This window comes from Streptomyces sp. NPDC047453, assembly GCF_040643155.1.
Lineage (GTDB): Bacteria > Actinomycetota > Actinomycetes > Streptomycetales > Streptomycetaceae > Streptomyces.
In genome coordinates, this window is sequence record NZ_JBEYTS010000020.1 from 1 (window position 1) to 56,452 (window position 56,452).

At 71.4% G+C, this 56,452-nt stretch carries 51 protein-coding genes and 1 pseudogene (1 of these 52 cut by a window edge); 23 read left to right on the plus strand and 29 right to left on the minus strand.

What is annotated here, in order from left to right:
- Window positions 1-257 precede the first annotated feature (257 nt).
- Complete coding sequence (locus ABZ818_RS19285; RefSeq protein WP_361415814.1) at window positions 258-1,217, minus strand: DeoR/GlpR family DNA-binding transcription regulator; 960 nt, start codon at window positions 1,215-1,217, stop codon at window positions 258-260.
- 175 nt (window positions 1,218-1,392) lie between these two features.
- Complete coding sequence (locus ABZ818_RS19290) at window positions 1,393-2,856, minus strand: NAD(P)H-quinone dehydrogenase (protein WP_361415816.1); 1,464 nt, start codon at window positions 2,854-2,856, stop codon at window positions 1,393-1,395.
- Between the two features lie 106 nt (window positions 2,857-2,962).
- Between ABZ818_RS19290 and ABZ818_RS19295 the strand changes: the two genes are divergently transcribed.
- The 3 genes from ABZ818_RS19295 (at window position 2,963) to ABZ818_RS19305 (ending at window position 6,326) form a co-directional block, all read left to right on the plus strand.
- Window positions 2,963-3,400: a gamma-glutamylcyclotransferase gene (locus ABZ818_RS19295; protein WP_361415818.1), complete on the plus strand. Its 438-nt coding sequence runs from the start codon at window positions 2,963-2,965 to the stop codon at window positions 3,398-3,400.
- A gap of 144 nt (window positions 3,401-3,544) precedes the next feature.
- Window positions 3,545-4,369: a purine-nucleoside phosphorylase gene (locus ABZ818_RS19300; RefSeq protein ID WP_361415820.1), complete on the plus strand. Its 825-nt coding sequence runs from the start codon at window positions 3,545-3,547 to the stop codon at window positions 4,367-4,369.
- 283 nt (window positions 4,370-4,652) lie between these two features.
- Entirely contained in the window at window positions 4,653-6,326 is a 1,674-nt protein-coding gene (locus tag ABZ818_RS19305) for a phospho-sugar mutase (RefSeq protein ID WP_361415822.1), read from the plus strand.
- 142 nt (window positions 6,327-6,468) lie between these two features.
- Here the strand turns inward: ABZ818_RS19305 and ABZ818_RS19310 are convergent, their stop codons facing one another.
- Entirely contained in the window at window positions 6,469-7,161 is a 693-nt protein-coding gene (locus ABZ818_RS19310) for a PH domain-containing protein (RefSeq protein ID WP_361415824.1), read from the minus strand.
- A gap of 146 nt (window positions 7,162-7,307) precedes the next feature.
- On the opposite strand from ABZ818_RS19310, the gene deoC reads away from it, so the two are divergent.
- From deoC to ABZ818_RS19325, 3 genes are read left to right on the plus strand one after another with little or no spacing between them, the layout of a single operon-like run.
- On the plus strand, window positions 7,308-8,258 hold the full coding sequence (gene deoC / locus ABZ818_RS19315) for a deoxyribose-phosphate aldolase (protein WP_361416014.1): 951 nt from the start codon (window positions 7,308-7,310) through the stop codon (window positions 8,256-8,258).
- A gap of 5 nt (window positions 8,259-8,263) precedes the next feature.
- Window positions 8,264-9,715 carry an aldehyde dehydrogenase family protein gene (locus ABZ818_RS19320; protein WP_361415826.1) on the plus strand — a complete coding sequence of 484 codons (1,452 nt, stop codon included), beginning with the start codon at window positions 8,264-8,266 and terminating at the stop codon, window positions 9,713-9,715.
- Complete coding sequence (locus ABZ818_RS19325) at window positions 9,708-10,625, plus strand: aldehyde dehydrogenase family protein (protein WP_361415828.1); 918 nt, start codon at window positions 9,708-9,710, stop codon at window positions 10,623-10,625. Before ABZ818_RS19320 ends, ABZ818_RS19325 begins: the two co-directional genes overlap by 8 nt.
- Window positions 10,626-10,719: 94 nt before the next feature.
- Here ABZ818_RS19325 and ABZ818_RS19330 read toward each other — a convergent pair whose 3' ends face one another.
- Window positions 10,720-11,118 carry a hypothetical protein gene (locus ABZ818_RS19330; protein ID WP_361415830.1) on the minus strand — a complete coding sequence of 133 codons (399 nt, stop codon included), beginning with the start codon at window positions 11,116-11,118 and terminating at the stop codon, window positions 10,720-10,722.
- Between the two features lie 128 nt (window positions 11,119-11,246).
- On the opposite strand from ABZ818_RS19330, the gene ABZ818_RS19335 reads away from it, so the two are divergent.
- Window positions 11,247-11,882, plus strand: a complete 636-nt coding sequence (locus tag ABZ818_RS19335; RefSeq protein ID WP_361415832.1) for a uridine kinase — start codon at window positions 11,247-11,249, stop codon at window positions 11,880-11,882.
- A 352-nt stretch (window positions 11,883-12,234) separates the two neighbouring features.
- Here the strand turns inward: ABZ818_RS19335 and ABZ818_RS19340 are convergent, their stop codons facing one another.
- Window positions 12,235-13,011, minus strand: coding sequence for a SigE family RNA polymerase sigma factor (locus tag ABZ818_RS19340; RefSeq protein ID WP_361415834.1), 777 nt, complete (start codon window positions 13,009-13,011; stop codon window positions 12,235-12,237).
- A 263-nt stretch (window positions 13,012-13,274) separates the two neighbouring features.
- Entirely contained in the window at window positions 13,275-14,120 is an 846-nt protein-coding gene (locus tag ABZ818_RS19345; RefSeq protein WP_361415836.1) for a hypothetical protein, read from the minus strand.
- A 363-nt stretch (window positions 14,121-14,483) separates the two neighbouring features.
- Here ABZ818_RS19345 and afsQ1 point away from each other — a divergent pair, with 363 nt between their 5' ends.
- The 5 genes from afsQ1 to ABZ818_RS19370 all read left to right on the plus strand — a co-directional run bounded on the left by afsQ1 (window position 14,484) and on the right by ABZ818_RS19370 (window position 18,674).
- Window positions 14,484-15,161, plus strand: coding sequence for a two-component system response regulator AfsQ1 (gene afsQ1, locus ABZ818_RS19350; protein WP_037868090.1), 678 nt, complete (start codon window positions 14,484-14,486; stop codon window positions 15,159-15,161).
- Window positions 15,158-16,753 carry a HAMP domain-containing sensor histidine kinase gene (locus ABZ818_RS19355; RefSeq protein ID WP_361415838.1) on the plus strand — a complete coding sequence of 532 codons (1,596 nt, stop codon included), beginning with the start codon at window positions 15,158-15,160 and terminating at the stop codon, window positions 16,751-16,753. The genes afsQ1 and ABZ818_RS19355 overlap by 4 nt, the downstream gene beginning before the upstream one ends.
- Window positions 16,753-17,361, plus strand: coding sequence for a hypothetical protein (locus ABZ818_RS19360; RefSeq protein WP_361415840.1), 609 nt, complete (start codon window positions 16,753-16,755; stop codon window positions 17,359-17,361). Before ABZ818_RS19355 ends, ABZ818_RS19360 begins: the two co-directional genes overlap by 1 nt.
- A 465-nt stretch (window positions 17,362-17,826) precedes the next feature.
- Window positions 17,827-18,408: a VanZ family protein gene (locus ABZ818_RS19365; RefSeq protein ID WP_361415842.1), complete on the plus strand. Its 582-nt coding sequence runs from the start codon at window positions 17,827-17,829 to the stop codon at window positions 18,406-18,408.
- Between the two features lie 65 nt (window positions 18,409-18,473).
- The gene (locus ABZ818_RS19370; protein ID WP_141359063.1) at window positions 18,474-18,674 is read left to right on the plus strand and encodes a PspC domain-containing protein; all 201 of its coding nucleotides are present in this window, start codon (window positions 18,474-18,476) and stop codon (window positions 18,672-18,674) included.
- Between the two features lie 117 nt (window positions 18,675-18,791).
- Here the strand turns inward: ABZ818_RS19370 and ABZ818_RS19375 are convergent, their stop codons facing one another.
- The 3 genes and pseudogenes from ABZ818_RS19375 to ABZ818_RS19385 form a co-directional block, all read right to left on the minus strand.
- Window positions 18,792-19,145, minus strand: coding sequence for an ATP-binding protein (locus ABZ818_RS19375; protein WP_361415843.1), 354 nt, complete (start codon window positions 19,143-19,145; stop codon window positions 18,792-18,794).
- A gap of 128 nt (window positions 19,146-19,273) precedes the next feature.
- Complete coding sequence (locus tag ABZ818_RS19380) at window positions 19,274-20,437, minus strand: adenosine deaminase (protein ID WP_361415845.1); 1,164 nt, start codon at window positions 20,435-20,437, stop codon at window positions 19,274-19,276.
- A gap of 158 nt (window positions 20,438-20,595) precedes the next feature.
- Window positions 20,596-20,940, minus strand: a pseudogene (locus tag ABZ818_RS19385) (transposase); the annotation flags it as partial.
- 103 nt (window positions 20,941-21,043) lie between these two features.
- Between ABZ818_RS19385 and ABZ818_RS19390 the strand changes: the two are divergent.
- Window positions 21,044-21,805 (plus strand): alpha/beta hydrolase, encoded by a 762-nt coding sequence (locus ABZ818_RS19390; RefSeq protein ID WP_361415847.1) that lies wholly within the window; start codon window positions 21,044-21,046, stop codon window positions 21,803-21,805.
- A gap of 12 nt (window positions 21,806-21,817) precedes the next feature.
- On the opposite strand, the gene ABZ818_RS19395 is transcribed toward ABZ818_RS19390, so the two are convergent.
- Window positions 21,818-22,771, minus strand: a complete 954-nt coding sequence (locus tag ABZ818_RS19395) for a LysR substrate-binding domain-containing protein (protein WP_361415849.1) — start codon at window positions 22,769-22,771, stop codon at window positions 21,818-21,820.
- Window positions 22,772-22,833: 62 nt separating this feature from the next.
- Between ABZ818_RS19395 and ABZ818_RS19400 the strand changes: the two genes are divergently transcribed.
- Window positions 22,834-24,108 (plus strand): MFS transporter, encoded by a 1,275-nt coding sequence (locus tag ABZ818_RS19400; RefSeq protein ID WP_361415851.1) that lies wholly within the window; start codon window positions 22,834-22,836, stop codon window positions 24,106-24,108.
- A gap of 448 nt (window positions 24,109-24,556) precedes the next feature.
- Window positions 24,557-25,573 (plus strand): sigma-70 family RNA polymerase sigma factor, encoded by a 1,017-nt coding sequence (locus tag ABZ818_RS19405; protein WP_361416016.1) that lies wholly within the window; start codon window positions 24,557-24,559, stop codon window positions 25,571-25,573.
- Here ABZ818_RS19405 and ABZ818_RS19410 read toward each other — a convergent pair.
- Window positions 25,457-25,843, minus strand: coding sequence for an STAS domain-containing protein (locus ABZ818_RS19410; protein WP_361415853.1), 387 nt, complete (start codon window positions 25,841-25,843; stop codon window positions 25,457-25,459). The genes ABZ818_RS19405 and ABZ818_RS19410 overlap by 117 nt on opposite strands.
- 133 nt (window positions 25,844-25,976) lie before the next feature.
- Here ABZ818_RS19410 and ABZ818_RS19415 point away from each other — a divergent pair, with 133 nt between their 5' ends.
- Complete coding sequence (locus tag ABZ818_RS19415) at window positions 25,977-26,897, plus strand: AEC family transporter (protein WP_361415855.1); 921 nt, start codon at window positions 25,977-25,979, stop codon at window positions 26,895-26,897.
- Window positions 26,898-26,900: 3 nt separating this feature from the next.
- Here ABZ818_RS19415 and ABZ818_RS19420 read toward each other — a convergent pair whose 3' ends face one another.
- The 7 genes from ABZ818_RS19420 to ABZ818_RS19450 all read right to left on the minus strand — a co-directional run bounded on the left by ABZ818_RS19420 (window position 26,901) and on the right by ABZ818_RS19450 (window position 34,597).
- Window positions 26,901-27,488 carry a Uma2 family endonuclease gene (locus ABZ818_RS19420; protein WP_361415857.1) on the minus strand — a complete coding sequence of 196 codons (588 nt, stop codon included), beginning with the start codon at window positions 27,486-27,488 and terminating at the stop codon, window positions 26,901-26,903.
- 95 nt (window positions 27,489-27,583) lie between these two features.
- Complete coding sequence (locus ABZ818_RS19425; protein WP_361415859.1) at window positions 27,584-28,867, minus strand: thymidine phosphorylase; 1,284 nt, start codon at window positions 28,865-28,867, stop codon at window positions 27,584-27,586.
- A gap of 79 nt (window positions 28,868-28,946) precedes the next feature.
- Window positions 28,947-29,348 (minus strand): cytidine deaminase, encoded by a 402-nt coding sequence (locus ABZ818_RS19430; RefSeq protein ID WP_361415861.1) that lies wholly within the window; start codon window positions 29,346-29,348, stop codon window positions 28,947-28,949.
- A complete protein-coding gene (locus ABZ818_RS19435; RefSeq protein ID WP_361415863.1) occupies window positions 29,345-30,607 on the minus strand; it encodes an ABC transporter permease in 1,263 nt (420 codons plus the stop codon). Before ABZ818_RS19435 ends, ABZ818_RS19430 begins: the two co-directional genes overlap by 4 nt.
- The gene (locus ABZ818_RS19440) at window positions 30,607-31,734 is read right to left on the minus strand and encodes an ABC transporter permease (protein ID WP_361415865.1); all 1,128 of its coding nucleotides are present in this window, start codon (window positions 31,732-31,734) and stop codon (window positions 30,607-30,609) included. Before ABZ818_RS19440 ends, ABZ818_RS19435 begins: the two co-directional genes overlap by 1 nt.
- Window positions 31,731-33,317: an ABC transporter ATP-binding protein gene (locus ABZ818_RS19445; RefSeq protein ID WP_361416018.1), complete on the minus strand. Its 1,587-nt coding sequence runs from the start codon at window positions 33,315-33,317 to the stop codon at window positions 31,731-31,733. Before ABZ818_RS19445 ends, ABZ818_RS19440 begins: the two co-directional genes overlap by 4 nt.
- A 224-nt stretch (window positions 33,318-33,541) precedes the next feature.
- Window positions 33,542-34,597 carry a BMP family ABC transporter substrate-binding protein gene (locus tag ABZ818_RS19450; protein WP_361415867.1) on the minus strand — a complete coding sequence of 352 codons (1,056 nt, stop codon included), beginning with the start codon at window positions 34,595-34,597 and terminating at the stop codon, window positions 33,542-33,544.
- A gap of 336 nt (window positions 34,598-34,933) precedes the next feature.
- Here ABZ818_RS19450 and ABZ818_RS19455 point away from each other — a divergent pair, with 336 nt between their 5' ends.
- Complete coding sequence (locus tag ABZ818_RS19455) at window positions 34,934-35,278, plus strand: hypothetical protein (RefSeq protein ID WP_361415869.1); 345 nt, start codon at window positions 34,934-34,936, stop codon at window positions 35,276-35,278.
- Window positions 35,279-35,394: 116 nt separating this feature from the next.
- Here ABZ818_RS19455 and ABZ818_RS19460 read toward each other — a convergent pair whose 3' ends face one another.
- From ABZ818_RS19460 to ABZ818_RS19485, 6 genes are all read right to left on the minus strand, one after another.
- Window positions 35,395-36,447, minus strand: a complete 1,053-nt coding sequence (locus ABZ818_RS19460; protein WP_361415871.1) for a BMP family ABC transporter substrate-binding protein — start codon at window positions 36,445-36,447, stop codon at window positions 35,395-35,397.
- Between the two features lie 278 nt (window positions 36,448-36,725).
- The gene (locus ABZ818_RS19465) at window positions 36,726-37,961 is read right to left on the minus strand and encodes an amidohydrolase (RefSeq protein WP_361415873.1); all 1,236 of its coding nucleotides are present in this window, start codon (window positions 37,959-37,961) and stop codon (window positions 36,726-36,728) included.
- Between the two features lie 341 nt (window positions 37,962-38,302).
- Window positions 38,303-39,400, minus strand: a complete 1,098-nt coding sequence (locus tag ABZ818_RS19470) for a hypothetical protein (RefSeq protein ID WP_361415875.1) — start codon at window positions 39,398-39,400, stop codon at window positions 38,303-38,305.
- Between the two features lie 34 nt (window positions 39,401-39,434).
- Window positions 39,435-40,373 carry an N-acetylneuraminate synthase family protein gene (locus ABZ818_RS19475; RefSeq protein WP_361415877.1) on the minus strand — a complete coding sequence of 313 codons (939 nt, stop codon included), beginning with the start codon at window positions 40,371-40,373 and terminating at the stop codon, window positions 39,435-39,437.
- 14 nt (window positions 40,374-40,387) lie between these two features.
- Window positions 40,388-41,674, minus strand: coding sequence for an acylneuraminate cytidylyltransferase (locus ABZ818_RS19480; protein ID WP_361415879.1), 1,287 nt, complete (start codon window positions 41,672-41,674; stop codon window positions 40,388-40,390).
- A 32-nt stretch (window positions 41,675-41,706) separates the two neighbouring features.
- Entirely contained in the window at window positions 41,707-43,047 is a 1,341-nt protein-coding gene (locus ABZ818_RS19485) for a DUF6716 putative glycosyltransferase (RefSeq protein ID WP_361415881.1), read from the minus strand.
- Window positions 43,048-43,246: 199 nt separating this feature from the next.
- Between ABZ818_RS19485 and ABZ818_RS19490 the strand changes: the two genes are divergently transcribed.
- The 5 genes from ABZ818_RS19490 to ABZ818_RS19510 all read left to right on the plus strand — a co-directional run bounded on the left by ABZ818_RS19490 (window position 43,247) and on the right by ABZ818_RS19510 (window position 48,469).
- Complete coding sequence (locus ABZ818_RS19490) at window positions 43,247-44,224, plus strand: glycosyltransferase family 2 protein (protein ID WP_361415883.1); 978 nt, start codon at window positions 43,247-43,249, stop codon at window positions 44,222-44,224.
- On the plus strand, window positions 44,224-45,558 hold the full coding sequence (locus ABZ818_RS19495; RefSeq protein ID WP_361415885.1) for an alpha-2,8-polysialyltransferase family protein: 1,335 nt from the start codon (window positions 44,224-44,226) through the stop codon (window positions 45,556-45,558). Before ABZ818_RS19490 ends, ABZ818_RS19495 begins: the two co-directional genes overlap by 1 nt.
- Before the next feature lie 166 nt (window positions 45,559-45,724).
- On the plus strand, window positions 45,725-46,768 hold the full coding sequence (locus tag ABZ818_RS19500; RefSeq protein ID WP_361415887.1) for a glycosyltransferase family 2 protein: 1,044 nt from the start codon (window positions 45,725-45,727) through the stop codon (window positions 46,766-46,768).
- Window positions 46,758-47,204: a GtrA family protein gene (locus ABZ818_RS19505; protein ID WP_361415889.1), complete on the plus strand. Its 447-nt coding sequence runs from the start codon at window positions 46,758-46,760 to the stop codon at window positions 47,202-47,204. The genes ABZ818_RS19500 and ABZ818_RS19505 overlap by 11 nt, the downstream gene beginning before the upstream one ends.
- Window positions 47,201-48,469 carry an NAD(P)/FAD-dependent oxidoreductase gene (locus ABZ818_RS19510; protein ID WP_361415891.1) on the plus strand — a complete coding sequence of 423 codons (1,269 nt, stop codon included), beginning with the start codon at window positions 47,201-47,203 and terminating at the stop codon, window positions 48,467-48,469. The genes ABZ818_RS19505 and ABZ818_RS19510 overlap by 4 nt, the downstream gene beginning before the upstream one ends.
- Window positions 48,470-48,535: 66 nt before the next feature.
- On the opposite strand, the gene ABZ818_RS19515 is transcribed toward ABZ818_RS19510, so the two are convergent.
- Genes ABZ818_RS19515 through ABZ818_RS19525 form a run of 3 tightly spaced genes read right to left on the minus strand, consistent with a single transcriptional unit; the run spans window position 48,536 to window position 54,141 of the window.
- Entirely contained in the window at window positions 48,536-50,278 is a 1,743-nt protein-coding gene (locus tag ABZ818_RS19515; RefSeq protein WP_361415893.1) for a hypothetical protein, read from the minus strand.
- Window positions 50,279-50,281: 3 nt separating this feature from the next.
- Window positions 50,282-52,645 (minus strand): glycosyltransferase, encoded by a 2,364-nt coding sequence (locus tag ABZ818_RS19520; RefSeq protein ID WP_361415895.1) that lies wholly within the window; start codon window positions 52,643-52,645, stop codon window positions 50,282-50,284.
- Entirely contained in the window at window positions 52,642-54,141 is a 1,500-nt protein-coding gene (locus ABZ818_RS19525; RefSeq protein WP_361415897.1) for a glycosyltransferase family 29 protein, read from the minus strand. Before ABZ818_RS19525 ends, ABZ818_RS19520 begins: the two co-directional genes overlap by 4 nt.
- A gap of 255 nt (window positions 54,142-54,396) precedes the next feature.
- Here ABZ818_RS19525 and ABZ818_RS19530 point away from each other — a divergent pair, with 255 nt between their 5' ends.
- Window positions 54,397-55,566: an acyltransferase gene (locus ABZ818_RS19530; protein ID WP_361415899.1), complete on the plus strand. Its 1,170-nt coding sequence runs from the start codon at window positions 54,397-54,399 to the stop codon at window positions 55,564-55,566.
- A 64-nt stretch (window positions 55,567-55,630) separates the two neighbouring features.
- Here ABZ818_RS19530 and leuE read toward each other — a convergent pair whose 3' ends face one another.
- Window positions 55,631-56,284, minus strand: coding sequence for a leucine efflux protein LeuE (gene leuE, locus ABZ818_RS19535; RefSeq protein WP_361415901.1), 654 nt, complete (start codon window positions 56,282-56,284; stop codon window positions 55,631-55,633).
- Window positions 56,285-56,383: 99 nt separating this feature from the next.
- Window positions 56,384-56,452 carry the 3' portion of a methylmalonyl-CoA mutase family protein gene (locus ABZ818_RS19540; RefSeq protein WP_361415903.1) on the minus strand. Its footprint extends 1,512 nt past the window's final position, so only the last 69 of its 1,581 coding nucleotides appear in the window; its start codon lies beyond the right edge, outside the window — the gene reads right to left on this strand; the stop codon is at window positions 56,384-56,386.

A 56,452-nucleotide genomic window follows, 5' to 3' on the forward strand; every position in this document is an offset into this window, starting at 1 on the left:
TCAACGCCCACCGCAGCGGCACCATCAAGGGCCTGTCGGCCGACGTCGGCGCCTCCATCACCTCCGGCGCCGTCATCTGCGAGATCAAGGACTGATCCTCCGGAGCACCCGCACCACACGCACAGGCGCCCGGCGAGCCGCGAGAGCGGCCCGCCGGGCGCCGTGCTTTCCGTAGGGCGGTCGGAAGTCTTTACGCAGGACGGTCGGAAGTCTCTCCCGAGGGCGGTCCTGAGGTCCCGAGGGCGGTTCGACGCCCCTCATCGCCTCCGGAGGTCCGCCACCCGCGCGGCCGGGCGTTCGGTGCCGTTCGGCTGTTCCCCGCCCAGGGATGCCGGGCGGAGGTTCGCGCTCGGCGGCTGGTTGCGGCGGGGGCCCGGGAGCGGGACCTCACGGCGACGGTCGCGGGGCGGGGGCTGGTCCGCCACCGGGTTTCCCGTCGCGCCGGCCACGGCGATCTGGACGCCCTGGTCGGCGAGGGCCTGGAGCTCGGTGGCCGCGCGGTCGTCGTGTCCCGGGGGCTCGTCCGTCACCAGGCGGGTGATGAGATCGGTCGGGACGGTCTGGAACATCGTGTCCGTACCGAGCTTGGTGTGGTCGGCGAGGACCACCACCTCCGCGGCGGCCTGCACCAGGGCCCGGTCGACGGACGCCGACAGCATGTTGGAGGTGGACAGGCCCCGTTCGGCCGTCAGCCCGCTCCCCGACAGGAAGGCCTTGGACACCCGCAGCCCGTGCAGCGACTGCTCCGCCCCCGACCCGACGAGCGCGTAGTTGGAGCCGCGCAGCGTGCCGCCGGTCATCACGACCTCCACGCGGTTGGCATGGGCCAACGCCTGGGCGACCAGGAGGGAGTTGGTGACGACGGTCAGGCCGGGCACCCGGGCGAGCCGGCGGGCCAGCTCCTGAGTGGTGGTACCCGCGCCCACGACGATCGCCTCGCCCTCTTCGACGAGGCTCGCGGCGAGGTCGGCGATGGCCGTCTTCTCCGCGGTCGCGAGATGCGACTTCTGCGGGAAGCCGGACTCCCGGGTGAACCCACCCGGGAGTACCGCACCGCCGTGCCGGCGGTCGAGGAGTCCTTCGGCCTCCAGCGCCCGCACGTCCCGCCGTACGGTCACTTCGGAGGTCTGGACGACGCGGGCGAGTTCACGGAGCGACACGGCACCGTTCGCTCGCACCATTTCGAGGATCAATTGGCGACGTTCAGCAGCGAACACGAAACTGACAGTAACCCCAGCGACCGTCTGCTTTCAGCAGTTTGCGCCGAATAGCAGAAGTTGTTCGCAGGGCAGGGTGCGAGGTGGTATAGAGCCTGGCCCCCTCGCCCGTGCCACCGGCATGGTCCGCAACTCCCCGTGACCGGTGGGGAGTCGGCCCGGACGCCGGACCCGCCTACGCCTCGGCCGTCGCCTTGCGCGTGTGCAACTGCCGTGCCACCTCTGCGATCGACCCCGACAGCGAGGGGTACACGGTGAAGGCGTTCGCGATCTGTTCGACCGTCAGATTGTTGTCGACGGCGATCGAGATGGGATGGATCAGTTCCGAGGCGCGCGGCGCGACGACCACGCCGCCGACCACGATGCCCGTGCCCGGACGGCAGAAGATCTTGACGAACCCGTCGCGGATGCCCTGCATCTTGGCGCGCGGGTTGCGCAGCAGCGGCAGCTTCACGCAGCGGGCGTCGATCTTGCCGGCGTCGACGTCGGCCTGGCTGTAGCCGACGGTGGCGATCTCGGGGTCGGTGAAGACGTTGGAGGAGACCGTCTTCAGGTTCAGCGGGGCCACCGCGTCGCCGAGGAAGTGGTACATCGCGATACGTCCCTGCATCGCCGCCACCGACGCCAGCGCGAAGACTCCGGTCACGTCGCCGGCCGCGTACACGCCCGGAGCCGTCGTCCTCGACACCTTGTCGGTCCAGATGTGACCGGACTCGCGCAGTTTGACGCCGGCCTCCTCCAGGCCGAGCCCGGCGCTGTTGGGGATGGCGCCGACGGCCATCAGGCAGTGGCTGCCCGTGATGACCCGGCCGTCCGCCAGCGTCACCTCCACGCGGTCCCCGACCCGCTTGGCCGCGGCGGCCCGCGAGCGCGCCATGACGTTCATGCCGCGGCGGCGGAAGACGTCCTCCAGGACGCCGGCCGCGTCCGGGTCCTCACCCGGCAGCACGCGGTCGCGGGAGGACACCAGCGTGACCTTCGAGCCGAGTGCCTGGTAGGCGCCGGCGAACTCGGCACCGGTGACACCCGAGCCGACCACGATGAGCTCCTCGGGCAGCTCGGTGAGGTCGTAGACCTGGGTCCAGTTGAGGATGCGCTCGCCGTCCGGCTGGGCGTCGGGCAGCTCGCGCGGGTGGCCGCCGGTCGCGATCAGCACGGCGTCCGCGGTGAGCCGCTCCTCGCTCCCGTCGGCCGCCCTGACGACGACCGTGCGCGACCCGTCGAGCGCCTGCATGCCCTCCAGCCGGCCGTGCCCGCGCACGACCCGGGCGCCGGCCCGCGTCACGGAGGCGGTGATGTCGTGTGACTGGGCGAGCGCCAGCCGCTTCACCCGGCGGTTGACCTTCCCCAGGTCGACGCCCACCACCTGGTCCGCCGGGAGGTCCTGGGCGGGGCCGCCGTCGGAGGGGGTGTCGGCGACGGTGATCCCCAGTTCCTCGTACGAGGAGTCGAAGGTGGTCATCACCTCGGCCGTAGCGATAAGGGTCTTCGACGGCACGCAGTCGGTCAGCACCGACGCTCCGCCCAGACCGTCGCAGTCGACGACGGTCACCTCCGCGCCGAGCTGCGCCGCCACCAGCGCCGCTTCGTAGCCGCCGGGTCCACCACCGATGATCACGATCCGAGTCACGTACTCCATTGTCCCGCACCGTTCAAGGTGCTACGGCCCCGGGGGCGTCGGCGCCGTGCTCTCCCGTTGCGCCTGGGACCCGTGAGGCGGGTGCGCGCTGACGTACGCTCGACGCATGTCGCTCTATGCCGCATACGCCGGCAATCTCGACGCGCGGCTGATGTCCCGCCGCGCCCCGCACTCGCCGTTGCGTGCCACGGGCTGGCTGAACGGCTGGCGGCTGACCTTCGGCGGCGAGCAGGTGAGCTGGGAGGGCGCGCTGGCGACCCTGGTCGAGGATCCGATCTCCCAGGTCTTCGTGGCCCTGTACGACATCGCCCCGATGGACGAGGACGCTCTCGACCGCTGGGTGGGTGTGGGCATGGACGTCTACCGGCGCGCACGCGTGCGCGTCCACACCCTGGACGGCGAGGAACGGGCCTGGGTCTACGTCCTCAACGCCTACGAGGGCGGTCTCCCCTCCGCCCGCTACCTCGGCGAGATCGCGGACGCGGCGGAGTCGGCGGGGGCACCCCACGACTATGTGATGGAGCTGCGGAAGCGGCCGTGCTGAGCGGCGCGGGGCTCGTGAAGGCCTGAACGAAGGCCTGAGCGGGCCCCCGGCACCACCCCTCGCCGGAAACGACAAGACAACGATCGCATTGCCGTGACCACTGACATCTACGCGCGTAGGCGAATACCGGCTACGCTCATCCGCGTGAACGCATCTCTTCTTCCGGACGACATCCAGGGCGACCCGTACGCCGCCGCCGACGCCGCCGCCGCGCGCCTGCGCGAACTCACGGGTGCCGAGTCCCACGACGTCGCCCTCGTGATGGGGTCCGGCTGGGCACCGGCCGTCGACGCCCTGGGCACCCCCGACGCCGAGTTCCAGGTCACCGAGCTGCCCGGATTCCCGCCGCCGGCGGTGGAGGGCCACGGCGGCAAGATCCGCTCGTACGGCATCGGGGACCGACGCGCGCTGGTCTTCCTGGGCCGCACCCACTACTACGAGGGCCGGGGCGTGGCCGCCGTGGCCCACGGCGTGCGCACCGCCGTCTCGGCCGGCTGCAAGACGATCGTGCTCACCAACGGCTGCGGCGGCCTGCGCGAGGGCATGCGCCCCGGCCAGCCGGTGCTGATCAGCGACCACCTCAACCTGACGGCCACCTCGCCGATCGTCGGCGCCAACTTCGTCGACCTCACCGACCTGTACTCGCCGCGCCTGCGCGCCCTGTGCAAGGAGGTCGACCCCACCCTCGAGGAAGGCGTCTACGCGCAGTTCCCCGGCCCGCACTACGAGACGCCGGCGGAGATCCGCATGGCCCGCACCATCGGCGCGGACCTGGTCGGCATGTCCACCGTCCTGGAGGCGATCGCCGCCCGCGAGGCGGGCGCGGAGGTCCTCGGCATCTCTCTGGTGACCAACCTCGCCGCGGGCATGACCGGCGAGCCCCTCAACCACGAGGAGGTCCTCCAGGCGGGCCGCGACAGCGCCACCCGGATGGGCTCCCTGCTGACCCAGGTGCTGGGCCGCCTGTAGACCCCGCCGCCCCGCGGCACGCCGAACGGCCGGCGGCACCCACGAAGGGAGAGCCGCCGGACCGCGGAAGGGGCCGTGGGGTGCGCCGCGGCCTCTGCCGCACACTTCGTCTCCGCCCGGCGGTCTCCGCCCGGCGCGGCCCCGAAACCCCGGGCAGTACGCTCGCGCGCGACGGCCGGACGCGCCCCACGGCTCCGCCCCCAACGCATTCCAGGTGCCCCGGCGCCCACCCGCCGGAGGCAGACGGCCCAGGCCGACAAACTCACGAGAGGCTGACCCCAACGTGCACGACGACCTCATCGCACGAGCCCAGGCGTGGCTGGCCGAGGACCCCGACGCCGACACCCGTGACGAACTCGCCCGGCTCCTCGAAGCCGCGAACACCGAGTCCACCGAGAGCGCCGAGAGCACCGCGGAGCTGGCCGCCCGCTTCGCCGGCACACTCCAGTTCGGCACTGCCGGCCTGCGCGGCGAACTCGGCGCCGGGCCCATGCGCATGAACCGCTCCGTCGTCATCCGCGCCGCCGCCGGCCTCGCCGCGTACCTGAAGAAGAACGGGACCGCCCACGGGGACGAGAACGCCGGCCTCGTCGTCATCGGCTACGACGCCCGGCACAAGTCCGCCGACTTCGCCCGCGACACCGCCGCCGTCATGACCGGCGCCGGACTGCGCGCCGCCGTGCTGCCCCGCCCCCTCCCCACCCCGGTCCTCGCCTTCGCCATCAGGCACCTCGGCGCGGTCGCCGGTGTGGAGGTCACCGCCAGCCACAACCCGCCCCGCGACAACGGCTACAAGGTCTACCTGGGCGACGGCTCCCAGATCGTGCCCCCGGCGGACGCCGGAATCGCCGCCGAGATCGACGCGATCACCACGCTCACCGCGGTGCCCCGCCCGGACTCCGGCTGGGACATCCTCGACGACTCCGTCCTGGAGGCCTACCTGGCCCGTACGAACGCGGTCCTCGCCCCCGGCTCGCCGCGCACGGCCCGCACCGTCTACACGGCGATGCACGGCGTCGGCAAGGACACCCTCCTCGCCGCGTTCGCCCGGGCCGGCTTCCCGGCCCCGGAGCTGGTCGCCGAGCAGGCCGAGCCGGACCCGGACTTCCCGACCGTCGCGTTCCCCAACCCGGAGGAGCCCGGCGCGATGGACCTGGCGTTCGCCCGGGCCCGCGCGACCGAGCCCGACCTGATCATCGCCAACGACCCCGACGCCGACCGCTGCGCGGTGGCCGTCGGGCACGGCACCGACTGGCGCATGCTGCGCGGCGACGAGGTGGGCGCCCTGCTCGCCGCCCACCTGGTCTCCCGCGGCGTGACCGGCACCTTCGCGGAGTCGATCGTCTCCTCCTCCCTCCTCGGGCGCATCGCCGGGAAGGCGGGCCTGCCCCATGAGGAGACGCTCACCGGCTTCAAGTGGATCGCCCGCGTGGAGGGTCTGCGCTACGGCTACGAGGAGGCCCTCGGCTACTGCGTCGACCCCGACGGCGTACGTGACAAGGACGGCATCACCGCCGCCCTCCTGATCACCGAACTGGCGTCCCGGCTCAAGGAGGAGGGCCGCACCCTGCTGGACCTCCTGGACGACCTCGCCGTCGAGCACGGCCTGCACGCCACCGACCAGCTCTCGGTCCGCGTCAAGGACCTCTCGCTGATCGCCGACGCGATGCGGCGCCTGCGCGAGCAGCCCCCGACCGCGCTCGCGGGCCTGCCGGTCACCCGTTCCGAGGACCTCACCCGGGGCACGGACCGGCTGCCGCCCACGGACGGCCTGCGCTACACCCTCGACGGCGCCCGCGTCATCGTCCGCCCCAGCGGCACGGAGCCGAAGCTGAAGTGCTACCTGGAGGTCGTGATCCCGGTCGGCACCCACGCCGACCTCCCGGCGGCCCGCGGCAAGGCCGACGCCCTGCTGGCGTCGATCAAGCGGGACCTGTCGGAGGCGGCGGGCATCTGACCCGCGGCCCGGCCCGCGGCGAAACGGAACGGGTGCCCCTCCGGTGGAGGGGCACCCGTTCCGGCTCAGGCAGCCCGGCCTGCGGACGCACGGACACGCCGCCGGGCGACCTGCCGGCGTACCGGCGTACCGCCCGCGCGCGTCAGCCCAGCGCGATCAGGATCGCCAGCACCACCGCGCCGGCCAGCGCCGGGCCCACGATCTCGTACGCCCAGCGGACCGTCACCTCGCCCTGGGCCGCCTCGGCGTTCTCCCGGGTGTCCCGCAGCTCGCGCAGATCGTCCATGAACTGGTCGCCCGCCGCGCGGATCGGCCCGTCGCCGCCGGCGCCCGGCCCGCCGAACCCGAGGACGCCGCCGCCGCGTCCGCCGGACCGGCCCGTCCCCGCGACGCGCTCGCCCGTGGCGGCGGCCCGCGCCTCCTGGCGGGCGGCCCGCTTGCGCCCCCGCAGCGAGACGGGCACCGCCCACAGCTGGTACTTGGTGCCGGACCGGTCCAGCACCTCGTTCGAGTAGCCGGAGCGCAGCCCGGAGACCTGGCCCCAGGGCAGCACGATCACGCGGAAGGGGTTGCGGACGCGCAGCCGGTCGGCGTTGACGTACACGGCGGGCCGCAGGGTGAAGGCGACCACCAGCGGCACCGCGAGGATCATCCCGGCGAGCGCCAGCCACGGGGTGCGGCCCTCGCCCGCGACCAGCGCGTCGATGCCCAGCCACAGGATGATGGCGAGCAGCAGGACACCGCCCGCGATGCCTGCGGACGACCGGTGGACCCGGTCCTCGTACGCGGAGGCGGAGGGCTGCGGCGCGGGGGGTTCGTGCTCGGGCGTCGTCATGGCCCCGATTGTGCCCGACGTCGGCGGGCGGCCTCATCCGCGGTGCCGGAGCACGGGACGGGTACCGTGCGGATATCGGCCGGGCCACAAGATGAGCCCCGGGGGTGTACAGCCGCTACGCGCGTAGATATGCTCGCCTGGTGACCATGCCCACCACTGCACCCCCTCTCGCTGACGTCACCGCGTCCGACAGCACGCTGCGCCGCTTCCTGCACGGGCTGCCCGGCGTCGACGCGGTCGGCCTGGAGGCGCGCGCCGCCTCGCTCGGCACCCGTTCCATCAAGACCACCGCGAAGGCGTACGCGATCGACCTCGCCATCTCGATGGTCGACCTGACGACGCTGGAAGGCGCGGACACCCCGGGCAAGGTCCGGGCGCTCGGCGCCAAGGCGGTCCACCCCGACCCGACGGACCGTACGGCCCCCGCCACGGCCGCGGTCTGCGTGTACCCCGACATGGTGGCCACCGCGAAGGAGGCCGTGGCCGGCTCGGCCGTGAAGGTCGCCTCGGTCGCCACCGCCTTCCCGGCCGGCCGGGCGCCGCTGGACATCAAGCTGGCGGACGTGCGCGCGGCGGTCGCCGCGGGCGCCGACGAGATCGACATGGTCATCGACCGCGGGGCGTTCCTCGCCGGCAAGTACCTCAAGGTGTACGACGAGATCGCCGCGGTCAAGGAGGCCTGCGGGACCTCCGCCCGTCTGAAGGTCATCTTCGAGACCGGCGAGCTGTCGACGTACGACAACATCCGCCGCGCGAGCTGGCTCGGCATGCTGGCGGGCGCCGACTTCATCAAGACCTCCACCGGCAAGGTCGCCGTCAACGCCACCCCGGCCAACACGCTGCTCATGCTGGAGGCCGTCCGTGACTTCCGGGCGCAGACCGGCGTGCAGGTGGGCGTGAAGCCGGCCGGCGGCATCCGCACCTCCAAGGACGCGATCAAGTTCCTGGTCCTGGTCAACGAGACCGCCGGCGGGGACTGGCTGGACAACCACTGGTTCCGCTTCGGCGCCTCCTCGCTCCTGAACGACCTGCTGATGCAGCGCCAGAAGCTGGCCACCGGCCGCTACTCCGGCCCCGACTACGTGACGGTGGACTGAGCCCCATGAACACGGAAAACCCGCTTTCCCCCTTCGTATACGCACCGGCTCCCGAGTCCCGGTCGGTCGTCGACATCGCGCCGTCCTACGGCCTCTTCGTCGACGGCGAGTTCACCCCGGCCGCCGACGGCAAGGTCTTCAAGACGGTCTCCCCCAGCACGGAGGAGGTGCTGTCCGAGGTCGCCCAGGCCGGCGAGGCGGACGTGGACCGCGCGGTGAAGGCGGCCCGCAAGGCCTTCACGAAGTGGTCGGCGCTGCCCGGCTCCGAGCGCGCCAAGTACCTGTTCCGCATCGCCCGCATCATCCAGGAACGCAGCCGTGAGCTGGCGGTCCTGGAGACGCTGGACAACGGCAAGCCGATCCGGGAGACGAGGGACGCGGACCTGCCCCTGGTGGCCGCGTACTTCTTCTACTACGCCGGCTGGGCCGACAAGCTCGACCACGCGGGCTACGGGCCGAACCCGAAGCCGCTCGGCGTGGCCGGCCAGGTCATCCCGTGGAACTTCCCGTTGCTGATGCTGGCGTGGAAGATCGCCCCGGCGCTGGCGACCGGCAACACGGTCGTGCTCAAGCCCGCCGAGACCACCCCGCTCTCCGCGCTGTTCTTCGCGGACATCTGCCGCCAGGCGGGCCTGCCGAAGGGTGTCGTCAACATCCTTCCCGGCTACGGCGACGCGGGCGCCGCGCTGGTGGCGCACCCGGACGTGAACAAGGTCGCCTTCACCGGCTCCACGGCCGTCGGCAAGGCGATCGCGCGCACGGTCGCGGGCACGGACAAGAAGCTCACCCTCGAACTGGGCGGCAAGGGCGCCAACATCGTCTTCGACGACGCGCCGATCGACCAGGCCGTCGAGGGCATCGTGAACGGCATCTTCTTCAACCAGGGCCAGGTCTGCTGCGCGGGCTCGCGCCTGCTGGTGCAGGAGTCGATCCACGACGAGCTGCTGGACTCCCTCAAGCGCAGGCTCTCCACCCTGCGTCTGGGCGATCCGCTCGACAAGAACACCGACATCGGCGCGATCAACTCCGCCGAGCAGCTCGCCCGGATCACCACGCTCGCCGACCAGGGCGAGGCGGAGGGCGCCGAGCGCTGGTCGCCCGCCTGCGAACTGCCCGAGAGTGGCTACTGGTTCGCCCCGACGCTGTTCACCGGCGTCACTCAGGCGCACACCATCGCCCGTGACGAGATCTTCGGCCCGGTGCTCTCCGTCCTCACCTTCCGCACCCCGGACGAGGCCGTCGCCAAGGCCAACAACACCCCGTACGGGCTCTCGGCCGGCATCTGGACGGAGAAGGGCTCCCGGATCCTGGCGGTGGCGAGCAAGCTGCGCGCCGGTGTCGTCTGGTCCAACACGTTCAACAAGTTCGATCCGACCTCGCCGTTCGGCGGCTACAAGGAGTCGGGCTTCGGCCGCGAGGGCGGCCGGCACGGCCTGGAGGCGTACCTCGATGTCTGAGAAGTCCGAGAAGTCTGGGGCGACGACCGAACCGCGGCTTTCGGTCCTCAAGACCTACAAGCTGTACGTGGGCGGCAAGTTCCCACGTTCCGAGAGCGGCCGGGTGTACGAGGTGAGCGACTCCAAGGGCAACTGGCTGGCGAACGCACCGCGGTCGTCCCGCAAGGACGCCCGTGACGCGGTCGTGGCCGCGCGCAAGGCGTTCGGCGCGTGGTCCGGCGCGACCGCGTACAACCGGGGCCAGATCCTCTACCGCGTCGCGGAGATGCTGGAGGGCCGCCGCGAGCAGTTCGTCCGCGAGGTCGCCGAGGCGGAGGGCCTGTCCAAGGCCAGGGCGGCCGCGCAGGTCGACGCGGCGATCGACCGCTGGGTCTGGTACGCCGGCTGGACCGACAAGATCGCCCAGGTGGTGGGCGGCGGCAACCCGGTCGCGGGCCCGTACTTCAACCTCTCCTCCCCCGAGCCGACCGGCGTGGTGACCGTCCTGGCCCCGCAGGAGTCGTCGTTCCTGGGCCTGGTCTCGGTGATCGCCCCGGTGATCGCGACGGGCAACACGGCGGTGGTGGTCGCGAGCGAGAAGCACCCGCTCCCCGCGCTCTCCCTCGGCGAGGTGCTGGCCACCTCCGACCTGCCGGGCGGTGTCGTGAACGTCCTGTCCGGCGGTACGGCGGAGATCGCCGCGCCGCTCGCCGCGCACCAGGACGTCAACGCGATCGACCTCGCGGGCGCCGACGCGGAGCTGGCGAAGGAGCTGGAGGTCGCGGCGGCGGACAACCTCAAGCGCGTCCTTCGTCCACAGCCTGTGGACTACGCCGCGACGCCGGGCATCGACCGCATGACGGCCTTCCTGGAGACCAAGACGGTCTGGCACCCGACGGGCTCCCTGGGCGCCTCCGGCTCGTCGTACTGAGCCGCCCGGGGCACCGCACCGCGGCGCCCCGCACAGACGAGAGCCGCGTCTCCCCTCCGTCCGGGGGAGGCGCGGCTCTCCGTGTGCGCGCGTGTCAGCGCACCGACCCGAGCAGCTGCCCGACGACCGGCACGGCGCCCACCGACGGGGCCTGGGCCACCGGGCCTGTGAGCTTCTTCGAGCTGACCGGCCGGAAGTCGGCGAGCTGGGTGCCGACACCGTTGTCGAGCGGGTCGACGCCGGTGCCCGCGAGCGGGTTGGGCTTGAGGGCCGTGACCGTACCGGTGGTGTGGCCGACCGTGCCGGTCAGTGCCTGCACACCCGTCTGCGGGTCGCCCTTGCCGAGAGAGCCCAGCAGGCGGCCCTCGCCCCCGCCCGGGAGGATGTCCGCCGAGGCCGTTGTCGCGCCCACGCCCAGGGCGGCCCCGGCGGTGGCGACGGCGACCAGGACGCGCCGGGCGGTGGAATGGTGGGAGGACGCGTGTCGAGCCATTGCTGGTGCCGCCTTACGGATGCGGTGGGTAACGGAAACAGCGCACAGGGTAGTTGAGACGTAAGCCACGTTCCAAAGCCGACCCGCGGGGTCGGCAGGCGGGCCACCATGCGTCAAACTGGTGTTCCGTGAGCCTTCATCCCCCGTCACCCGCCCGTGTCGTGCTGCTGTGCGGCCCCTCGGGCTCGGGCAAGTCCCTGGTCGCCGCCCGCTCCGGACTGCCCGTGCTGCGCCTCGACGACTTCTACAAGGAGGCCGGCGACCCGACCCTGCCGCTGGTGGCGGGGAGTTCGGACATCGACTGGGACCACCCCGGCTCGTGGGACGCGGACGCCGCGGTCGCGGCGATCAGCCGGCTGTGCGCGACGGGCACCACGAACGTGCCGGTGTACGACATCTCGCTGAGCGCCCGCACCGGCGAGGACACGCTGCACATCGGCCGCACCCCGCTGTTCATCGCGGAGGGCATCTTCGCCGCCGAGATCGTGGAGCGCTGCCGGGAACTCGGCGTCCTGGCCGACGCGCTGTGCCTGAACCGCGGACCGGCCAGGACCTTCCGGCGGCGCTTCCTGCGGGATCTGAAGGAGGGCCGCAAGTCGGTCCCGTTCCTGCTGCGCCGGGGCTGGCGGCTGATGCGCGCCGAGCGGTCGATCGTGGCCCGCCAGGTCACGCTGGGCGCCCACGCCTGTGACCGGGACGAGGCCCTGGGCCGGCTGGCCGCCGCGGCGGCGGGTCGGCAGGCGCAGTCACGGACGGCCGCGTAACCGGCGTACGGCACAAGGGCGTACATGCCTCGTACGCCCCTCTCCTCGTAGGCGGCTCTCGCGCGTCAACGCGCGTGCGCACGCGAAAGCGGGACTGGACAGACCCCCCGGTCCTCCAGTCCCGCTCCCTTGGTGCTCCCCCACACTCCCCCGTGTTCCCCCGTGTCCCCAGGGATACCCCCGTTCCCCGAGTCCCCGTTGTTCCCCCGTCTTTTTCCCTCCCCCGTGGTTCCCCCCGTTTTCCCCTTCCCCCGGGTTCCCCCGTTCCCCCGTTCCCCCGTTCCCCCGTTCCCCCGTTCCCCCGTTCCCCCGTTTCCCCGTTTCCCCCGTTCCCCGCTGCCCTTCGGTCGGTTCAGGCGACAAGTTCGCCGAAGGACTCCTCACGGTCACGGCCGAAGCTGAGGACCTCGTCCTCGCGCAGCCGGCGCAGGGAACGCCAGATGCTGGACTTCACCGTGCCGACGCTGATGCCGAGGATGTCCGCGATCTCCGGGTCCGTACGGCCCTCGTAGTAACGCAGGACCAGCATGGTGCGCTGGAGTTCGGGCAGCCGGGCCAGCGCCTGCCACAGCACCGTGCGCAGCTCGGTGCCGCGCATGGCGTCCGTGTCGCCGGGCGTCTCCGGCAGTTCCTCGGTCGGGTACTCGTTGAGCTTGCGGCGCCGCCAGGCGCTGATGTGCAGGTTGGTCATGGTGCGGCGGAGGTATCCGCCGACGGCCGCCTTGTCACTGATCCGGTCCCACGCCCGGTAGGTCGAGAACAGCGCGCTCTGCAGCAGGTCCTCGGCCTCGAAACGGTCGCCGGTGAGGTGGTAGGCGGTTGCGTACAGGGAGGCGCGGCGCTCCTGGACGTAGGCGGTGAACGCCGCTTCGGCGTCTACGGCCTCCGACAGCGCGCGGTGCTCCCCCGGACCCTCCCCGTACGCGGTTCCCCCGTGTGTTTCCCCCGTGTGCGCGTCAACCACCGTTATGCGCGGCTGTATCCCCTGCTGCGCATACGCGGTGTGCTGACGCCCGGTGCCGCGAGCGCACCCCCGCCCGCTCACGGCACCGGACTTCTCCGGAGACCGGGCCACGTCGTGCAGACGCGTGACCACTGCGCTGTGGCTGGTGCTGTGCAGTGTGTTCATTGGCGCCCCCCGTCGTGGAGTTCCGGTGTTCGGTCCTGCTTCCTTGCCCCGTGCCGAAAAGATTGCCGTGGTCACTTCATGACCGTGTCCGCCGACTGTCACAGACCTGTCACAGCGCTCCCGGAACCCGTGGGCGCGAGGTGTTCGCTGACACGCTGCAGAAGATGCTGCGTGGGGCGTCGGCCCGGCTGGACACCGCGTTGGAGTCGGGGACGGCGAGCGGGGTGGGGGTCACCACGTGCCGCGGCGAGCCGCGGCTACCGCTACAGGGCGGCGACAGCGGGACGCAGAAGATCGGTGGCAGGATTCGAGCGCATGAGTTCCCTGCCTGCCTCTGCCCGGGCCCGTCGCTCATCAGCACGCTGGAGGTAGTGGCGACATGCATCGGCGATTTTCGCGTAGTCGGTGAAGGCCAGACCTGAATCGAACCGGGATTCCTCTTCGGTGTCACAGCCGCGCTCGGACACCACGAACCTGCCGTTCGCCAACAGGTAGGAAGCCCTCACAATCTCAAAGACCTTGGCTTCGTGGAAGTGAATATTCAACACGATCTTCGCTCTGGCCAGCAGAGCATCGCGCGCTTCGCCATAGAGGCCGAACCGGGCGACGACATTGAGCCCCTCCGAAGCGAGGTGCCGGAGCGGAGCGATGCGGCGTTCGTTCAATGAGCCGATGAGCAGCACGTCGATGTCCTCCTCCGCCACTGGCCGCATCCGCTCCAGCTCCGGGCCGTAGCCGATGGGGACATGCTGGACCTCGTCCACCCCCAAGCGCCCGAGTTCGGCGATATTACGAGCGCTGTAGTCCCATACCGTGTGCTTTCGGAACAAATCCAGCAGCCCCTGCGTGATCCAACGGGAACCAGCGGAAACCTGTTCCAAGTTATACAGGATGGACTTCTCCGGCAGGACATCCGCCGGGTTCGGGTAATTCCCCAGAAGGTTGGATCCGAAAATGATGTGCCTGCGGCCCGGCAGGCGAGGATCGTGGGTCAGTACACTTTCATGCCCCAGACGCAGCAATGCAAAATGCACGGTTTCAGCGACCTCTTTGAACGCTTCCCAATGCTGATACCCCTGCGGACGAAGAACAGTGACCGCGAATCGCACAAACATCTCCTTCTGTCTCAGGCGCCGCCATGCCGATCCAACTGCGCTGCCCAGTACCCTGTCGGCGGTGAGCAGGTCCAGCTTGAATCGATGAGAACTGGGACTTGTCTTCATTTGTGATCAATGGCCTTTCAGGAGGCTGCCGCGCGGAAACAAAGGTCCGGCGAGGCGATCCGGTTGAACGCGCGCGGAGTCCAGTGACGTGATCGCGTAGTGATCCCTCGCCAAGCCGGTGGGCGGGAGGCAGCCGTCGACGAGGCGGGGTCGGTACAGGGGTCCTGGTGACGGTCGTCATTCGTGGGAGATGTGCGGGAGCGCTCCAGGTGTCGAAACCCCACCCCCGCATGGGCCAGAATGAGGCCCGTGCCTTCCCTGTTGCTGATCGAGGACGACGACGCCATCCGAACGGCCCTGGAGCTCTCACTGACGCGCCAGGGACACCGGGTGGCCACCGCTGCCAGCGGTGAGGACGGTCTGAAGCTGCTGCGCGAGCAGCGGCCGGACCTGATCGTGCTGGACGTGATGCTGCCCGGCATCGACGGGTTCGAGGTGTGCCGGCGCATCCGGCGCACGGACCAACTGCCGATCATTCTGCTCACCGCGCGCAGCGACGACATCGACGTGGTGGTCGGACTGGAGTCCGGAGCCGACGACTACGTGGTCAAACCCGTGCAGGGGCGGGTGCTGGACGCCCGGATCCGGGCCGTGCTGCGGCGCGGCGAGCGGGAGGCGAACGACTCGGCGACCTTCGGCAGCCTCGTCATCGACCGGGCGGCGATGACCGTGACGAAGAACGGCGAGGACCTCCAGCTGACCCCGACCGAGCTGAGACTGCTGCTGGAGCTGAGCCGGCGGCCCGGGCAGGCGCTGTCCCGGCAGCAGCTGCTGCGGCTGGTGTGGGAGCACGACTACCTCGGCGACTCGCGGCTCGTGGACGCCTGTGTGCAGCGGCTGCGCGCCAAGGTGGAGGACGTGCCCTCGTCCCCGACGCTGATCCGTACCGTGCGCGGCGTCGGCTACCGCCTGGACGCGCCTCAGTGACGGACGAGCGGGACGAGCCCCGGGGCTGGGCCTCGGGGCGCAGGGGAACGTTGTCCCGGCTGCGGTTCAGCAGTCTGCGTCTGCGGCTGGTCGTGGTCTTCGCGCTGGTGGCGCTGACCGCGGCCGTGTCGGCGTCCGGAATCGCGTACTGGCTCAACCGCGAGGCGGTGCTCACCCGCGCCCAGGACGCGGCGCTGCGCGACTTCCAGCAGGAGGTGCAGAACCGCGCGGGCGCGCTGCCGGTGCACACCACGCAGGACCAACTCCAGCACACCGCAGGGCAGATGGCCGGCAGCAGCCAGCGCTTCAGCGTGCTGCTGGTCGGCCAGGACGCGAACGGCAGGACGCTGTACGGCAACTCCGGCGGGCTGAACGGCTTCTCGCTGGAGGACGTGCCCGCCTCGCTGCGCACCGCGGTGAACAGGCAGCAGCCGCTCTCCTCCGCCAACAAGGCGCCCTACCACCTGTACTGGCAGCGGATCGTCATGCACGGGACGCCGTACCTGGTGGCCGGCACGCGGGTGATCGGCGGCGGCCCGACCGGCTACATGCTCAAGTCGCTGGAGCCGGAGGCGAAGGACCTCAACTCGCTGGCCTGGTCCCTGGGCATCGCCACCGGACTGGCGCTCATCGGTGCCGCTCTCCTCGCCCAGGCCGCCGCCACGACGGTGCTGAAGCCGGTGCACCGGCTGGGAGTCGCCGCGCGCCGGCTCGGCGAGGGCAAGCTCGACACCCGGCTGCGGGTGTCCGGCACCGACGAACTCGCCGACATGTCCCGCACGTTCAACAAGGCGGCCGAGGCGCTGGAGAAACGGGTCGCCGACATGGCCGCCCGCGACGAGGCCTCCCGCCGCTTCGTCGCGGACATGAGCCATGAGCTGCGTACGCCGCTGACCGCCATCACCGCCGTCACGGAGGTGCTGGAGGAGGAGCTGGACTCCGAGGGCGGCGGCCTCGACCCGATGATCGAGCCGGCGGTCCGGCTCGTCGTCAGCGAGACCCGGCGGCTGAACGACCTGGTCGAGAACCTGATGGAGGTCACCCGCTTCGACGCGGGCACGGCCCGGCTGGTCCTGGACGACGTCGACATCGCCGACCAGATCACCGCCTGCATCGACGCCCGCGCCTGGCTGGACGCCGTGGAGCTGGACGCCGAGCGCGGCATCCACGCCCGGCTCGACCCGCGCCGCCTGGACGTCATCCTCGCCAACCTCATCGGCAACGCGCTCAAGCACGGCGGCTCGCCGGTGCGGGTGTCGGTGCGCGCGTCGGCCGCGGAGGCGGAGCGGCCCGCCGAGATCGTCATCCAGGTGCGCGACCACGGGCCGGGCATCCCCGAGGACGTCCTGCCGCACGTCTTCGACCGCTTCTACAAGGCGAGCGCGTCCCGGCCGCGCTCCGAGGGCAGCGGCCTGGGGCTGTCCATCGCCCTGAACAACGCGCACATCCACGGCGGCGACATCACCGCGGCCAACTCGCCCGAGGGCGGAGCGGTGTTCACGCTGCGGCTGCCGCGGGACGCCTCCGCGCTCGCCGAGGAGCGCACCGAGGGCGAGCGGGACGAGGAGAACGGCGCGGAGGGGGCCACCTGATGAACGCACGCCGACTTCTGCCGGCGGCGCTGACCGCCCTGGGCCTGCTGCTCGCCGGGTGCGGGATCCGGCCCACCGAGGTGCCCACGGACTTCGGCGGCGCGCCCTCCCGCGTGCCCTGCTCGCTGTCCCAGCCCGACTTGACCACCCAGTCCTCGCGCGGCGTGCCCGTACAGGTGTTCCTGTTGTGCGGCTCGTCGCTGGTGACCGTCGACCGGACGGTACGGGTGCCGGAGGGCACCGCGGACGCGCGGCGGCGGGTGATCGTGGCCCAGGGGCTGCTCGACCAGCTCGCCGCGCCGCCGTCGGCCGGCGAGAAGGCGGCCGGGTACACCACGCACGTCCCGGAGGGCCTGAAAGCCGAAGGGCCGCGCCCGCGTGACCCAGCCGACACGCTCCGGCTGAGCAGCGCGCCGGCCGGCCTCGCCCCGTACGCCCTCGCACAGATCGTGTGCACGCTGTCCGACTCGGCCGCCGCCGAGGGGGACGGCTCCGTCGTCCTCGGCGGCCCGGACGACACGGCGCTGCGCCGCTACGAGTGCACCGGGGAACTCCGCTCCCGCCCGGGCACCACCCTGCCACCGTCGACCCCGGTGACCACGGGCTGACGCGGAGGCGGCACGCGGGTGCGTGCGGCGCACGGGTGTGCCGCACGGTCGTGACACAGGGCCATAGGCAGAGTCGGCTGGCCGGGGCGCCCGGCGCCGCCGGGCCGGGGGGCACGGCGGGCTCCTCGGCCGGCGCCCCGGCGATGCCCAGCATGACCATGCCCACGGGCGCGGCGCAGGGGGTGTGACACAGGGCCGTGACACACAGCGTGGCGCAACAGGCTTGGCCCTGGGCCGTGACACACAGTTGTCGCACAGGGTCGTGGCACACGGGCGTGGCACACAGGCCTGGCAGAGGGCCATGACACACAGGCGCGACGCAAAGCCATGACGCACAGGTGTGCCGCGAAGGCGTGGCACAGGACCGTGGCACACAGGCGCGGCGCGCGAGTGTGGCGCAGCACTCACCATGGAGTGTGCCGTCCGGCCGGAACCGATCGTGCCGGGGGCCGCGTCTTGGGTGGCGTGCAGCGTCAAGGCTCCATCCGCGGCAGCGCCGCGATCCACGTCCGCGTGACAGGGGGTGTCCTCCTCGTCGCCCACCTCGCGCTCGTCGCCTGGCTCACGCTGCGTCCGCTGGACGTCCCCTGGGTGACGCCGCCCAATCTGCGTCCGCTCGCCACCATCCGGGCCGACCTGGCGCTGGGCTGGCCCGAGGCGGCCCGGCGCATCGGCGAGGGACTGGCACTGCTCGCGCCGCTGGGCGTACTGCTGCCGATGACGCACGGCAGCCTCCGCGTCTCTCCACTCGGGTCCCTGTTCCGCACGGTCGCCGCGGGCTCCCTGGTCTCGCTGGGCATCGCCCTGCTGCAGACCGGCGTACCGGGCCGGGTGGTGGACGTCGACACACTCCTGCTGAACACCGCGGGCGTGGCCCTCGCCCACCTCGCGGTCGTACCCGCGGGCCGCTCCCGCCTCCGCCGCGGGGCGGAGCGCCGGAATCGGCCGGCCCCGCGCCGGGAGGACCCGCCTCAGGGTCGCACCCCGACGATTCCCAGGGTCGGCCTCGCCCCGTGGAGCGACGCTCTGCCCCCTTCGTCTCCGTAACGTGGAAGACGGACGGGGCAGCCGACGGGGCGGCCCCGCACCGACAGCTCACGAAGGAGTCGACCATGACCGCCCTGGCCCGCCCGACCCACGGCCGCGTGCTCGGCGGAGTGTGCGCTGCGCTGGCTCGGCGCTTCGGCACCTCCGCGACGACGATGCGCGTGATCTTCCTGCTGTCCTGCCTGCTGCCGGGCCCGCAGTTCCTGGTCTACATCGCGCTGTGGATCCTGCTGCCCTCGGAGGAGACGGCCGGCAGCGCGTGGTGAAAGCCGCGCACGCGGAGACGGCGACGCGGTGACACGCTGAAACGACGGCACGGCTGGGGCGCACCCTGGAACCAGGAGGTGCGCCCCAGCCGTACCGCTGTCCGGGGAGCGGTCGGCTCAGCCCAGCGGCAGCCCGTTCACCGGCAGGCCGTGGGTGGGCAGGCCCTGCACCGGCAGTCCGCCGAGCAGACCGGCGACCGGCTTGGTCGGGCCGTTCTGGAGCAGGCCCTGGGTGGCCGGCTGCGCGGCCGCGAGACCCGTCTGCACCGCGGGCTTGGCCTGGTTCAGCGCCTGACCGGCGCCGGGCAGCGACTTGGTGACGTTCTCCGTCGGGAGCGCCTTGCTGACGGTGCCGAGTGCCTGGCCGGCGTCCGGAACGGCCGGCGCGGCGTTCGCGGCGCCCGCGCCGGCGGCGGCGAAGGCGGCCCCGAGAGCGGCGACACCGAGGGACTTGGCGGCAGACTGCTTCATGAAAACGCGTCCTTGGGTGGAAGACAGGGAACTGAGCGGTCCACGACCGTAAACATGCCGAGCCGTCCGCCGCAAACATCGAAATACGGACGGAATATGCGCCCCGGATGTGTTCCCGTATCCGCCGATCAGCCTTCCGAAGCCGAGAAACCCCTGGTGGACGCGGTCTGCTGAAACAGCCATTCGGATTTCAGCGCCGCAAATCCCGGCTTGATCACGTCATTGATCATCGCCAGTCGTTCATCGAAAGGAATGAATGCTGATTTCATCGCATTGACGGAGAACCACTGCATGTCGTCGAGCGTGTATCCGAATGCCTCGACCAGCTGCTCGAACTCCCTGCTCATGCTGGTGTGGGACATCAGGCGGTTGTCCGTGTTGACCGTGGCCCGGAAGTGGAGCCGGCGCAGCAGCCCGATCGGATGCTCGGCGTACGAGGGCGCCGCCCCGGTCTGCAGGTTGGAACTCGGGCACAGCTCCAGCGGGATGCGCTTGTCGCGGACGTAGGAGGCCAGCCGCCCCAGTTCGACCGTGCCGTCCTCGCCGACCTGGATGTCGTCGATGATGCGCACCCCGTGGCCCAGCCGGTCCGCGCCGCACCACTGCAGCGCCTGCCAGATGGACGGCAGCCCGAAGGCCTCGCCGGCGTGGATCGTGAAGTGGTTGTTCTCCCGCTTCAGGTATTCGAAGGCGTCCAGGTGCCGGGTGGGCGGGTAGCCGGCCTCCGCGCCGGCGATGTCGAAGCCCACGACGCCCGAGTCCCGGTAGCTGTTGGCGAGTTCGGCGATCTCCAGGGAGCGGGCCGCGTGCCGCATCGCGGTCAGCAGGACGCCGACCCGGATCCGGTGACCGTTCTCCAGGGCGGTCCGCTCGCCCTCGCGGAAGCCCTCGTTGACGGCCTCGACGACCTCCTCCAGGCTCAGCCCGCCCTCCAGGTGCTGCTCGGGGGCGTAGCGCACCTCGGCGTAGACGACGCCGTCCTCGGCGAGGTCCTCGGCGCACTCGCGGGCGACCCGGACGAGGGCGTCGCGGGTCTGCATCACGGCGACGGTGTGCGAGAACGTCTCCAAGTACCGTTCCAGGGAGCCGGAGTCGGCGGCCTCCCGGAACCACAGGCCCAGCTTGTCCGGGTCGGTCTCGGGAAGCAGGGAGTAGCCCGTCGTACGGGCCAGGTCGACGACGGTTCCCGGGCGGAGCCCGCCGTCGAGGTGGTCGTGGAGCAGAACCTTGGGCGCCCGGCGGATCTGGTCCGAGCTCGGGGTGTTCCCCTGGTCGGCAGTCTGGCTCGTCATTTCCGCACTGTAACTCCTACGCGCGTAGATCATCGCGTGTACACATCCGTCGATATGTAACGGTGACCGCCCGGACGGGTGGCGTACACGGGTGCTTCTGACACTGTTCTGTCGTGACTCCACCCACGCGTGAACGCGCGGGCTCCCTGCAACGGTGGCTAGGCCACGTCGCAGAGGACCAGCCCGGCCCTGTTGAGGACGTTCGTCGCGCCGACGCGGTCAGCGTTGGCGGTGAAGCCGCACGCCGTGCACTGGAACTTCGCCTGGGTGACGCGGTTCTCCTTCGCGACATGCCCGCATGCGGGGCACGTGCGGGAGGTGTTGCGGGCATCCACTCCGATCACGAGGCGACCGGCACTTTCAGCCTTGTTCGCCAGGATCGTCAGGAACTGCCCCCAGCCCGCGTCCAGGATGCTGCGGTTGAGCCCGGGCTTCGCGGCGGCGCCGTTCGGCAGGAAGGCGCCGGGCGCTTCGGGGTCGGGCCTGGGCGCTGGCGCCTTTGACGGTGACTCATGTTCCAGGTTGGATGCCACGCTGCTCCGCAGCACAATCGCGGAGTCGATTCCCCAACCGGCCGAAGCCGGCGGTCCGCTCGAAAGGAATCTGATGGCACACCAAGCGACGCCGGTTCGCACGGCCCGGCTGGGGAGGACGCTCGGCCCGGAGCCGGCGGCGGTGGGCGGAGCGGTGCTGCTGCTCCCGGGCGGCCAGGAGGTCTCCACCCGCAGACCCTCGCCGGTGCTGGCGGCCGCCTCGGTGCGCACGCTGGGGCGTCGGCTGGCCCGCGCGGGGCGCGAGGAGGGCCTGGCCGTGCACGTGGTGCACTACCGCTACCGCGGCTGGAACGGCGCCGAGGCGCATCCGGCCCGCGATGCGGCCTGGGCCGTCGAGGAGGTCGTCCGGTGCTACGGGGACGTGCCGGTCTGCCTGGCCGGTCTCGACATGGGCGGCCGGGCCGCGCTGCACGCCGCCGGGCACGAGACCGTCAACTCCGTGGTGGCCATCGCCCCTTGGCTGCCCGAGGCCGACATGGCGGCCTCGCCCGAACCGGTCAGGCAGCTCGCCGGGCGCCGGGTGCTGATCGTGCACGGCACGAACGACGAACGGACCGATCCCGAGCTGTCCTTCCGGTTCGCAGAGCGGGCGAAGAAGGCGAACCGGGACGTGTGCCGGTTCGAAGTGCACGCCGACAGGCACGGGTTGCGCCAGTACCGGGACGAAGTCCTCGCGCTCACCACCGACTTCGTCATGGGCTCCCTCTTCGGGCGGGTGTTCTCGCGGCCGGTGCAGGACGCGCTGGCGGCTCCGCCGCCGCTGGGCCTGCGGATGCCGCTGGCGGCCGGGTTCGGGAAGACCCTGCGGCGGTAGGGCCGCCCGCCGTCAGGTGGGGAGCAGGCTGCCGCGCTTGGCGAGCAGGAACTTCTTGAACGCCGCCACCGGCGGGGTGTCCGGGTGGCCCTCCAGCCAGGCCACGCCGATCTCCCGCACCGCGCGCGGGGCCGTCACCGTCAGCTCGACGACTCCGGGCCGGGGGAAGGCCGGCGGGGGCAGCAGGGCGACCCCGAGGCCCGCGGCGACCAGGCCGCGCAGGGTCTCGGCCTCCTCGCCCTCGAAGGCGATGCGCGGCTTGAAGCCGGCCTCCCGGCACAGGGCGTCGGTGATGCGGCGCAGGCCGTAGCCGGGTTCCAGGGTCACGAAGGACTCCTCGGCGGCCTCGGCCAGGCGGATGCGGCGGCGGGCGGCGAGCCGGTGGTCGACGGGGACGACCAGGCGCAGCTTCTGCTCGTCGAGACGGCGGGCGACCAGGTCGGGGGCGTCCGGCACGGGGGACGTCAGGCAGAGGTCGAGCTCGCCCGCCCGCAGCCCCTCCAGCATGGCCTCGCCGTAGTTCTGCACCAGGCTGAAGCGGACGCGGGGATGGTCGGCCCGGAAGGCGTGGATGAGGCCGGGCACGGTCTCGGCGCCCATGGTGTGCAGGAAGCCGAAGGCGACCTTGCCGGTGGCCGGGTCGGCGTCGGCGCGCACCTCCTCGGCGGCGCGCTCGATCTCGGCGAGGGCGCGTTGCACGGAGGCGAGGAACGTGCGGCCGGCGGGGGTCAGGGAGACCGTGCGGCCCCGGCGGGCGAAGAGGTCGACGCCGAGGTCCTGCTCCAGCCGGACCATGGCCCGCGAGAGCGTCGACTGCGGGACCTGCATCTCCTGCGCGGCCCGGGTGACGTGCTCGGTGCGGGCCACGCCGGCGAAGTGCGCCAGGCGGGGCGCGAGCAACGCGACGATGTCTTCTGTGTCACCGGTCTGTGACAGACGCGGCTGCGACCTCGGCTGATGCACCATGGGAACGATTATGCCGAGTCCATGCATTGGACGGATGAGTACGGGCTTTCTACGGTCACCGTATGACTCCCGCCGATACCGGGGCGCTCACCACCGTGGGCGCCGTCGCCTCAGTCCCCGACTCCGACTCCCGTATGGCCCCGGGCGGCCCCGGCTACCGCCGGATGAGCCTCGCCCTCTTCCTCGCGGGTGTCGCCACCTTCGCGCTGCTGTACTCCACGCAGGCCCTGCTGCCGCTGATCTCCGGCGAGTTCCACGTGGCGGCGAGCGACGCGAGCTGGACGGTGGCCGCCGCGACGGGCGGCCTGGCGCTGTTCGTGCTCCCGGCGAGCGCGCTGTCGGAGCGTTTCGGGCGGCGTACGGTCATGACGGCCTCGCTGGCGGTCGCGGTGGTCGTCGGGCTGCTGGTGCCGTTCGCGCCGTCGCTGGGCGCGCTGGTGGTGCTGCGGGCGCTCCAGGGCGCGGCCCTCGCGGGGCTGCCGGCCTCGGCGCAGGCGTATCTGGCGGAGGAGGTCCGGCCCCGGGCCCTGGTCACGGCGATCGGCCTGTTCGTGGCCGGCAACAGCGTGGGCGGCATGAGCGGCCGGGTCATCACCGGCTGGGTCGCCCAGGAGTGGGGCTGGCGGGTGGCGGTCGGGGTGATCGGGGTGATCGCGGTGGGCTGCGCGGTGGCCTTCCGCCTGCTGCTTCCGGCGCCCCGGCACTTCCGGGCGGGCTCGCTGCGCCCGCGGGTGCTGGCGCGCTCGGTCCGCGACCACCTCTCCGATCCGCTGCTGCGCCGCCTGTACGCGATCGGCGCGCTGTTCATGACGGTGTTCGGCGGGGTCTACACGGTGATCGGCTACCGCCTGACCGAGGCGCCGTTCTCCCTGCCGCAGGGCATCGTCGGCTCGATCTTCCTGGTGTACCTGGTGGGCACGGTGTCCGCGTCGACGGCGGGGCGGCTGGTGGGCCGCCTGGGCCGCCGGGGCGCCCTGTACCTGGCGGGCGCCACGACGGCGGCGGGTCTGCTGGTGTCCCTGGTGGACTCGGTCGCACTGGTCCTGCTGGGCCTGGTCCTGATCACCGCGGGCTTCTTCGCCGGTCACGCGGTCGCCTCCTCGGCGGTCAGCCGGACGGCCACGCACGGCCGCGCCCAGGCCTCGGCGCTCTACCAGTCCGCCTACTACGTCGGCTCCAGCGTGGGCAGCACGGTGGGCGCCGTGGCCTTCCACGCGCAGGGCTGGGCGGGAACGGTCGGGGTCGGACTGCTGGCCGTCCTGGGCGTCGTGGCGATCACGGTGCTCGGCTCGCGGGCGGCCAGGGTCGCGGCGCGGCGCGAGCCGGTGCCGGCATAGCCGCGCCGGCCGCCGGGCCACTCACCCACGGCGGGAGCCGGGAGCCGGACCGCTCGGCCACACCGGGCGCCGGGAGCCGGGCCACTCAGCCACGGCGGGCTCCGGGCTCCAGGCTCCAGGCTCCAGGCTCCAGTGCCGGCGTAGCCGCGCCGGACGCCTGCCTGTAGGCCGACGTCGGCGCCTCCAGCGCCTCCGGCGCCGTCATCGTGGGCGAAGGTGACGCGAGGGCCCCGACGGGGTCGACGCCCCGTCGGGGAGCTGCTCGCCCGCGCCCGGAGGGCCGTCCGGGACGCCGGCGCCCACGGCGGCGGGCCCGTGGCCGCGCGCCACCCTCCCGACCTGCGGGTTCTTCCGCTCCAGCGGCCGTTGTCAGTGGGCTGCGGTAGCTTCCGAGGTGCTGGGCGTGACGACGCGCACCGGACGGGACGGCCACAGGGGCGGGTGGACGATGGGAAACGGCACGACGGCGACGGCGGAGCTCGACGAGCGGCTGGAGGAGTACCGGGTCGAGCTGACCGGTTACTGCTACCGCATGCTCGGCTCGAGCTTCGAGGCGGAGGACGCGGTCCAGGACACCCTCGTGCGTGCCTGGCGGAGCTACGACAAGTTCGAGGGGCGCTCCAGCCTGCGCTCGTGGCTCTACCGCATCGCGACGAACGTCTGCCTGGACATGCTGGCGGCGGGCAGCAAGCGGGCCCGGCCGATGGACCTGACCGAGTCCACGCCGCTGGCCCGCGCGGCGCTGTCCCCGCGCCCGGACCACACCTGGCTGGAGCCGGTGCCGGACGCCCGTGTGCTGCCGGCGGTCGAGGATCCGGCCGAGGCGGCCGTCACCAAGGAGTCGGTGCGGCTCGCCTTCATGGCCGCCTTGCAGCAGCTGCCGCCCAAGCAGCGGGCCGTGCTGATCCTGCGCGAGGTGCTGGCCTGGCGGGCAAGCGAGGTCGCCGAGCTGCTGGGCACGTCGGTCGCGTCGGTCAACAGCGCCTTGCAGCGGGCGCGCGCCACGCTCGCCGAGCGGGGCGACAAGGCCGCCGAGGCGGCGGTGTCGGACCCGCTGGACGAGGCCCAGCAACGGCTCCTGGAGCGCTATGTTAAGGCCTTCGAGGGGTACGACATGGCGGAGCTGACCGCGTTGCTGCACGAGGACGCGGTGATGACGATGCCGCCGTTCGACCTGTGGCTGACGGGCCCGTCGGACATCACGGGCTTCATGACGACGCTGGGCGCGGCCTGCGCGGGCTCCCGGCTGCTGCCGGTGCGGGCCAACGGGCTGCCGGGCTTCGCCCAGTACAAGCCGGACCCGGAGAAGGGCGGCTTCACCGCGTGGGCGGTGCAGGTCCTGGAGACGTCAGAGGGCCGGATCACCGGGTTCCACTGCTTCCTCGACACCCAGCGGTGGTTCCCGTTGTTCGGGTTGCCGCTCCAGCTCGAAGGAGAGGCCGACCAGGCGGAGGAGGCCGTCTAGCGCCAGGTCGGGGTCGCGCAGCCGTATGCGGCCGCCGGCCCGCCGGGCGGTGAGCTGGAGCCGCGCGAGCAGGTCGACCACGCCGAGTCCCGGCGGTCCGAGACCCCCGACGTCGCACACGACGACTTCGGTCCGGGTGTCCTCCAGCAGGGCCCGCACGTCCGCGCACAGCCCCACCACCTCCTCCCGGGTGACGGGGCCGGCGAGCACGAGCACGGCAGGTGTCCTGGCATCCACGATCTGTAGACCGTGCGACCGGGCACAACTCATCGCGGACCGGGGGCCACAGGCCCGCCGAAGATCACATTGACCCGCTCCCGCCCTCCCCGGAGGGTGGCCGTATGCCCCACGGATCGCCACCGCCCTGGATACCCGACGGCCTTCTGCCCGCGAGGGAGGCCGTGTGCGGGGGGTGCTGAGCGGGTTCGCGGTCATCGCGGTGGTGATCGGCGTCGGCTATGTGATCGGGCGCCGCGGCTCCCTCGGCGACCAGGGCCGCGAGGTGCTGACCAGGCTGGCCTTCCACGTGGCGTCCCCCGCCCTGTTGTTCACGACGCTCGCGCGGGCCGACCTGTCGGTGGTCTTCTCCAGCCGGCTGCTGGTGACGGCGATGAGCACGGCCGCGGCGGCGGGCGTCTTCGTGGCGTTCGGCGCGGTGCGGCGCTGGGGCGTGGGCCGCACCACGATCGGTGCGCTGTGCTCCAGCTACGTCAACTCCGGCAACCTCGGCATCCCGATCGCCGTGTACGTCCTGGGCGACGCGTCCCTGGTGGCCCCGGTCCTACTGTTCCAGCAGATCATGGTCACGCCCATCGCGCTGACGGTGCTCGACCTCTCCGGGTCGGGCGGGAGTGGCTCCCTGTGGCGGCGCCTGCTCACCCCGCTGCGCAACCCCATCGCGGTGGGCTCCCTGAGCGGGGTCCTGGTCTCGGCCACCGGCCTGCGGGTGCCCGGCCCGGTCATGGACCCGATCACCCTGATCGGCAACATGTCGGTCCCGGCCGTCCTGCTGGCCTACGGCATCTCCCTGCGCGGCAGCGCGGCCCCCGGCCGCGGCCGCGATCGCCACCTGGTGCTGCTCGCCGTCGCCCTCAAGTCGGCGGGCCAGCCATTGGCGGCCTGGGCCCTGGCGGCGGGCGTCTTCGGCCTGAGCGGGGCACCTCTGCTGGACGTCGTGGTGACCTCGGCCCTGCCCGCCGCCCAGAACCTGTTCACCTACGCGAGCCGCTACCGCGTCGGCGAGTCCCTGGCCCGCGAGTCCATCCTGCTGTCGACGATCCTGTCGGTGCCGACGCTGGTGCTGGTCGCGGCACTGCTGGGCTGACCGTCAGCCGCAGGGGAACATGCCGGTGTCGAGAATCAGTTTGAACGGCTCGGGGAGCTTCAGCTCCTCGCCGTACTCGACTGATGCGAGTACCCGATACGTGCCCTTCTGCGGCTCGCCATAGAGCGTCGCCGTGGGACGACCCGACTGACAGGGATCCAGGAGAAGGTAGAACGGCACGCCTCCCACGGCGTAACCGTGGGCTTTCTTGATGCGGTCGTGATTGGCGTTGCTCCGCGACGTGACCTCGACAACCAGTTCCGCCTCGCCGACATGCACCCGCCTTCCGCGGCGCAGGGCGGCCCTGGGTACGACGCACAGATCAGGGAAGAACAGGCCGCCCGTCTCCGGGCATGTCAGCCCGAGCGTCTGGTAGACGCCCCAGTCGCAGTTGGGCGGAAGCGCGCCGTACAGGCGTTCGTGAAGCAGTTCAGCGGTGTCGTTGTCCTCTTCGGACGGCGGAGGTGACACGGTGATGATCCCCTCGATGATCTCCACCTTGCTGCCCTCAGGCCACTCCATCTCCTCCCAGAACCGGACGAGGTCGTCCCAGCCCTGCTCGGGGTCATGGCTGACGGTGAGTGCGCTCATGGCGGTCTCCTATCGGTGCGTCACCGATCCCAGCATGCCGAACGGGACCGGTGGAGGTCCACCGATCCCGTTCACCCGGAAGAGGAAAGCGCAGGTCAGGCGATACGTTCCAGCACCACCGGCGAGGCGGTGAAGTCCGTGCCGGGCGCCGCGACGTCGTACGAACCCTCGACCGACTGGAGCGCGTACTCGAAGCGCTCGGGGGTGTCCGTGTGGAGGGTCAGCAGGGGCTGGCCCTCCGTCACCCGGTCGCCGGGCTTGGCGTGCAGCTCGACGCCCGCGGCCGCCTGGACCGGGTCCTCCTTGCGGGCGCGGCCGGCGCCCAGGCGCCAGGCGGCGACACCGACGCCGTAGGCGTCGAGGCGGGTCAGGACGCCGGAGGACGGGGCCGTGATCACGTGCTGTTCCCTGGAGGTGGGCAGGGGGGCGTCGGGGTCGCCGCCCTGGGCCGCGATCATGCGGCGCCAGACGTCCATCGCGGAGCCGTCGGCCAGGGCCTTCGCCGGGTCCGCGTCCCTCAGGTCGGCCGCGTCCAGCATCTCGCGCGCCAGGGCCAGGGTCAGTTCGACCACGTCCGCGGGGCCGCCGCCGGCCAGGACCTCGACCGACTCGCGGACCTCCAGCGCGTTGCCCGCCGTCAGGCCGAGCGGGGTCGACATGTCGGTCAGGAGCGCGACCGTCCGCACGCCGTGGTCGGTGCCCAGGCCGACCATCGTGGAGGCCAGCTCACGGGCGTCGTCGAGCGTCTTCATGAAGGCGCCGGTGCCCACCTTCACGTCGAGGACCAGCGAGCCCGTGCCCTCGGCGATCTTCTTGGACATGATGGAGGAGGCGATCAGCGGGATCGCCTCGACCGTGCCGGTCACGTCGCGCAGGGCGTACAGCTTCTTGTCCGCGGGCGCCAGGCCGTCGCCCGCCGCGCAGATCACCGCGCCGACGCCGTCCAGTACGGACAGCATCTCCTCGTTGGACAGCAACGCCCGCCAGCCGGGGATCGACTCCAGCTTGTCCAGCGTGCCGCCGGTGTGGCCGAGGCCGCGGCCCGAAAGCTGCGGGACGGCCGCGCCGCAGGCCGCGACCAGCGGGGCCAGCGGCAGCGTGATCTTGTCACCGACGCCGCCCGTCGAGTGCTTGTCCGCGGTGGGGCGGGACAGGGAGGAGAAGTCCATGCGCTCGCCGGAGGCGATCATCGCCGCGGTCCAGCGGGCGATCTCCTCGCGGTTCATGCCGTTGAGGAGGATGGCCATCGCGAGCGCGGACATCTGCTCGTCGGCGACCTCCCCGCGGGTGTACGCGTCGATCACCCAGTCGATCTGCTCGCCGCTGAGCTCGCCGCGGTCCCGCTTGGTGCGGATGACGGAGATGGCGTCCATGGCCATGGGGTTCGGTTCCTTCCGGGGTGCGAAGGGGGCGGGCGGCCCGCCTGGCCCCAAGGGGTTCAGGAGGGCCGCCCGGGTGTCACTTGGTGAGGTGGTCCGGCCCGAAGGCCTGCGGCAGCATCTCGGACAGCGGCAGGATCCCCGCCGGGGTCTCCAGGATCAGGGCCGGCCCGCCGAACTCGTACAGCAGCTGGCGGCAGCGCCCGCACGGGACGAGGATCTCGCCCCTGCCGTCCACGCACGTGAAGTGCGTCAGCCGGCCGCCCCCGGTGTTCGCGAGCTGCGAGACCAGTCCGCACTCGGCGCACAGGCCGAGTCCGTAGGAGGCGTTCTCGACGTTGCAGCCGGTGACGATCCGGCCGTCGTCGGCCAGGGCGGCGGCACCGACCGGGTAGTTCGAGTAGGGGACGTACGCACGGGTCATCGCCGCGCGCGCCTCCTGCCGCAGCGCTTCCCAGTCGACCGTCGCGTCCGAGCTCACTTGCCCTGTCCCTTCCGGTACGGCTGACCGTCCGCCTTCGGCATCCGCAGGTGCTGTGCCGACAGCGACAGCACCAGCAGGGTGACGATGTACGGCGTGGCGGTCACGACCTGCTTGGGCACCTCGTTGGTGCCGAGGTACCAGGCGAACATCAGAGCCGAGACCACGGCGGTGGTGACGGCGGGCACCAGCTTCTTCTTCCACACCAGGTATGCCGCGCCGAACACCAGCAGGATCGCAAGCAGCAGGATCAGCGCGTGCACGTTGGTCGTGCCGCCGCGCAGGTTCAGGCTGTCGGTGTAGCCGAACAGGCCGGCGCCGAGGGCGAGGCCGCCCGGCATCCAGTTGCCGAAGATCATCGCGGCGAGACCGATGTAGCCGCGGCCGGCGGTCTGGCCGTCGAGGTAGACGTTCGAGGCCACGATGGACAGGAACGCGCCGCCCAGACCGGCGAAGCCGCCGGAGATGATCACGGCGATGTACTTGTACTTGTAGACGTTGACGCCGAGCGACTCGGCGGCCACCGGGTTCTCGCCGCAGGAGCGCAGCCGCAGCCCGAAGGCGGTGCGCCACAGCACCCACCAGGACAGCGGTACGAGGGCGACCGCGACGACGGTCAGCGGCGACAGGTTGGTGATCAGACCGCCGAGCAGGCCGGCGACGTCGGAGACCAGGAACCAGTGCTTGCCGTTGAGGGTGGCCAGCCAACTGGACAGTCCCGGGATGTCGAAGGTGCCGAGCGAGTCGATCGGCGGGGACTGCTTGGAGGAGCCCTGGGGGGCGTGCTCGAAGGTGAACTTCGACAGGTAGCGGGTGGTGCCGAGGGCCAGGATGTTGATCGCCACACCGGAGACGATGTGGTTGACGTTGAAGGTCACCGTGGCGATGGCATGCAGGACGGCGCCGAGCGCGCCGCCGATGATGCCGAAGACGACACCGGCCCAGGGACCCCACTGGTAGCCGGCCCAGGCACCGAACCAGGTGCCGAGGATCATCATGCCCTCGAGGCCGATGTTGACGACGCCGGACCGCTCGGCCCACAGACCGCCGAGGCCGGCGAGGCCGATCGGGACGGCCAGGCGCAGCGCGGTGGACATCTGGCCGGTCGAGGTGATGCCGTGCGCGCCGGTGACGAGGCGGACGACCGAGGTCAGTACCAGCACGCCCGCGATGATCAGCAGGAGCACGGGGAGGGAGACACGGCGGCTGCCCTTGCCGGGCTGCTTGGCCTGGGGCTTGGCGATGGTCGCGGTGGACATCAGGCCGCCACCTCCTTCTTCTGGACGTTGTTCTGGGCGGCGGCCGCGGCCAGCTCGGCGCCGACCTGCTTCTGCTGGCGGCGCAGGCCCCACTGGCGTACGGCCTCGTAGGAGATGACGACCGCGAAGACGATCAGGCCCTGCATGATGGTGGCGATCTCCTTCTCGTACGCCACGGGGGTGGCGTAGTCGAGGGCGGGAGAGGCCTTGTCGAGGAAGGCGATCAGGAGGGCGGCGAAGGCGATGCCGACCGGGTTGTTGCGGCCGAGCAGGGCGATGGTGATGCCGGTGAAGCCGAGGCCGGTCGGGAAGCTCAGGCTGTAGGTGTGGGCGTCGCCGAGCAGCAGCGGCAGGCCGGACAGGCCCGCGACCCCGCCGGAGATCAGCATGGCGGTGAGCACCATCTTCTTGGCGTCCACGCCGGAGGCCGCGGCGGCGCTCGCGGACTCGCCGGTGGCGCGCAGGTCGAAGCCGAAGCGGGTGCGGTTGAGCACGATCCAGTAGACGACGCCCATGGCGACGGCGAGGAAGACCAGGCCGTAGATCTGGCCGACGTCCGAGCCGAGGTCGATGCCCGAGACCCAGCCGGACTCCTTCATGATGCCGGTCGTCATGTTGTTGCCGACCTGCACACCCCAGACGTCCTTCAGGGTGAGGTAGCCGATGAGGCTGGTGGCGATGGCGTTGAGCATGATCGTGGCGACGACCTCGCTCACGCCCCGGGTGACCTTCAGCAGGCCCGCGATGCCGGCCCAGAAGGCGCCGGTGAGCATGCCGACGAGCAGCAGCGTCGGTATCTGGAGGAAGGACGGCAGGGCCAGGTGGGCGCCGACGACGGCGGTCATCATCGCGGCGAGCCGGTACTGGCCGTCGACGCCGATGTTGAACAGGTTCATGCGGAAGCCGACCGCCACCGCGAGCGCCGCCAGGTAGTACATCGACGCCTGGTTGATGATCAGCACCTGGACGTCGGAGAACGACGCCTGCTCGAGCATCAGCGTGTACGGCTCGATCGGGCTCTTGCCCGAGGCGATCAGCACGACCGAGGTCAGCAGGATCGCCGCGACGAGCGCGATGACCGGGCCGGCCACCGCGAGGAGCACCCGCTCCTTGTCGAACTTCTTCATCGGGCCTCGTCCTCCGGACCGGCGGTGGTTTCGGTGTGTTCCAGGTGGCCGGTCGCGGCACCCGTCATGGCCGAGCCCAGCTCCTCGGGGGTGATGGTGGCCGGGTCGGCGTCGGCGACCAGCCGGCCGTTGTAGATCACCCGCAGGGTGTCGGACAGACCGATCAGCTCGTCCAGGTCGGCGGAGATCAGCAGCACGGCCAGGCCCTCGCGGCGGGCGTCCCGGATGTGGTCCCAGATCGCGGCCTGCGCGCCGACGTCCACACCGCGGGTGGGGTGGGCGGCGATGAGGAACTTGGGGCTGTGGCTCATCTCACGGCCGACGATCAGCTTCTGCTGGTTGCCGCCGGACAGGGAGGCGGCGGTGACGTCGATGCCGGGGGTGCGGACGTCGTACTCCTCGACGATCCGGCGGGTGTCCTCCTGGGCGCCCTTGGGGTCGAGCCAGAAGCCCTTGGCGTTGGGGCGCTCGGTGACGTGGCCGAGGATGCGGTTCTCCCACAGCGGGGCCTCCAGCAGGAGCCCGTGCCGGTGGCGGTCCTCGGGGATGTAGCCGACGCCGGACTCCCGGCGCCTGCGGGTGGGCCAGGAGGTGACGTCCTCGCCGAGGAGGGTGATCGTGCCCGTGTCGGCCTGCTTGAGGCCGATGAGGGCTTCGATCAGCTCACTCTGGCCGTTGCCCTCGACGCCCGCGAGGCCGAGGACCTCGCCGGCGTGGATGGTGAAGCTGATGTCGTCGAGGACGGCCCGGCCGCCCTCGGCCTCCAGCCGCAGCTCGTCGACGGTGAGGACGGCGCGGTCGGTGACCGTGGACTCGGCGGTCTCCGGGGTGGGCAGTTCGCTGCCGACCATCATCTCGGCGAGCTGGCGCGAGGTGGTCTCGGCGGGGACGGCCGTGCCCACGGTGGTGCCGCGGCGGATGACGGTGATGTCGTCCGCGACCGACAGGACCTCGCCCAGCTTGTGGGAGATGAAGATGACGGACAGGCCCTCGGCCTTCAGGTCGCGCAGGTTGTCGAAGAGCGCGTCGACCTCCTGCGGGACGAGCACGGCGGTCGGCTCGTCGAGGATGAGGGTGCGGGCGCCCCGGTAGAGGACCTTGAGGATCTCCACGCGCTGGCGGTCGGCGACACCGAGGTTCTCGACCAGGGCGTCCGGGCGGATACCGAGGCCGTAGCGGTCGGAGATCTCCTTGATCTTCCTGCGGGCGGCGCCGCCGATGCCGTACAGCTTCTCGCTGCCGAGGGCGACGTTCTCGAGCACGGTCAGGTTGTCGGCCAGCATGAAGTGCTGGTGGACCATGCCGATGCCGCGGGCGATGGCGTCGGCGGGGCTGCCGAAGCTCACCTGCTCGCCGTCGACCGCGATGGTGCCCTCGTCCGGCTTCTGCATACCGTAGAGGATCTTCATCAGGGTGGACTTGCCGGCGCCGTTCTCGCCGACGAGGGCGTGTACGGTTCCCTTACGGACCGTCAGGCGGATGTCGTGGTTGGCCACGACTCCGGGAAACCGTTTGGTGATGCCCGCGAGCTCTACCGCGATGGTCGGCTGGGCGGTGAGCGGAGGGCTGCTGGACGCGTCGATGGCGACTCTCCTTGGGGAAAGGGGCCGCTCTACGCGCGTAGCGCCCCTGCTTTAAATAGTGCCCGGACCTGATCGACCTTGATTTGTCCTCGATCCGTTCCGAGCATTCTGCCGCGTGAACGGGGTGGGAGTCGCTGTGCGCTTCCACACCCCGTTCCGCCGCCGTGACACTGCCGCCGCAGCGTCGTTCAGGCCATCCCTATGACAGGCCCGCGACCGTTCGGTCAGGAGTCCTTGACCGTGATCGAGCCGCTCTTGATGCCTTCCTCGGCCTTCTTGATCGCGGCCTGGAGGTCGGCGTTGTTCTTGAAGACGGGGTTGGAGTCGGAAAGGCTCACACCACCGTTGTCAAGGGAGCCGCGGATCTCACCGGTCAGCGGCTTGCCGTCCTTGACCGACTTGGCGAGCTCGTAGACCGCGCCCGAGACGTTCTTCAAGGCCGAGGTCAGGATGTAGTCCTTGTACTTCGACAGGGAGCTCTGCTCGTACTGGTCGGAGTCGACGCCGATCGCCCACACCTTGTGCGCGGCGGCGGCCTTGATGACACCCTGACCGGACAGGCCGGCCGCGTGGTAGACGACGTCGGCACCCGCGTCGATCTGACCGTTGGTGGCGCTCTCACCCTTGTCGGGGCTGGAGAAACCGCCCTCCTGCGGGGTCTGCGTCAGATACTGCTTCTCGATCTTGATCTTCGGGTTGACCGACTGCACACCCTGGACGAAGCCCGCCTCGAACTTGTGGATCAGCGGGATGTCCACACCACCGATGAAGCCGACGTGGTTCTTCTTGGTGGTCTTGGCCGCCGCGACACCGGCGAGGTACGAGGCCTGCTCCTCATGGAAGACCATGTCGGCCACGTTGTCGGCCTTGACGGTGTTGTCGTCGATGATGCCGAAGGTGGTCTTCGGGAACTTGGCGGCGACCTCCTTGATCGCCGGGCCGTACACGAAGCCGACACCGATCACCGGGTTGTAGCCCGCCTTGGCGAGGGTCTCCAGGCGCTGCACCTTGTCAGCGTCCGCCTCGCCGTCCTGCGGCTCGACGTCGCGGCCGCCGATGCCGAGGTCCTTTTCAGCCTTCTGCAGACCGGCATACGCTGCGTCGTTGAAGGACTGGTCGCCCTTGCCACCGATGTCGTAGGCAAGGCCTATACCCTTGCTCTTGCCATCGCCCGAGGACGAGTTGGACGAACTGGTCGAGCTGCCGCCACAGGCGGATACGGTGACAGCGAGGGCTGCGGCTGCGACACCTGCAACCGTGATACGGGACACCCGGCGCATGGAACGAGACTCCTTCGTGCAAGCGCCCAATCCAGGCGCTGGTTCCGCCGCAGCGTAACGCGCGTAGACAAGCCAGAGAACCCCACCTTGCCAGAGTGTTATGCGACCGTTTCGAACCCCTCTGAACGCGCGCCCGCCGTCCACGACGGGATAGCACACACGGAGAAACCTGGACCTCCCTACGGCGGGCCACCTACCAATGCCCAGGGCGACCAAGATCCCCCCCCCCCCCAAGATCGATCTTTCACACTCGGCCGCATGACAGGCTCATGATCGAAATGCGTATCTCCGCCGGTCACACCAACCTGCGGGATCCCATTCCAATAGGGGAGGATCATGAAACTCAAGAAGCTTGCAGCCGTGACAGCCGGCGTCGGGGTCGCTCTGACGACCACCGTCTTCGGTCTGGCGACGCCAGCCATGGCCCTGTCGACCTGCTCCACGTCGATATCCAAGGACGGCACCACCGGCTACGGCAAGTGCACCGGCGGCGACACCGCCTTCACTAGGCACAGGGTCTTGGCCGTGTGCGTCAGCCCGCACGGAACGAAGTTCAACGTCAATGGCAACTGGGCCAACACCCGCAAGGGCGAGACATCCAAGGCGGTGTGCGCCACCGACGGCGGGTACTCCGGCACCGGCGTACTCTCGCTGAAGATCCAGACGGACGAGCCCATTTAATCCGTGCCGAGGAACCTGCCTGCGTTACGCAGGCAGGTTCCTCGGCACGGAAGCGCCCCGGCCGGTTCCCTTCCGTCCGGGGCCTTCCCGTCAGCGCTGCGGGTCCGACGACGCGGTCACTGGGTGTTGACGGTGACCTTGCCGTCGATGATGTCCTGCTTGGCCTTGTCGACGGCGGCGACGACGTCCTTCATGGCCTGGTACTTCGGGTTGGAGTCGGCGAAGCCCACACCGCCCGACTTCAGGTCGCCGCGCACCTCACCGGACAGCGGCTTACCGTCGACGACGGACTTGGCCAGCTCGTAGACCGCGCCGCCGACGTTCTTCAGGGCCGAGCCGAGGATCCAGTCCTTGTACTTGGCCAGGGAGCTCTGCTCGTACTGGTCGGAGTCGACGCCGATCGCCCACACCTTGTGCGCGGCGGCGGCCTTGATGACACCCTGACCGGACAGGCCGGCCGCGTGGTAGACGACGTCGACGCCGGCGTCGATCTGACCGTTGGTGGCGCTCTCACCCTTGTCGGGGCTGGAGAAACCGCCCTCCTGCGGGGTCTGCGTCAGATACTGCTTCTCGATCTTGATCTTCGGGTTGACCGACTTGGCACCCTGGACGAACCCCGCCTCGAACTTGTGGATCAGCGGGATGTCCACACCACCGATGAAGCCGACGTGGTTCTTCTTGGTGGTCTTGGCCGCCGCGACACCCGCCAGGTACGAGGCCTGCTCCTCGTGGAAGACCATGTCGGCGACGTTGTCGGCCTTGGCGGTGTTGTCGTCGATGATGCCGAAGGTCGTCTTCGGGAACTTGGGCGCGACCTCCTTGACCGCCGGGCCGTACACGAAGCCGACCCCGATGATCGGGTTGTAGCCGGCCTTGGCGAGCTGTTCGAGGCGCTGCACCTTGTCGGCGTCGGACTCGTTGTCGTTCGGCTCGACGTCCCGGCCGCCGATCTTGAACTCGCTCTCGGCCTTCTGGAAACCGGAGAAGGCGGCGTCGTTGAAGGACTGGTCGCCCTTGCCGCCGATGTCGTACGCCAGACCGATGCCCTTGCCCGAGTACGCGCCGGAGCCACCGGTCGAGCTGCTGTCGGCCTTGTCGGAGCCGCCGGCCGAATCGCTGCTGGACTTGCCGCACCCGGCGGCCGCGAGCGCGATGACCGCTACGGTCACCGCGGCTTGGGAGAATCTCGACCTCGATGAGTTCAGACGCACAGCAAGCACCCCTTCTTGCCCACGGCACCGTCGCCGGCCCGTTTTACCCATGTGCCGCCTCTGGTGGCGATTCCGGCGCACAGTAACGCGCGTAGAGGCGGAGGGAAACGGGGTTCATCCCGGCCGTTACCGAACCGTGCCGACAGCGGACGACCTTCGCGTGCCCGGCGGTCGCGGACGGGTGGCACGCCGGAGGGAGGGGGCGCCGGACGGGCGCCCCCTCCCTCCGGCCGGGATCAGCGCGTCGGGTGCAGCAGGGCGGCGGCGGTGAACAGCTCCACGCCCACCCTGATGGCGGACTCGTCGGCGTCGAAGTCCCCCTGGTGCAGGTCGCGCACGGTCCGCTCACCCGGGGTGCGTACCCCGAGCCGGGCCATCGCGCCGGGCACGTGCTCCAGGTACCAGGAGAAGTCCTCGCCGCCGAGGCTCTGCTCGGTGTCCTCCACGTCGGCGGCGCCGCGCCGGGCGATCATGGCGTCGCGCAGCAGTTCGGTCACCACCGGTTCGTTGACGACCGGCGGCACCCCCCGCACGTAGTTGATCTCGGACTTGGCCTTGTGCAGGTTGGCGACCTCGTCGATCGCGGCGACCACGATGTCGGGTGCCTGCCGCCAGGCGTTGATGTCCAGGCAGCGGACCGTCCCGGCGAGTTCGGCGTGCTGCGGGACCACGTTCGGGGCGTGCCCGGACTCGATCCGCCCCCAGGTCACGGCGAGCCCGGCGCGGGTGTCGACCCGCCGGCCGACGAGCGCGGGCACGTCGGTGACGACCCGGGCGACGGCGGTGACGAGGTCCGTCGTCAGGTGCGGGCGCGCGGTGTGCCCGCCGGGACCGTCCAGCGAGACCTCCAGCCGGTCGCAGGCGGAGGTGATGGGTCCCTGACGCAGTCCGATCCGGCCGGCGTCGACCCGGGGGTCGCAGTGCACGGCGACGATCCGGCCCACTCCCTCCAGCGCGCCGCTCTTGATGACCTCGGCGGCGCCGCCGGGCAGCACCTCCTCGGCGGGTTGGAAGATCAGCCGCACGGGCCGCGGCAGCAGCCCCTGCCGGTGCAGGTCCGCGAGGACCAGTCCGGCGCCGAGGGCGACGGTGGTGTGCACGTCGTGTCCGCAGGCGTGGGCGCGGTCGGGCACGGTGGAGCGGTACGGGACCTCGCTCTTGGTGTCGGGGATGGGCAAAGCGTCGATGTCGGCGCGCAGGGCGAGCACGGCCGGCCCCCCGCCTCCGGGGTCGCCGCCGATGTCGCAGACGAGACCGGTCCCGGTCGGGAGCACCCGCGGTGCCAGCCCGGCCTTCTCCAGCCGCTCCTTGATCGCGGCGGTGGTACGGAACTCCTGGTTGCCGAGCTCGGGGTGCATGTGCAGGTCGCGCCGGAAGGCGACGAGCTCGGCGTACAGCTCCTCCGGCAACGTGCCGGGAAGGGTGTCCGCCGTGGCATCAGCGGGGAGATCGGCCTCGGACTCTGGGGACATCAGTTGCTTCACCCTCTGAAGGGTAGGACGCCGGGGTGGTCAACTGACCCTCGATCAACAAAAGTTCAACCCCTTAGGGGAAGAAAAAGTGGCCGCCCGGCGCATACGTATCGGCTGAGATGGGTAAACTCGCCCGCCTTCGCCGGCCGAGCGGATCACGGGGCTCCGGAAGCGTGGCTTGCGTCACACCTCTGGCACCCCGCCCCATTTGTTCTTTTCTCAACGGATACCACGTCGCACCGGAACCACGCCCGAGATGTTCACCTGTCGGACGTCATCCGGACCATTCCCGCACCCCGCCGGGACTCCTCGGGACCGCCCAGGAAAGTCCCGGCGGGCGCTCAGCCGGCCTGGGCCGTACGGGCGAGGCGGTGCACGTCCCGGGCGGTGCCCGTCACCCCCGACAGGAAGCCCTGGGCCCGCGGGGAGGCGTGCGCCGTCAGCCAGCTCGGATCGATGTCGCAGACGGTGACGCGCACCTCGGTGCCGGCCAGGGCGAGCGGCAGGGTGTGGACGACGGTGGAGGGGAAGCTGAGGATCGTGCGGCCGATCGGGCCCCGGCGGGCGATCAGCTCCAGGGGCAGTTCGGGGCGGACGATCTGCAGGCCCGTCTCCACGGCCAGGCGGTGCAGCTTCTCGGCGCTCTCGCGCCGGTGGGCGAAGTAGCGGGTCGCCCCGTGCGTCCTGGCCAGTGCCCGTACGGCGTCCACGTACCGGTCGGCGTCGACGACGCCCGTCTCCACCAGTGATGTGCCGACCAGGTCGGCGCTCGTGGTGACGCTGGGCGGGCCGAAGCGGTCGCGGGTCCAGGCGAAGCGGTTCGCGGTGACGGTCACACCCCGCGGGGTCTCGTCGATCGGCATGGACGAGAACACCTCCACCCGGCGCTCCCCGCGAGGGGTGAGCCGGCGCCGGGCGACGGCCGACACCGGGCCGAGGACGAGGTCCCGCGGGCCGCGGCGGCCGCCCTTGCGGTGCCAGCGCACCAGCCGCTCCCCGCGGGCGAGCTGGCCGACGAACTCCATCGTCGCCGTGCCGTCGTCCACGACCACGAGGTCCCGCGCCTTGGTGATCGTCAGCAGCAGCTGCACATACCGCGAGAACGGGTCCCCCATCACGACCCGCTCGACCCGCCGGAGCGGCCCGGCCAGGCCTCCGATGGTCCGTAGCGGCGCCCCGGCGCCGCCCCGCGCCTCCTCCCACCGCACCTCGTGGCCCTCGTCGCGGGCCAGCTGGGCCATCCGCCGCAGCTGACCGCGGCTCATCGGATCGGTCGGCGACAGCACGACGAGGGTGATCCCGGCCTCCGGGCGGGCGCCGGGAGCGGTCCCGCCCGGATCGGGGGCGCGGTCGGTGGTGTGGCCGCGGGCGTGAGCCCATTCCAGCACGTTCAGCAGTTGTACCGGGCTCTCGACGAAGGCGAGGGTGTGGGGGCTCATCGGCGCGGGACCGTCCGTGTTAAGGGGCTGGGGCTCACACCGCGACCGGCTCGCCCGCCGCCGCGGCGATCTCCGCCTCGGCGACGACGCCGGTGACGCGGCGCAGCTTCTTCATCGGGCCGAGCTCGGAGTCGTAGACCTTCTTGACGCCGTCGCCGAGGGAGGCCTCGATCGTGCGGATGTCGCGGACCAGGCGCTGCAGGCCCTGCGGCTCCACGGAGGCGGCCTGGTCGGAGCCCCACATGGCGCGGTCCAGGGTGATGTGGCGCTCGACGAAGACGGCGCCCAGGGCGACCGCGGCCAGCGTGGTCTGCAGGCCCGTCTCGTGGCCGGAGTAGCCGATCGGGACGTTCGGGTACTCCTTCTCCAGGGTGTTGATCACGCGCAGGTTCAGCTCCTCGGCCTTCGCCGGGTACGTCGACGTGGCGTGGCACAGCAGGATGTTGTCCGAGCCCAGCACCTCCACCGCGTGGCGTATCTGCTTGGGCGTGGACATGCCGGTGGAGAGGATGATCGTGCGGCCCGTCGCGCGCAGGGCGCGCAGCAGCTCGTCGTCCGTCAAGGAGGCGGAGGCCACCTTGTGGGCCGGCACGTCGAACTTCTCCAGGAAGGCGACGGCCTCGGTGTCCCACGGGGAGGCGAACCAGGCGATGCCCTTCTCGCGGCAGTACTCGTCGATCCGGCGGTACTCGTCCTCACCGAACTCCACGCGGTGGCGGTAGTCGATGTAGGTCATCCGGCCCCAGGGGGTGTCGCGCTCGATGTCCCACTGGTCGCGCGGGGTGCAGATCTCGGGCGTGCGCTTCTGGAACTTCACGGCGTCGCAGCCGGCCTCGGCGGCCGCGTCGATCAGCTTGAAGGCGTTCTCGATGTCGCCGTTGTGGTTGATGCCGATCTCACCGGTGACGTAGACCGGGCGGCCGGGGCCGGCCTCGCGCGAACCGAAGGTGCGGATGCGGGAGTTGGTGCTCATGGCAGGAATCGTCCTTACTTGGTGAGGGAATCGAGAGAGGGGCCGAGGATCCAGCTGGCGATCTCTCGGATCGCGCCGTCGCCGCCGGGGACGGTGGTGACCGCGCGTGCGGCGCCGCGTACGACGTCGTGGGCGCTCGCGACCGCCACGGGCCATCCCACGAGGGAGAAGCACGGGAGGTCGTTGACGTCGTTGCCGACGTAGAGCACGCGCTCGGGCGCGATGCCCTGCTCCTCGCACCACTGCTTCAGCGCGAGGTCCTTGCGGTCGATGCCGTGCAGCACCGGAAGCCTGAGCTTCCGGGCGCGGGCGGCGACGACCGGGTTCTGTTCCGTGGACAGGATCAGCATCGTCAGGCCGCTGTCGCGCAGCGCCGCGATGCCGAGGCCGTCCCCGCGGTGCACGGAGACGAACTCCCGTCCGTCGGAGTCGATCAGCACCCTGTCGTCGGTCTGGGTGCCGTCGAAGTCGAGTACGACCGCGTCCACGTCGGCGGCGGTGGGCAGGGCCCCCGGCCGGTTGGCGTCGAACAGCGGTGCCAGCGCGCGCGCCCGCGCCAGGTCGTGCGGGTCGTCGATCTCCAGCACCCGCGCCGGGTCGGTGCGGACGAGCTCCGTACGACCGAAGAAGCGGTGCTGGTGCGTACGGAACCCGGGCGCCGACATGGCGTAGGCGGCGCCGGTCTCCAGCAGGTCCTGGGGGCGGTCCTGGCGGCGCGGGCGGAAGGACTTGTCGTGGTTGACGCCGTAACCGCCCTCGGTGGCCGGGGACTCGGCGGCGACCGTGTCCGACGGCGCGCCGGCGGTCACCGGGTCGTCCGCGGCGTCCCGCCACACGAAGCCGTGGAAGGGCGCCACGGTCACCGCGGTGTCGGCGCCGTCCTCGACGACCGCGCCCGCGACCCCGTCGACGTCCTCGCTCCGCAGGAACGGACTGGTGCACTGCACGAGCAGCACCACGTCCACCGGGGCGCCGTGCAGTGCCTCGTGCGCGTCCATGGCGTGCAGCACGGCGGCCTCGGAGGTGGCGGTGTCACCGGCGATGGCGGCCGGCCGCAGCACCACCTCGGCGCCGGCCTGGCGGGCGGCGGCCGCGATGGCCTGGTCGTCGGTGGAGACCACCACGTCGGTCACCAGCCGGGCCGCCCGGCACTCGCGCACGGCACGGGCGACCAGCGGGACACCGCCGACGGGGGCGAGGTTCTTCGCGGGTACGCCCTTGGAGCCGCCGCGCGCGGGTATCACCGCGAGCACGCGGCGCGCCGGGGCGCCGGATCCCGCGTCCGGGTGGGCGTCGGTCATGGGCTGCACTCCTTGGTGTGGGACGCGGTCGCTCACAGCTCCCCCATCCGCCGGATCACGGGCGCCACGCGCTGCACACCATGGCGGTAGGCGCCGCGGGCGGCATGGCGGAAGATCCGGCGTACGGGGCCGGGCGACCGGTCGGCGGCGGGCGCGCCCGGCAGCGGGCTGCCGTCGGGGGCGAGGTGGTGGCGGGCGAGGACGCCGGGCAGATAGCCGGGGGCCGTGACGGGGGTGTAGTAGGGCTTCAGCGGCGGGAGTTCACCGGCGGCGAGCAGTTCGTCGACGCGCAGGCGGGCCCTGTCGAAGGCGGCCTCGTACGAGCCTCCGGTGGCGACGCCCTGGCGGGCCACCCACCACGGGTCCGGTTCCGGCTCGTGGCCGTCGTCGAGCTGGTCCCAGGAGGCCAGGCAGCCGGAGCCCACGAAGTGGTGGTTGCCGAGCGCCTCCCGCACCCCGAGGTCGGTCAGGACGACGGTGGGGATGCGCCGGTGCAGGGACTCCAGGGCGGCCGTGGAACTCACCGTGACCAGCAGGTCGGTGCGGTCCAGGACCTCGCCCATGTTCCCGTACACCAGGCGGAAGTTGGCGGGCAGGTCCTTGCGCTGGGCCAGCTTCTGGTACGGCAGTTCCTCGATGTGCGTGGTGTGCTCGCCCGGCTTGGAGCGGAGCTTGAGCAGGACCTCGCGCCCGGGGTGCCGGCGGGCGTGCCGGATCAGCCGGTCCAGCAGGTAGGCGCGGTCCCCGCGGCTCTGCGGCACGGAGGGCTGCGCGGCGAAGACGACCGTGTAGGGGTCGTCCTCCGCCCGGTCCGAAGTGTGCACGGCGCCGCCGAGGAACGGCAGCGCCACCTCGGTCACCGACGAGGCGTCGGCGCCCACTCCCTCGTACACGGCCCGGAAACGGTCCGCGTCCTGACGGGAGTTGGCGAGGACGAGGTCGGCGCCGTGCCGCAGCAGCAGACCGTCGGTGAGCTTCTCGTAGACGACGCCGACGTAGCCGGTGACGACCACGGGCCGCTCGGTGCGGCCCTGCCAGGCGTGGGCCAGTCCGTGCAGCATGGCCTGGACGCCGCCGCCGACGAGGGCGAGCACGAGGACGTCGTACGGCTCCTGCGCCATCTCGCGCAGGAACTCGGCGGCGGTGACCTCGCTCAGACGGTCCGCACGGACGCCGACCTCCTCGAGCTGGCGGGGGGTGGGGGTGGCACGGCCCCGCAGCAGGTAGCCGTCGAGCCGGATGTCCGGTTCACCCGAGTCGGGGGAAACACCGGCGGAAACCAAGCGGTTCGCCGTGAGGGCACCCCATTTCCACCGGGTGTCGGAATCCGCGAGAACGGCGACTCGCCGGGACTTCTTCACACTGGCTGGCACGTCGAAGACCGTAGGAAGGCATTTCTAGGTCCCGCCCAACCCGAACGCAACAAACGGTTAACAGCACATCGCCGAATGGCGAATCAGGCCGCCGGCGGCCCGGAATAAGGGCGGGTTCACAGCGCCGCCACGCGTCGTTCACCCAAGCTCAAGCTGGGGGTAAAGACGGAGGGCGGGGCCGCGCCCTAACGTCACCTACGTGGTCAAGCTCTCCGTCATCGTGCCGTTCTACAACGTCCGGCAATACGCGTCCGACACCTTGAAGAGCCTGCGCGCGAACGCCCGCGAGGACTTCGAATTCATTCTCGTCGACGACTGCTCGCGCGACGAGACCCCTGACATCCTCGCGCGCGCGGAGCGCGAGCTGCCGGGGGCGGTGTACGTCAGACATGAGAAGAACGGTGGCCTTGCGACCGCGCGCAACACCGGGATCGACACGGCGCGCGGCGAGTATCTGACCTTCCTGGACGGCGACGACTGGCTGGCCCCCGGCTACTACCCGCGGCTGCTCGCCGCGATCGAGGAGCTGGGCTGCGACTTCGTCCGCACCGACCATGTGCAGTGCACCGCGCGGGCGCGCACGATCCAGCGTGTCCCGCACGGCCGGCGGGGCGAGGTGATGGACCCGCGGCAGGCGATCCTGCCCGCCGACCGCACCACCTCCGTCGACTACCCCTACGCCTGGGCGGGTGTCTATCACCGCCGGCTGGTCGACCGGGGGCTGCTGCACTTCACCGACGGTCTGCGCACGGCCGAGGACCGGCCGTGGATCTGGCGGCTGCACCGGGAGGCGGAGTCGTTCGCCGTGGTGGGTCTGCTGGGCGTCTTCTACCGGCGCGGGGTGGCCGGTTCCCTCACGCAGATCGGCGATGTGCGGCAACTCGACTTCATCCGCGCCTTCGACCAGGTGATCGAGGAAACCGCGGCCGACCCGGAGGCCGACCGGCTGCTGCCGAAGGCGGTGCGCACCTACTGCGCGATCATCGCCCACCATCTGTCGGAGATCGACAAGTTCGAGCCGTCGGTGGCCAGGCAGCTCCGGACCATGAGCGCGGCGGCGATCAAGCGGCTGCCGCAGGAGCTGCTCACCGACGTCCTCGACACCATGGACCTGAACCGTTCCTCCAGGCTGCGTCGACTGCGCCGCCGGGTTCCCGCAGCGAAGGCGGCCTCCTGATGCCCCGCACCACCCAGATCTTCTGCGCCTCGACGCTGTACGGCGCCGCCACCCTGGCCGCCGCGATCGAGTCCGACTGCTTCCCCGAGGCGGACCGCCGGCTGCTGCTGGTGTGCAACAACGCGGCGACGCCGGAGATCACCCCGGCCGTCGACGAGATGCCGGGCTTCGCACCGCTGCGCGACCACTTCGACGGCGTGCTGTCCTGGAACGAGGCGATCCGCCCCTTCCACCCCGGGGCCTGGTCCCCGCGCCCCGACGACTTCCCGCTGTTCGAGCGCCATCTGCGGCTGCTGTGGGGCCTGGGCGACGACCGTGTGGCCCTGGTGATGGAGTCCCTCCAGGTCAACCCGGCCCTGGCCGTCGCCCAGTCGTTCGCCGAGGCGCCCATCGACGTCTACGCCGACGGGCTGATGAGCTACGGCCCCACGCGCAACAAGATCGACCCGCTGGTCGGCACGCGGGTGCGGCGGCTGCTCCACCTGGACCTGGTCCCCGGTCTGACGCCGCTGCTGCTGACCGAGTTCGACGTGCCCGCACAGGCCCTGCCGACCGATGCGTTCATGAAGGTGCTGAGCCGGATCGGCGACGCCGTGCCGCAGCTTCCGCCGCTGCCCGAGCGTGCCGCCGTCCTGCTCGGCCAGTACCTGTCCGCGCTGGACATCCTCTCCGCCGAGGAGGAGGAAGAGCTGCACGTGCGGATGTTGCGGGGCGCGGTCGCCCGCGGGCACCGCTCGGTCGTCTTCAAGCCGCACCCGACCGCTCCGGCCCGCTACAGCCGGGCGCTGGAGGCCGAGGCGGAACGGCTCGGCGCGGACCTCACCGTCCTGGACCTGCCCGTCCTCGCCGAGGTGCTGTTCGAGAAGGCCCGGCCCGCGCTGGTGGTCGGATGCTTCTCGACCGCGCTGTTCACCGCCTCCGCGTTCCAGGGCCTGCCGGTCGTCCGGGTCGGGACCGGTCTGGTCCTCGAGCGCCTGACGCCCTACCAGAACAGCAACCGCGTGCCCGCCGTCCTGGCCGACGCGCTGCTGCCGGACCTGGAGGCGGGGCAGGAGGACGGCCAGGAGGCCGCCGTCGCCGCCGGCATGCTGACCGGGCTGGTCACCGCCGTCGGCTTCACCATGCAGCCGCAGATCCACCCGGGTCTGCGCCCGGCGGCGGAACGCTTCCTCTCCCAGCACTTCGGACCGCGCACCCAGCGCTACTTCAAGCGCCGCCGGCTCACCTCGCTGGGCCTGCCGGGCGGCATCCCGGCGCGGCTGGCGTTCCTCCCCCGCAGCGCCACGGCGCGCCGGGTCGTACGACGGGCGCGCGCCTTGAAGAAGAAGTTCTGAGGAGGCGGCTCGGGACGGGAAGCCCCGAGGAGACGCCTCCGAAGGGAAAACGGGAGGACGGCTACTGGACGTGGACCGTTCGGCTGCGGTTCACGCGGCTTCCATAGTTTCTCCCAATGCGCCAATCATGCGTGAATTCCCCGGAGTTCGGCCCGGTGGGCAGAGGATGACCCAGCAGGACATCCGCCCGCCGGCGCGTACCGCGGCTCCCGTCCGGCCCGCGCGGCCCCAGCCGCGGCCGGGCCGGCGGCCGCTGATCTCGTACGTCCTGCCGGTCTACAACGAGCAGGACGGCATCGCCGCCTTCCACACCGCGCTCACGGCCGCCCTCGCCGAACGCCCGGAACTCGACTACGAGCTGGTCTACGTCAACGACGGCTCCTCGGACGGCTCGCTCGCCCTCCTCAGGGAGCTGGCGGCGGACGACGGACACGTCCGGGTGGTCGACTTCGCCCGCAACTTCGGGCACCAGATCGCCATCACCGCGGGCCTCGACATCGCCGTCGGCGACGCGGTGATCGTGATGGACACCGACCTCCAGGACCCGCCGCGGATCAGCCTGGAGCTGGTCGACGCCTGGCGCGAGGGCGCCGAGATCGTGCACGCCCGCCGCCGCAGCCGGCAGGACACCGCGTTCAAGCGGGCGACGGCCCATCTGTACTACCGCGTCCTGCGGTCCTGCGCCGAGGTGGACATCCCCCTGGACACCGGGGACTTCCGGCTGCTGGACCGGCGGGTCGCCGACGAGCTGCGCCGGTACCGCGAGCGCAGCCGCTTCGTGCGCGGCATCGTGGCCTCGATGGGCTTCCGCCAGACCGAGGTGGCGTTCGACCGCGACGAGCGTTTCGCGGGCGAGACCAAGTACCCGCTGCGCAAGATGGCCCGGCTGGCGATCGACGGGGTGACCAGCTTCTCCACGGTGCCGCTGCGGATGATCACCCGGCTGGGCTTCCTGGTGCTGCTGCTGTCGCTGGCCGGCATCGGCTACGCGCTGGCGATGAAGTTCTTCCGGCCCGACATCACCGTCTCCGGCTGGACGATGCTGATGGTGGTGGTGCTCTTCCTGGGCGGCACCCAGATGCTGTTCCTGGGGGTGCTGGGCAGCTACATAGGGCGCATCTACGGCGAGGTGCAGGCACGCCCGCTGTACCTGGTGCGCGAGGTGATCGGCTCCCGCGCGGACGAGCGGGACGGTCCCGGTGGCGTCTGAGACCTCGGCCGCGCCCGAGGCGTCCCCCGACCGGGCGCCCGGAGAACCGGCCCCGGGCCGGTCCCGCACCCTGCGCCAGCTGCTGAGCTACACCCTGATCGGCGGCAGCGGCGTCGTCCTCGATCTCGTGGCCTTCCTGCTCCTGCACAACACCGCGGGAATGGACGAGCAGTTCGCCAACGTGCTCAGCACCACCCTGGGCATCGCCAACAACTTCGCCCTCAACGCGCTGTTCACCTTCGACCGGCGCGACCGGATCGTGGTGCGCTTCCTGCGCTTCTACGCCGTCGGGCTGGCCGGGATCGTCCTGACGAACCTGCTCTTCCTCGTCTTCACCGACGCGCTGGGTTTCGGCGCCGACCTCGTCAAAGCGGGCTCGCTGCCCCTGGTCCTGGCGCTCCAGTTCGTGCTCAACAGAAAGTGGAGCTTCGCATGAACCTCGGCATCATCGGCGCGGGTGCCACCGGCCTGACCGCCGCCTGGGACGCCGTACGCGCCGGCCACCAGGTCACCGTCCTGGAGGCGGCCGGCGAACTGGGCGGTCTGGCGGCGTCGTTGGAGGTGGGCGGCGTACCGCTGGAGCGCTACTACCACCACATCTTCCGCAGCGACCGCGCCATGATCGCCCTGATCGAGGAGCTGGGGCTCGGTGATGCGCTGCGCTTCCACAAGCCCACCACGGGCATCTTCCGCGGGGGCCGGCTGATCGACTTCACCACCCCGTTCGACATGCTGCGCTTCCCGGAGTTCTCCCCGCTGGACGCCGTGCGCTTCGCCGGCTCGTCCGCCCTGTTGAAGGCGGTCCGGCACGGTGAGCGGTACAACGACCGCACCGCCCTGGCCTGGCTGCGCCGGCGGGCGGGGCGCAGGGCGACCGAGGCGATCTGGGAGCCGCTGCTGCGCGGCAAGTTCGGCGATCGGGCGGAGCAGGTGTCGATGGCCTGGCTGTGGGCCCGCATCCACTGCCGGACCTTCGAACTCGGCTATGTGGACGGTGGGTTCGAGCGGGTCTACGCGGCGCTGCGGGACGGCGTCGAGGAGCGCGGCGGCAAGGTGGAGTTCGGCAAGGCGGTCGAGTCGATCCGGCAGGACGGCACGGACGCGCCCGCCGTGGTGCGCTGCGCGGACGGCTCCCGCTACGAGTTCGACCAGCTGATCGTCACGACCCCGCAGCCCGCCTTCGCCAGGGCGGCGGGGCTGCCGGCCGACGACGCCGTGTGGAAGAACCAGTACCTGGGCGCGACCTGCTTCGTGCTGGAGCTGGACCGCAGCGTGATCCCGTACTACTGGCTCAACATCAACGAGCCCGGCTTCCCGTTCCTCGCGGTGGTCGAGCACACCCGCATGATCGACCCGTCCGTGTACGGCGGCCGGCACATCCTCTACGTGGGCAACTACGTGGAGCGCGACGACCGGCGGTTCACCACCGAGCCGGCGGAGCTGCTGACGTCCTTCCTGCCGTATCTGCGGCGGATCAACCCGGAGTTCGACGCGTCCTGGATCAAGGACTGGCACTTCTCGAAGGCCGGGTTCGCCCAGCCGGTGGTGACCCCGGAGTACCGCTCGCTGATCCCCGGCCACGACACGCCGATGAGCCGGGTCAAGCTGGTGACGATGGCGCAGATCTACCCGCAGGACCGGGGGCAGAGCTACTCCGTGGCCCTGGCCCGCGAGGTCACCGCCTCCCTCGGGCTGCGCTGAGCGGGCGGGCAGCGGCTCGCGAGGCCCCGGCGGCGCGTCCGTCCTGCCGGGGCCCGCTCGGAGGCCCTATCGCACGCCGCTCCTGCGGACGCACAGGACCAGATCGCCCCCGGCGCTCGCGGGCGGGCAGTCGTACACGGCGGCGATGCGCCGCGCGAGGTCCGGGTCGACCTTGCCGGGCCGGAACCAGCCCCGCTCCAGCACCGCGTACGGGGCCGGGTCGTGATCGACGCAGTCGGCGTTCTCCCGGAACGACGCCAGCCCGGCGACATCCGGGAGGAAGCGGCTCCGCTGGAGGAACGTGGCGATCGGATAGCGGCACCGGGCCGGGTGGCCGACGTAGTACGTCGTGTCGCCGAACGCGAGGTAGAGCACCGGGGCACCGGCCGGCAGCGCGGCCCGCACCCGGTCGGCCTCGTCCTCGATGTGCCGCATCCCGCGCAGATAGGCGCCGCTGGTCACCGTGACCCTGCCGTTCATCGCCAGGTGCGGGGAGCCGGGCCAGATGCTCGCGGCCAGGCACACCACCGCGGCCAGGGCCGCCGAGGCGTGCCACACCCCGTACGCCGGACGGATTCCCTGGGTTCTTCGGGGACCTCGGGCCTCCAGCAGCGCGTCCACGAGGGCCGCGAGCAGTGCGAGGGCACCGGCCGCCCAGACGACCGCGGGCCGCTGCACCCCCTCGGGGGCCCGGGCGTACAGCACGGGCAGCGCCCCGTAGCCCAGTGACACGGCGCAGAACAGCCGGGGCGGTGTGCGGCGCGCGCCTCCCACGGCAAGGCCCCACAGGGCGGCGGCGAGCACGGGCAGTTGCGCCGCGTGGTAGAGGAACCAGTTGCCCTGCACGACCACGACGGCCAGGGCGCCGAGGCCGGTGGCCGCGGCGACCGCCAGCAGTTCGGCACGCCGCAGCCGCCCGCGCACCCGGCCCAGGACCAGCAGCAGCGCTCCGGGCAGGAGCAGCAGTACGGGACTGAGTACGGCCCGGTCGGCCAGGTAGTCCACGGAGCGGGTGAGCACGAACGACGGGTGGATCCCGGTGCGGCTCAGGGCCGACTGGTTGATCTGCGGCATGTCCCGCGTCCACTGCCACTCGTGGGACCCGGCGAGCACGCTCAGTCCGAACAGGGCCGCCGCGGTGGGCACGGCGACCAGGGCGAGCCGCACGGCCCGCCCCCGGTCGACGGCGTAGACGAGCAGCACTCCGATGGCGGCCGTGGCTGCGGTGGAGTACTTCATCATCACCGCGAGTCCCAGCGGCAGGCTCGCGAGCAGGGCCGCGGGCCACGGCCGGGCCGGGCCGATCGCCGCGGCGACGCCGAACACGGTCAGCACCACCGCGGCCCACTCCGGCTGGAGGAAGTCGGTGCGGGGGGCCAGTGCCAGGGCCAGGCCGGTGGCGCCCGCCGTGAGGGCCGCCTCCCGCCCGGTGACCCGGCGCAGCAGCGCCGCGTACAGGGCCGCGGCGGCCGCGGCCGCGAGCAGCGCTCCGGCCGCCTCCAGCAGCGTCTCGCGCAGGCCCGTGCCGCCCAAGGTGATCCGGTCGAGGCCGGCGACGAACCACCGGTAGAAGAACGGCCGGTGCGTGAACACCTCGGACGGCGAGTAGCCGGCCTCCCCGCCGGTGCGCAGCGCGCCGAGGACGTAGTGGATGTCGCCGGTGAGCCGCCGGGTGGCCACGGTGTACACCACGGCCGCCACGGCGGGCAGGGCGAACGCCGGCCACCACAGCGGTGACCGGCGTTCGCCCTCGGAGGGCCCGGGGACGGCGTCCGTGCCGCCGTCCCCCTCGGCCGGTGCGGTCGGCACGGATCAGCCGCCCAGGAGGACGCGCAGGTCCGCGGCGTTCGCCTCGGTGACCTTCCACAGCTCCTGCTGCCGGCCGTGCACGTCGGCGACGGTCGCGTCGTGGTCGGCGAGCAGGTCCCGGGCGCGTTCCACGAGGCGTGCGCCGAGGTGGCGGTCGTGCACCGACACGCCCCACTCGGGCCGTTCGATGTCGTTCAGGAAGTACGCCATCTTCGGGTGCGAGATCAGGCTGATGACCGGAGTGCCGCAGCCGAACGGGATCATGCCGGCGTGCCCGCGCATGCCGATCACCAGCTTGGTGCGGGCGTACAGGTCGCGGATCGCGTCGTTCTCGAAGTCGTACATCGGGATGACGGGCATCGAGATGCCGTACTCGCGGCGCAGATCGAAGACGATCTTCTCGTCGTCCAGCGAGTGCGCCACGCACTTGACCTCGGCCAGCCCGCGCAGGCCCTTGACCGCCTCGGCCATCTGCCCCAGGAAGTAGGCGTAGTCGTGGCCGAAGCGCAGCCCGGCCCGGTCGTAGGCGGCGTTGATCAGGATGGTGTCGTCCCGCCCGGCCGGGTCCTGCCAGTCGGCGACGAGCTGGCGGGTGACCGTGGTGGGGCAGGGCTGGAAGCGCACCTTGTCGTGCAGGTGGGACGGGAGCATGGCCCGCACCTTCTCGATCGAGCCGTGGTTGCGCAGCCCGAAGAAGGCCGCCCGCTCCACGAGGAGGCGCAGCGAGGTGCGGAACCGCTCGGCGCGGTAGGACTGGCCGTCGAAGGCGTTGAACCCGACGGCGTAGACCGCGATGGGCACGTCGATGCGGTTCAGCAGGGCGTCGGGTACGTTCCACTGCCAGGCGCTGTTGCCGTTGGGCATGGTGTCCGGGATGAACAGTCCGCCGCCGCCGATGACCAGGCCGCGGCGGGCGTTGACCCGCTCCAGGGCCGCCTCGTCGAACAGCCGGTGGGCGTGCACCGGGTGCCAGCGGCGGGAGGTGGTGTCGGGCCCGAAGGCGAGGCGGACGCTCTCCGGGAGGAGCTTGTCGCCCGCGTTGCCCTGGCGGTCCATGTAGAAGGCGACGTGTGCCAGCTGGTCCTCGGGGCTGCCCTGCTGCTGGGTGGGCACGCCGCCGAGGGTACGGCGCTGCCAGAGGCGGGCGGCCCGGTGGGTGGGGTCGACGCCGACCCCGGCCAGGGCGTACCCCTGGGCGGTGGCGTCGTCGCCGTGCACCCAGGCGATCTGGGCGAGCCGGGCGAAGGCGGTGGCGGCGCGGTTGGGCGCGGAGGTGGCGAGCAGCAGCTGGGCCCTGGCCTCGTCGTACCGGGAGACGCTCATCAGGGCGTGCCCGTAGACCTCGTGCGGCCAGGCCTCGTCGATCGGGATGTGCACCCGCTCCATGATGTCGACGGCGGACTGGTAGTCGCCCGCGCCGATGTGCGCGAGGGCGACCCGGCGGGCGGTGTCGAGGTCGCCGGTGCGCTCCACGTGCGGTGTGCCGTAGTGCACGAGCAGGTCGCGGTGCAGGGGCTCGGGGAGGGCGAGGAAGGCGGCGTGCAGCTCGGCGTCGTCCAGGTCGAACTCGCGCCAGCGCTCCTGCGCCTGCTCGTAGCCCGCCTCGCCGCCCTGCCACGGCTTGTGCCGGCCGGTGAAGTGCAGGACGGCCGTGTCCTCGGGCACCGGGAGGTCGCCGGACAGGCGGCGCTTGACGAAGTTGTACTTCGGGTCGAGGCGGACGAAGTCGCCGTCGAGCAGGGCGTTCAGGATGCCCTGGTCGTGCTTGTCGAGCTCGTAGGTGCCGGCGCGGCCGATCTCGTCGATCCGCGCGCAGAACTCGTCGCTCAGCTGCTCCTTCTGGATCACCAGCAGGCCGCTGTTGAGCTTGGACTCCCCGTAGAAGAACTGCGGCACGGCCGCGAACCCCTCGCGCAGCGTGAGCAGTTCGCCCAGCGAGCCGAGGACCACCATGTCCGTGTCTAGGGTGATCACGGTGTCGTAGTCGCGGATGCGGAAGACGTCGAGGATGAAGTACGCCTTGCGCACCAGGTAGTTGTCCTGGTCGCCCTTGACGTACGAGTCGTAGTGGTCGGCGTCGACGCGGCGCAGCACGATCCGCGGGTGCAGGGCGCGTATCCGGGCTATGGAGGAGGGGCGCAGGTCGTCGTGCAGGACGACGAAGTCCTCGCACACGTCCGGGTTGGACAGCGCGAGCGAGCGCAGCAGGGCGAGGAACCCGGGCAGGTAGTTCTCGTCCACGAAGCTGGCGAAGGCGATGCGGCGCTTGCCGGTCAGCGCGCGGGCGGAGCCCTCGGCGGAGGCCGGTGCCGGGGTCCCGGCCGCGGTGACGACGGGGCCGGAGGCGGAGATGGGGGTCGCGGTCATCGCAGGGAGATCCTCATGCCGGAGACGCTCTGGGCCCGTTCCATGACCCACGCCTTCTCAGTGGTGTATTCGTGGACGGACGTGATGGGGAGCTTCATCGCGGCGTCGACGCGGTACGCGCCGCTCTCGTAGAAGTCGAAGCCGATCAGGTCCAGGGTGGGGCTGACGTCGAGGAAGTCGAGCAGCCAGAGCATGTTGAAGCCGCTGGTGGGGATCCCGGGGAACACGTCCGTGTCGAGGTTCCCGATGTTGCGCGCGGGCCAGCGCAGCGACTCGTCACCGAGATACCGCTGGGCGCCCGGCACCAGCCGGTGGCGCAGGGAGTACTTCCAGTCGCTGGAGTTCCCGCCGAAGACCAGGCGGGTGGTCACGGCCTGGTCCCAGTTGAAGCCGTGCTTGTGGATGGTGACGTGGATGTCCGTGCGCCGGCCGGTGTGGACGGGGTCGATCCGGTACGAGTTGAAGCGCACGACGAGGTCGTAGGCGTCGATCTCGGAGCCCAGGGAACTCTGGCCGACCTTGCCGGAGTTGGCGATCAGGCAGACGGACTTGCCGGAGATCTGGTTGCGGAACTCACCGAGGGTGATCCACTCCAGTCCGCCGAAGAGCGGGTCTTCCACCGGTCCGCGCAGGCGGTTGCGGCGCTGCTCGGCGAAGAGGCCGATGGCCTCGGTCAGTTCGGCCGTGGGCCGGACGTGGATGCGGGTGACCAGGTCGAGGTACTGGCTGAGTGCTTCCAGGAAGTCCTGCTCCGGGGATCCGGTGCGGTCCATGGCGAGCAGGGCGCCCACCAGGCGGGCCTGTGCGCCGTCCCAGTCGCCGTCGGCGTGCGCCTGAAGTCCCTCGGCCCACCCGTCGGTCGGGGGCCGCTCGGCGAAGCCGGCGGCGGCCGGGACGTCGCGCTCCAGCAGCGCGAGCAGCTCCGCGCGCCGGTCCTGCGCGGTGCGGATGCCCGCGATCCGGGCCGAGGTGCCGAACCCGTCCTCCTTCGTCAGGGCCAGGTAGCGCTCGTAGGCCTCGACCGCCGCGACCGGCAGACCCATGGCCTCGAGCAGCCGGCCGCGCAGCCGCCAGCCGGCGCGGGAGTTCTTGCGCTGGGTCAGGACGGTGTCGCTGACGAGCAGCGCCAGGTTCAGCTCGTCGTCGTAGCCGCAGGCCAGTGCCTTGTTGGCGACCGCGAGGAGGGCGTCGAGCAGGTCGTTGCCGATGCCGCCGCCGACCGCCTTGGTGCCGCGCCGCAGCAGGCCGCCCGCCGTGGAAGCCGCCGGCGCGGACTGCTGCTGTCCGGCCCACAGGGCGAGCAGTTGACGCAGTTGTTCGGCCAGCGCCGCGCGGCGGGGGTCAAGGCTGCCGACGACCTTGCCGCTGTGGACGGCGCACGCGCGCAGGCAGTCCTCCAGCTCCGTCGGGGTGACCTCGGCGCCGGGCAGGCCGGGTTCCGCGGACGCCGGTCCCCCGGGCCGGGAACGTGACCATCTGCTGCGAACCCTCGTCATGGTGCTCCTGCTCTGAAAGGTGGGAAAACGGCATGGAATTGCCAAGGGCCTGGGAGGAAGGTTGAAAAACGTTAAGAAAGCAATGCGACGCCCTGGTGAACCGATTGAGGCCAGCAGACAAACACCGACCTCGCCGAACAAAAGCGCTCACGGAGGCGCCTTAGGGTTCTCGTCGGACGGCTCTTCTCCGTTATCGGCGCACACGATTGGAAAGCGCACGGAACGAGCCCTCGACGCACCATGAGGGGTGAAAGCGTGACCGGAACGGTCGTGGGCACATCGAATCCGCAGCCTGCCGAGGCCAACGCCGTCCTGGACCGGCGCGCTCCGGCCGATCCACCGCGGGCGAAGGCTCCGGGGGGCCGGCTGCGCGCCCTCGACGGGCTGCGGCTGGTGGCCGCGCTGATGGTGGCGGCCTACCACTACGGTGGCCGGGGCGGCGCGGTCACCCAGGCCTGGGGGGCTTCACCGGCGCACCAGTTCCCCACGCTGCACTCGTGGTTCGCCTACGGCTGCCTCGGCGTGCAGGTGTTCTTCGTGATCAGCGGCTTCGTCATCTGCATGAGCGGCTGGGGCCGGCCGCTGCGGTCGTTCTTCGCCTCCCGCGCCTCCCGGCTGCTGCCCGCGTACTGGGCGGCGGTCATCCTGGTCACGGCGGTGTTCGCGCTGCCGGTGGTCGCCTACCAGGCGCTCTCGCCGAGCGACACCCTGGTGAACCTGACGATGCTCCAGATGCCGCTCGGGGTCGACCGGGTGCTGGGCGTGTGCTGGACGCTGTGGGCGGAGATACGCTTCTACGCCCTGTTCGCGCTGTGCGTCGTGCTGCCCGGCGCGAGCCGCCGGCGCGTGATCCTGTTCTGCGCGGGCTGGACGCTGGCCGCGGCCGTCGCGCAGGGCGCGAAGCAGCCCCTGCTCGACATCGTGCTGATGCCGGAGTACGCCCCGTTCTTCATCGGCGGCGTGGGCCTCTACCTGGTGCACCGGGACCGGCGGGACGCCTACGCCTGGGGCATCGTGGCCGTGAGCTGGCTGATCGGCCAGCACTACGCGGTGCAGGAGCTGTGGCACTCGCCGAGCGTGCACGCCTTCTCGTACCGCAGCGCCTACGGCATCGTCCTGGTCGTCACCTTCGGCTTCCTCGCCGTCGCCGCCATCGCGCTCGGCCTGCTGAGCCGGGTGGACTGGCGCTGGCTGACGGTCGCGGGCGCCCTCACCTACCCCTTCTACCTGGTCCACGAGCACCTGGGCTGGGTCGTCATCGATGTGCTCCACCAGCGCCTCGGCATCCCGTCGTACGGCACCTTCCTGCTGACGGTCGCCGTGATGCTGCTGCTGGCCTGGCTGCTGCACCGGTACGTGGAGCGGTGGTTGACCCCGAGGCTGCGCACGGCGCTGTCGCGGCCCCGCGCGCAGCCGGGCCGGTGACTGACTGGTGCTGCGACCGGAAAGGTTCACCGGCTCGCGACGCCCGGCATTTCCGGTCACAGCACTAGGCGCTCGCCAGCGACAGCTTCACCGCGAAGCCCAGGAACAGGACGCCCGCCGCGGAGGTCGCGGACGCCGACAGGCGCTTGCGGCGGCGGAAGGCTGCGGCCAGCTTGGTGCCGCCGAAGATCAGCGCGCTGAGGTAGAGGACGCTGGCGAACTGGAGGAAGGCGCCGAGGATGACGAAGGAGAGCGCCGGATAGGCGTAGGCCGGGTCGACGAACTGCACGAAGAAGGCGATGACGAACAGGATCGCCTTGGGGTTGACGAGGCTGACGACCAGGGCCCGGCGGAACGGCCGCTCGGCGGCGTCCGCCGGCGCGGAGTCCTCCTCCAGCGCCGCCTTCTCGCGCCGGGTCCGCCACATGCCCCAGCCGGTCCGCAGCATGCCGATCGCGATCCAGGTCAGGTATCCGGCGCCGGCGTACTTCACGATCCCGAACAGCACGGGGTTGGCCTTCAGCAGCGAGGCGGCCCCGGCCGCACCCAGCGTCATGAGCACGGTGTCCCCGCACCAGACGCCCGCCGCGGCGGTGTAGCCGGCGCGTATCCCGCGCCGGGCGGCGACGGAGATCACGTACAGCGAGTTGGGCCCGGGAAGCAGGACGATGAGGACGAGCCCTGCCAGATAGGTGGGGAGATGGATGACTCCGAACATGGCAAGGAGTGTCGCACGGGGGTGCGGCACCGCGGTGCCGGGTTCCGGGGGACGAGACGGGCGGGCCGTCCGCCCCCTCGGCGCGGGGGCGGCCGTCGCTCAGAAGGCGTCGCCCGGCACGTAGTTGCCCCAGACCTCCCGCAGCGCGTTGCACACCTCGCCCACCGT

Coding starts and splice junctions, on each gene's coding strand:
- ABZ818_RS19290 (WP_361415816.1), bottom strand. CDS start 2,856: ATGGAGTACGTGACTCGGATCGTGATCATCGGTGGTGGACCCGGCGGC.
- ABZ818_RS19295 (WP_361415818.1), top strand. CDS start 2,963: ATGTCGCTCTATGCCGCATACGCCGGCAATCTCGACGCGCGGCTGATG.
- ABZ818_RS19310 (WP_361415824.1), bottom strand. CDS start 7,161: ATGACGACGCCCGAGCACGAACCCCCCGCGCCGCAGCCCTCCGCCTCC.
- deoC (WP_361416014.1), top strand. CDS start 7,308: ATGCCCACCACTGCACCCCCTCTCGCTGACGTCACCGCGTCCGACAGC.
- ABZ818_RS19320 (WP_361415826.1), top strand. CDS start 8,264: ATGAACACGGAAAACCCGCTTTCCCCCTTCGTATACGCACCGGCTCCC.
- ABZ818_RS19325 (WP_361415828.1), top strand. CDS start 9,708: ATGTCTGAGAAGTCCGAGAAGTCTGGGGCGACGACCGAACCGCGGCTT.
- ABZ818_RS19330 (WP_361415830.1), bottom strand. CDS start 11,118: ATGGCTCGACACGCGTCCTCCCACCATTCCACCGCCCGGCGCGTCCTG.
- ABZ818_RS19340 (WP_361415834.1), bottom strand. CDS start 13,011: ATGAACACACTGCACAGCACCAGCCACAGCGCAGTGGTCACGCGTCTG.
- ABZ818_RS19360 (WP_361415840.1), top strand. CDS start 16,753: ATGAACGCACGCCGACTTCTGCCGGCGGCGCTGACCGCCCTGGGCCTG.
- ABZ818_RS19370 (WP_141359063.1), top strand. CDS start 18,474: ATGACCGCCCTGGCCCGCCCGACCCACGGCCGCGTGCTCGGCGGAGTG.
- ABZ818_RS19375 (WP_361415843.1), bottom strand. CDS start 19,145: ATGAAGCAGTCTGCCGCCAAGTCCCTCGGTGTCGCCGCTCTCGGGGCC.
- ABZ818_RS19380 (WP_361415845.1), bottom strand. CDS start 20,437: ATGACGAGCCAGACTGCCGACCAGGGGAACACCCCGAGCTCGGACCAG.
- ABZ818_RS19390 (WP_361415847.1), top strand. CDS start 21,044: ATGGCACACCAAGCGACGCCGGTTCGCACGGCCCGGCTGGGGAGGACG.
- ABZ818_RS19395 (WP_361415849.1), bottom strand. CDS start 22,771: ATGGTGCATCAGCCGAGGTCGCAGCCGCGTCTGTCACAGACCGGTGAC.
- ABZ818_RS19400 (WP_361415851.1), top strand. CDS start 22,834: ATGACTCCCGCCGATACCGGGGCGCTCACCACCGTGGGCGCCGTCGCC.
- ABZ818_RS19405 (WP_361416016.1), top strand. CDS start 24,557: ATGGGAAACGGCACGACGGCGACGGCGGAGCTCGACGAGCGGCTGGAG.
- ABZ818_RS19410 (WP_361415853.1), bottom strand. CDS start 25,843: ATGAGTTGTGCCCGGTCGCACGGTCTACAGATCGTGGATGCCAGGACA.
- ABZ818_RS19420 (WP_361415857.1), bottom strand. CDS start 27,488: ATGAGCGCACTCACCGTCAGCCATGACCCCGAGCAGGGCTGGGACGAC.
- ABZ818_RS19425 (WP_361415859.1), bottom strand. CDS start 28,867: ATGGCCATGGACGCCATCTCCGTCATCCGCACCAAGCGGGACCGCGGC.
- ABZ818_RS19435 (WP_361415863.1), bottom strand. CDS start 30,607: ATGTCCACCGCGACCATCGCCAAGCCCCAGGCCAAGCAGCCCGGCAAG.
- ABZ818_RS19440 (WP_361415865.1), bottom strand. CDS start 31,734: ATGAAGAAGTTCGACAAGGAGCGGGTGCTCCTCGCGGTGGCCGGCCCG.
- ABZ818_RS19450 (WP_361415867.1), bottom strand. CDS start 34,597: ATGCGCCGGGTGTCCCGTATCACGGTTGCAGGTGTCGCAGCCGCAGCC.
- ABZ818_RS19455 (WP_361415869.1), top strand. CDS start 34,934: ATGAAACTCAAGAAGCTTGCAGCCGTGACAGCCGGCGTCGGGGTCGCT.
- ABZ818_RS19465 (WP_361415873.1), bottom strand. CDS start 37,961: ATGTCCCCAGAGTCCGAGGCCGATCTCCCCGCTGATGCCACGGCGGAC.
- ABZ818_RS19470 (WP_361415875.1), bottom strand. CDS start 39,400: ATGAGCCCCCACACCCTCGCCTTCGTCGAGAGCCCGGTACAACTGCTG.
- ABZ818_RS19475 (WP_361415877.1), bottom strand. CDS start 40,373: ATGAGCACCAACTCCCGCATCCGCACCTTCGGTTCGCGCGAGGCCGGC.
- ABZ818_RS19480 (WP_361415879.1), bottom strand. CDS start 41,674: ATGACCGACGCCCACCCGGACGCGGGATCCGGCGCCCCGGCGCGCCGC.
- ABZ818_RS19495 (WP_361415885.1), top strand. CDS start 44,224: ATGCCCCGCACCACCCAGATCTTCTGCGCCTCGACGCTGTACGGCGCC.
- ABZ818_RS19500 (WP_361415887.1), top strand. CDS start 45,725: ATGACCCAGCAGGACATCCGCCCGCCGGCGCGTACCGCGGCTCCCGTC.
- ABZ818_RS19510 (WP_361415891.1), top strand. CDS start 47,201: ATGAACCTCGGCATCATCGGCGCGGGTGCCACCGGCCTGACCGCCGCC.
- ABZ818_RS19520 (WP_361415895.1), bottom strand. CDS start 52,645: ATGACCGCGACCCCCATCTCCGCCTCCGGCCCCGTCGTCACCGCGGCC.
- ABZ818_RS19525 (WP_361415897.1), bottom strand. CDS start 54,141: ATGACGAGGGTTCGCAGCAGATGGTCACGTTCCCGGCCCGGGGGACCG.
- leuE (WP_361415901.1), bottom strand. CDS start 56,284: ATGTTCGGAGTCATCCATCTCCCCACCTATCTGGCAGGGCTCGTCCTC.